The following is a 57,671-nucleotide window of genomic DNA, read 5'->3' as shown; positions in this document are numbered from 1 at the left end:
AAGCTGGTTGACCGAATCATGAAGATCCCTTGCCAGGCGGTTGCGTTCAGCTGCCAGGGCAAGATCATGCTCCTGCTGTGTCAGCTTTATTCTTTTTATTGCTGTCCCTATTTGAAAAGCGATCGCTTCCAGCAAAGCAAGCTCTTCTGCTTTAAAATGGGTCTTATTCGGCGAGCCGACATTGAGGACTCCAAATTTTTCTTCCCCAGCACGCAAAGGAACAGTGGCATGATGGGTCAAACCCTTTGTATCACCAGTTTTATGCTGGATAGCGTCCTCGATCCTTTTGCATTCAAATATGTTTGTTGCCTTATTCAGGCGTCCATCGTTATAGCGGTCGACACACCAGCAGCCGCCGTGGCACATCGGCTGATATTCATTCAACGAAAGTGCTGGAGGCAGCTCTGCTTTTGCTGCAAGCTGATAGCTTCCCTGTGCATCTATTAAAAAAATCCATCCTGTTTTCAATCCTGTTATATGTAAAAGCTTCGCCAGCACCTCGGGCAAAACACGGTTGAGATCCGTGCCTTCATTGAGCAGCTCGGCAATTTCCTTCAAAATGCCAATATGTGAATCGTTGTTTCTTACCCCTGTCATCTTGATCCCCCCAATATTTATTATAGCTTTTTATGGAAAATTGCGCTTTTGAAAATAGTCTGAAATTTTCTCAGTCAAAAGTTGTAGGGAGATGCAAACACCAGAGGTTATTTCAAATGGGGCTGCGCGGGTCAACTGGTATTAAATCTGTTCCAGCTGGTATTATATCGATCCCAACTGGAATTAAATGTACTCCAACTGGGATTATATTGGACCCAACTGGAATTAACACTAAGCAATCCAATGTTTGCAAAATCAAACGTCCAGTTTGGAAGCCTGTTATTCAGTTTTAACACTCTTTAGTTTATGGTTTAAGGACATATAGTTAAAAATAATCCTATTCCTGATAAAAAAATATAAAAAAATCCGAAGAGATCCTCTCTTCGGATTTAATCTGGTTTTCTTGGAGTTCAAGAATTATCATTAAAGCTTTTTTCTGATCTTTAAGCAATCGGATAATTTTGCACCAGCGGATGGATGACGATTTCATCAATAAGCATATGCTTAGGAGCGGAAGCCATGTAAACGACCGCATTCGCAATATCCTCTACCTTCAGCCAATCATGCTTTTCTGGTAGCCCTTGCTCGGAGTTCGCGAAAAACGTATCGACCATTCCCGGGTTGATTGTGCCGACACGAATTCCATACTCACGAACTTCCTGGGCAAGTGAACCGCTGAAGCCCTGGACTGCGTATTTAGTCGCTGTATAGGCACTGCCATTCGGGATTGAATAGCGGCCGACATCCGAAGAAATTGTAATGATTGTACCTGATTTGCGTTCCTTCATATGGGGCAGGACCGCTTTTGCCCCAAGGAATACGCCCTGAACATTCACTTCAAACAGCCTTTTCCACTCTTCAACTTCAACTTCTTCAGCAAGCTTGAAAAAACCGATTCCTGCATTATTGACTAAAACGTCAATCTGACCGAATTGCTGAATGGTTTTTTCCACAAGGTTCTTGACCTGCTGTTCCTCAGTTACATCTGTCTGAATGGCAATGACATTGGCATAACCCTTTTGCTTTAATTCCTCTGCCGTAGTGTGAATATCCTCAGAACTGCCCGCCACAGCAAGCTTCATCCCCTGCTCTGCAAGCTTAAATGCAATTTCCTTGCCTATACCGCGTGACGCACCTGTTACGATTGCTACTTGATCTTTTAGCATCCTTCTAACTTCCTTTCATTCTGCACACACTTAGTTGCTTGAATCTGTTCATTGTGTTTATAAATTTTTTGCCGCTTCCATCTTGCTGTCTACTACAGCCATGAAGTCCTGCTCTACCTTTTGCAGCTTTTGCTTGCTGGCTTCAAGTGTTTGGTCTTTTACACCAAAGTAGAATTTGATTTTTGGCTCGGTGCCGGATGGTCGAAGGCACATCCAGGTTCCGTCTTCAAGATAGTACTTGATGACATTCGACGAAGGCAAATCAATTTTCTCTTCATTATTTTGGTCATCCAGCCTTACTCCTGTTAAGTAATCTTCCACAGCAATGACTTTCAATTCACCAAGATTCTTTATTGGGTCGGCACGGAAAACGCCAAGTGTTTTTTGAATGAGCTCTGCGCCTTCTTTGCCTTTTAAAGTGAGCGATTTAAGTCCTTCAAGATAAAAACCGTACTCTTCAAAAACACTCATAAGTGCATCATAAAGTGACATGCCCTTCTTTTTATAAAAAGCACAAACCTCGACAGCCAGCATTGCCGCCTGGACAGCATCCTTATCACGGGCGAAGTCCCCGATCAGATAGCCATAGCTTTCTTCATAGCCAAACAAGAACTTGTACTCGCCAGACTCCTCGTATGCCTTGATTTTTTCTGCAATGAATTTAAACCCTGTCAGGACATCAATTGTATCGATGCCGAAAGATGAAGCTATATCCCTTCCAAGCTCAGATGTCACAATTGTCTTCATTACCACACCATTGGCAGGAAGAGTTCCTTTTTCCTTCTTTTGTGTCAAAATATAGTGCAAAAGCAGAGCTCCCGTTTGGTTCCCTGTCAGCACAATATACTCTCCCTCTGGATTCTTGACCGCAATGCCCAGGCGGTCTGCGTCTGGATCGGTTGCGATCAGCACATCCGCATCGATGTTCTTCCCTTCCCGGATTGCAAGCTCGAAAGCCGCATGCTCCTCAGGATTCGGGCTCTTGACAGTCGAAAATTCCGGATCAGGCAGTTCCTGCTCCTTAACAACGGTGACATTTTGATATTTCAATGCTTTCAATACATTGCGGACAGGAAGATTCGCTGTCCCATGCAGCGGCGTGAAAACAACTTTTACCTCAGCTTCATCTGCCAGGTCCGGATTCTCTGATATCGTCAGCAGCTTCTCAAGATAAGCACTGTCAATTTCAGCACCTACCATTTTGATTAAGCCCTTTTCCTTCAGCTCCTGCTCATCCATGACTTCGATCGAAAGCTCGTTCTCAATTTCATTTACCTTTGCGATTACCTCATCCGCACTTTCCGGCGGCAGCTGTCCTCCATCGTTTCCATACACTTTGTATCCATTGTATTCAGGCGGGTTATGACTCGCTGTTACGACGATGCCTGCGTAGGCATTTAGGTGCCGCACAGCAAAGGAAAGCTCTGGCGTCGGTCTTAGTTCTTCGAAAACATATGTTTGAATGCCGCGTGTCGCAAGCGTCTTTGCTGCTTCCATCGCAAATTCCGGAGATTTATGACGGGAATCATAGGCGATTGCAACTCCACGCTGCTTCGCTTCCATTCCGTGTTGCTCTATGTATGCAGCCAGGCCGGCGGACGCTTTACGGACTGTGTACAGATTCATGCGGTTTGTGCCAGCTCCAATTTCCCCGCGCATGCCTCCTGTACCGAATTCCAGGTCCTTATAAAAAACTTCCTCAAGCTGCTGCTCATCATTTCTTATTGCGTCCAATTCTGCTTTAAGCTCTGGATCCAATCCTGCAAATCCCAGCCATCTCTCAGCTTTCATTTTCCAATCCATTGAATGCCCCTCCTGAAGTTAGATTTCCAGCATACAGCTCATTATAAAACAAGATGAGCTTGCTTTGATAAATTTTATTATTTTACATTTCTATATTGAAAAAGGATTTTCCTTTCAATTGCGAAAATTGTCGGCGGATTACTGCCGGATACGCCAAAACAAGAAGCCTGCCGAACCGGCAGGCTTCTTCTAAGCTACTTTTTATAATGAACTCTGTAAATATCATGCCTGCGGTCCTTCAGCTGACGCACTGTGCCATCCTGGCGCTGGCGCCGCAATACTTCAAGGTCGACATCGCCAATCATGACCATTTCGATATTCGGATTCGTTTCGCCAACAATTCCGTCGCGGGCAAATTCAAAGTCTGAAGGAGCGAAGATGCCGGACTGGGCATATTGAATATCCATATTTTCCGTTTGCGGCAGGTTTCCTACTGTACCAGAGATGACAGTATAAATCTGGTTCTCAACAGCCCTTGCCTGTGAACAGTACCGGACGCGCAAATAGCCCTGGCGATCCTCAGTGCAGAACGGAGTAAAAATGATTTTAGCCCCCATTTCCGTGGCGATCCTTGCCAGCTCCGGAAACTCGATGTCATAGCAAATCTGGATCGCGATCTTCCCGCAATCCGTATCGAACACCTTCACTTCATCACCGCGGCTGATTCCCCACCATCTGCGTTCATTTGGCGTGATATGAAGCTTATACTGCTTCTCGATCGTGCCGTCACGGCGGAACAGATAGGAGATATTGTAAATTTCATCGTCATCCTCCTTGACGAAATGCGAACCGCCAATAATGTTCACGTTATAGCGCACAGCAAGATCGGTGAACAAGGCGATATATTGCTCTGTATATTCCGTCAGCTTGCGGACAGCCAGTGATGGTGTTTTTTCATCAAGGAAAGACATCAGCTGTACAGTGAAAAGCTCAGGAAACACGACGAAATCGGAATCTGCATCTGAAGCGACGTCGGTAAAATATTCAACCTGATGCGCAAAATCATCGAATGACTGGATTGCCCTCATCATATATTGAACCACACAAATCCGCACCGGATTGCTCGTCTTGAAGAAACGCTTCGACATTGGCTGATAGTCGACATTGTTCCATTCCATCAGTGTCGCGTATTTATTTGACTGCAGGTCATCAGGGAGGTAATTCGGATTGATCCTCATAAGGGTGAAGTCATTTCTCAGCTGGAAAGAAAGCACCGGATCATAGATCTTGTGTGAAGCAACCTGGCGCACATATTCACGCGGAGACATCTCTTCGGCGTGGAGATGATAATTCGGGATCCTTCCCCCGATAATGATACTTTTCAGGTTCAATTGGCGGACAAGGTCTTTTCTCGCTTCATAGAGACGATAGCCGACTTTCATCCTCCTGAAATCAGGATGGGTCATGACTTCAATTCCGTATAGATTATATCCATCAGGATTGTGGTTGGTAATATAGCCATTGTCCGTCACATCGTCCCAGGTATGGCGATCATCATATTCATCAAAGTTTATGATCAGGCTCGAGCAGGAGCCGACAATTTTCCCATCATATTCAGCTACGAACTGCCCTTCAGGAAAAATTTCAAGATGGCTTTCGAGCTGGTCAAGCCTCCATGGCTCCATTCCTGGGAAGCAGCTGTTCTGCATTTTTATGATTTCATCGATATCCTCATGTTTTGTGTTGCGGATCATCATTTTCTTTTCAAATTTTGATAAGTCCAGTTCCGTCATACGGTCTTACACACCTTTCATTTCACAATGGAAAAATAACTGCCATATCCCTATACCCTTAATCAGTTCAATATATTACTTCGATTTAGCTTCCCCTTTTGCATAAGAAATCAATACTTCTTCACTAAAATTGGTTTTTACTAATGGCTGTTTTCGTAAAGATTGTTGTTAAAATCCAAAAGCCGACTTTAACGTGACAAAAGCTATTTTGTATGTCGGTACTAAGGTGCAAGCTCTTTTCTCTTAATAAGTGTTAAAGTTTGGGAAGAAACTTGTGAAATACAATCCTATTTGTAGTCAAAAGCAACAAAGTTTGAGAAAGGCTCTTTTCTAATACTTTGTTGCTATTCTATATGCTTTTGAAATCTCTTCTAAATGGTTTATTAAAGAAGGCTTTGCAATATAAAGCTGTTGATTTCCGTTCTAGGCGCTTCGCTTTCCTCGGGGCGTGAGGTGAGCCTCCTCGTCGCTTTGCTCCTGCGGGGAAAAATGGTCCCTTCTTTTTCGGACCATTTCTTCCGGGGTCTCACCTGTCCCGCTTCATCCCGAAGGAGTCTGCACGCCTGGAACGAAGAGCAACAGGATCTCAATTCAACATTGGTGAAAGCAACAATCTTTGTGAAAACAGCCTTGAGAAAAGAACCTTACTATTTCACATAATGTTTAATTGAATTATTTTGCTTTATTCCTTAAGATGTAATGAGATGGATGCTGTTATGTTTATATGAAATGTTTTAAAAGAGAATACATTGTTTAGGGGAGAGAGTTGAATGGGACAAGACAAGAAAGATTCAAGAGAGACCTTATTATTTGCCGCCTGGGCCACATCCATCCTTGCCATGTTCGGAAGCCTTTATTTTTCAGAAATAAGGCAGTATGAACCTTGTTTGCTGTGCTGGTATCAGCGGATCCTGATGTATCCATTCGCCTTGATTCTTGGAATCGCCGTTGTAAGGAAGGACTATCAAATTACTTTTTATACAATGGTCATGTCAGGTGTTGGGGCACTCATATCGATTTACCATTATTCACTGCAAAAGGTGCCTTTCATGGCTGACAGCGCAGTAACATGCGGGAGGGTGCCTTGTACCGGGCAATATATCAACTGGCTTGGGTTCATCACTATCCCATTCCTGGCGCTGACGGCATTTGTCATTATCTTTACTATAAGCTTCATGATCTGGAAAAAGACTAAGGAGGCAAAATAAGTTGAAAAAAGTAGCTATATTTCTTTTAGTTATCATCGCATTGTTTGCAGCCCTATTTTTTGTTAATAAGGCTCAAAATCAGGAAAAAGCGGAGGGTAACCCATTTGGCAAGGAATCATTGCATCCTGAAACAGTAAAGCAGCTTGATGATCCTAACTATCAGAATATCATCAAGCCGGACGAGCTTGAAAAGATTATCAAGGATGGCGGGGATGCAACGATTTACTTCTACAGCCCAACCTGCCCTCACTGCGTGCGCACAACACCGATTGTCGCTCCTCTAGCTAAGGAAATGGATGTAGATCTTCAGCAATTCAACCTGCTTGAATTTGAAGAAGGCTGGAATAATTACGGGATTGAATCCACTCCAACCATCGTCCAATACAAAGATGGCAAGGAAGTCAACCGCATTGTCGGCTATCAGGAAGAGCCTGTTTTTGAACAATGGTTCACCGAAAACAGTAAATAAATAAACGAAAAAAACGCCTGCATCTGCAGGCGTTTCATTTTCTCCATTTTACAGTTAAGCCCTTACAAAAGCAGCCGATTCGCCGGCTTTGCATATGCACTGATGTACTCAAGATGAACATGCTTCGAATCAGAAAACTGATTGTAGTTAAATGGAAAACAAATACCGTAATCCGTCAATGTCTGAACGTTCCGGCGGAACATAGACTGATATTTTTCAGGAATATGGCCGGATTCGAGAATTGAAATCAATGTCTGCATGCTGGTGATTACCTGAAAAGCATCCCCAAGTGTACTGAATCGCTCGAACTGTTCCGGTCTTGTATGTAAAACATCAAGCTTTTCAAATTCCTGAATATCCTCATCGCTGAAATACATTGGAAAAATATCAGTATAAAAATACCGGGTCAGCTCCAATATCTTTTCTTCTTGTCCTGGTGTAGACGCAAAAACTATTTTCAATGATGGACCCACCTTTTTAAACCCTTTGTAATCTTCTCGTAATAATATACATCTAGGATAACATATCCGTTCCCTGTAAAAGGATGGTAATTATGACCATGCCTGCGGTAAAAGTTGACAAAATCCGTTTAAATGGAAAGACTAAATGTATATTATAAATACACAAGTCAGGAGAAAAATATGATTCAATCTACAAAAAAAGGCGAATGGTTTGAAATGATCATTCCAGCTGATTGGCAGCAATATACATTGGAATCGCTTTTCAAGGATTTCTGGCATGCTCCCAAAAAATTAGTCCACACCTTTCGCATGGAAAAGAAAGTCCAGATCAACGGAGCGAATCCAGACTGGACAGTGCCGCTCAACAAAAATGACCGTTTGCAGCTGCAGCTATTCACAGAAGAAGATCAGACAGCTGCACCTGAATATAAGCCAGTCGATGTCCTTTATGAAGATGAGCATTTAATTGTTTTTAACAAGCCAGCAGGCATGGATACCCATCCAAACAGTCCTGGACAGACAGGAACTCTTGTCAATGCCGCTGCCTTCCATTTGCAGGCGAATGGCGAGCCAGGACGTCCCCGCCATGTACACAGGCTGGACCGCGATACGACCGGTGCCATTCTTTTTGCCAAGAATGCATTGATTGGAGCTGTCCTTGATAAGATGCTGGAAGACCGTCATATCAAAAGAACCTACCTGGCCCTTGTCGACGGGATCATCAGGCAGAATAAAGGCACCATCGATAAGCCTATAGGCCGTGACCGCCACCATCCTACAAGAAGACGAGTATCAGAATCGGGACAAAGAGCCGTCACTCATTTTAAAGTAGTGGACCGTTTCAAGCAGAAAAATCTTACCCTCGTTCAATGTTCGCTTGATACTGGAAGGACTCATCAAATCCGTGTGCATTTTAGCCATCTCGGCCATCCGCTTGCCGGAGATACGCTTTATGAAGGCAGTACAGATTTTCCAAGGCAGGCATTGCATGCAGCCAAATTGGAATTCATCCATCCGTTTACACAGGAAACTATAATATGCCACGCACCTTTTATCGACCAGCCACCGATTTTTGTTAATATAAATCCTTACGATATTTGAAAAAATGGAGCCGGAAAAATTTCCCGGCTCCATTTTATTTGATTTCTTTATCAGGCCCGCTTATCGAATTTGAATAAAAGTTACCTCCAGTGTTATTGCTGCTCAAATTAATAAGGTTTTGATCTAATCTTAACGAAAAAAATCCTTCCGATTTCTCGGAAGGACCTTTTTTTATTAATGACGGTCAGCTTTACGCATGCTGCGCATTACAAGGCTGACGATGAATACTAATGCAATCGCACCGATCAACGCCGGGATAATCGCAAAGTCAGCAACTACTGGACCCCAATCACCCAAGATTGCCTGTCCAATCCAAGCACCAACGAAACCTGCGATGATGTTGCCGATTACTCCGCCTGGAATATCTCTTCCAAGGATTAATCCTGCTAACCAACCAATGATACCACCGATAATTAATGCCCAAAGAAAACTTAACATAATGTTTTTTCCTCCTTAAGTAGATGTAATTTTATTAACTAGTAGTAGTGCCAAGGGGTGTTACACCCTTTTTAAAGAGTTAACTGCAGTAAATCTGATTGTGAAATAGGCTGAACTGAAATCTTTGCTTCCCGGGAGCTTTTCAGCTTGCTCTAATCTTAACTTACCTCTTTAAAGAAGAGATTAAACCATGTTTTTTCTGCAGTTATTCAAGCAGTAGTTTCTGGGTGTTTTTAATTCGTCCCTTGCTGTTCCTGCTTGTACACCTACATTACCACCATGAAATTAAGTTAAAACCTAATGCGGAAAATTAAGAATTGTAAGCCTTATCTCAGCAGTATACTCTTGGGTTTAATATATCCATTTTTTAAAATAAAAAACGGACCGAATAAAATTCGCTCCGTTCTTCTTTCTATTTGGCTCATTTCTCATACTTGTTGCTATTCTATATATTTTGAAAGAAAACTCCCATTTTTAAAGGTAACCAAATGTTTTTAAAAAAGGATTGTAATAAAAGACTGTTGATTTTCGTTCCAGGCGCTTCGCTTCCCTCTGAAGAATTATGAAAAAGCCCAACTGCCGGCTTTTTCATGGGCAAATTCTTCTTGGGGCGTGCGGTGAGCCTCCTCGTCGCTGCGCTCCTGCGGGGAAAAATGGTCCCTTCTTTTTCGGACCATTTCTTCCGGGGTCTCACCTGTCCCGCTGCATCCCGAAGGAGTCTGCGCGCCTTCCACTACAATCAACAGGATATAAATTCAACATTCGTGAAGGCAACAATCTTTGGGAAACAGCTTTCTATTTAGAACCCCTCGCTATTCATTAAAGCCCTCCACAGAGTAATTCTGGTTGTGAATGGTCTTAATAGCCTTCATTAGAACCATCCACATAAGAATTCTGATCTTGAATGGTCTTAATAACCTTAATTAGAGCCATCCCACATAAGAATTCTGGTGCTGGATGGTCTTAATAACCTTCGTTAGAGCCATCCACAGTAGATTTTTGATGCTGGATGGTCCTAATAGCCTTCGTTAGAACCATCCACAGAAGATTTTTGATGCTGAATGGTCTTAATGGCCTTCATTAGGGCCATCCACAGTAGATTTTTGATGCTGGATGGTCTTAATAGCCTTCGTTAGAACCATCCACAGTAGATTTTTGATGCTGGATGGTCTTAATAGCCTTCATTAGAACCATCTACAGAAGATTTTTGGTGCTGAATGGTCTTAATAGCCCTCATTAGAACCATCCACAGAAGAATTCTGGTGCTGAATGGTCCTAATATCTTCATTAGAACCATCCACAGAAGATTTTTGATGCTGAATGGTCTTAATAGCCTTCATTAGAACCATCCACATAAGAATTTCTGGTGCTGAATGGTCCTAATAGCCTTCATTAGAGCCATCCACCGAAGAAAACTGGTGCTGAATGGCTTTAATAGCCTCCATTAGAACCATTCATCGAATAAATCTGGTCCTGAATGGTCTAAATAGCCTCCATCATCAGCTGGCTAAAAATTAAAAATCAATATGGTCGGGGTCTGCACCAAATCGCTGGTCACGGTTCATTCTATTGATTGCTTCCATATCAGCTCCGTTCAGTTCAAAATCGAATATCCCTGCATTTTCGATGATCCTCGCTGGTGTAACTGACTTCGGAATAGCGATCACTCCATTTTGCAGATGCCATCTTAAAATAACCTGGGCCGGTGTTTTCCCCTTTTGTTCCGCTATCTCGTTTAAAACGATTTCATCCAGGAACCTTCCTCTTGATAGCGGTGACCATGCTTCCACCTTAATGGAATGTTCGCTGCAGTAATCCCGGAGTTCTTCCTGCGAAAGCAATGGATGCAGTTCGACCTGGTTGACTGCTGGTTTTTCATCACAATGAGACATCAAGTCCTCAAGATGATGGATTTTAAAGTTGCTGACTCCGATCGCCCGGACCCTTCCATCTCGATATAGAGTTTCAAGTGCACGCCATGTGTCCAGATACTTCCCTTTAACAGGCCAATGGACCAGAAAAAGATCCAAATAGTCCAACCCAAGCTTTGACATGCTTTCATCAAATGACTTCAAGGTCGTATTGTAGCCCTGTTCTGTGTTCCACACCTTGGTGGTGATAAAAAGCTCTTCTCTAGGTATACTGCTGTTTCTAATGGCCCTCCCTACTCCCTCTTCATTTTTGTAAAAGGAAGCAGTATCGATAAGACGATATCCGGCATCAAGCGCTGTATGAATTGTATGTTCAATTTCCCTTCCTTCCTCCACCTTATAAACGCCAAGACCTAAAAGTGGCATTTCAACACCGTTATGTAAAACTGTTTTGCCATGTATACCAGCCATTTCCGCACCTCTTTTACACCTATTTTATAGTAGATGCTGGCAAATACCAATTAAAACGGCTGCCATAATCGGCAGCCGCCAATCTATATAAACGGCTTTAGCAAGCCGAGATTTTCTCCAGTTTCACTTGGTAGTTCTCAATTTCCCGGCTAAATTTTGTCCTAAACAGAAGGACAATTCATTTTTAAAAATTGGGCTTATCCTTTTTTGCAAAAGTTTACTTCATATAAGAAAGAGGAATACAAAGATAAAGTTTTTTGCAATTGTAAAGAACTCAATAGTGGTTTTATTAAATTTATGTAAATTTTTCAGCAAACATCTTCATATTTCGACATCTTTAAGCTAAAATTAATCTCGCTCTAAAAATTTTGGAATTAGAATAATGTGGGGGTAACATTATGGTCTTCAAGAAAAAGGACAAATTCGCAGGGTTGCTTACGGATATTTCCGTAAATCTAAAGGAAAGCAGTGAATACTTCGCAGACTTTAAGCTTAACAATGCAAGTGATTTAAAGATATTCACAGAAAAAATGAAGGATATGGAAACGAAGGGTGACAATATGATCCATGAGGTCATAATGGAACTTAACAACGCCTTCATTACTCCGATTGAACGAGAAGATATCCTTGCCCTTTCCATGAGCATGGATGATGTGCTTGACGGCATGGAGCATTGTGCCAACCTGTTTGATATGTACTCAATCACAAACGCTGACGAATTCATGATGCAGTTTGTTGCCGCGATTAAGAGCGCTTCTTTTGAAATCGAACAAGCAGTACAACTGCTGACGACTAAAAAATTGAAGCAAATCCGCGAGCATGCAATCCGGATCAAAGATCTTGAGTCTAAGTGTGACGGAGTTCTTCGCCAGTCTATCAAGCATCTGTTTTCAGTAGAAAAAGACCCAATCAGAATCATTCAGTTTAAGGAGATTTACGAAGGTCTTGAAGAAATCGCAGACAGCTGCCAGGATGTTGCCAACACCCTTGAAAGCATTGTCATGAAAAACGCGTAAGGAGCCTGAAAAATGGATGGAGTATTTATAGTTACAATATTGATTGTCATCGGTGCGCTTGCATTCGACTTTATTAATGGCTTCCATGATACAGCCAATGCAATTGCCACTTCTGTTTCAACGAAAGCTCTGAAGCCGCGTCACGCTATCCTTCTGGCGGCAGTCATGAACTTTGTCGGTGCGATGACCTTTACTGGAGTAGCAAAAACAATTACAAAGGATATTGTTGATCCTTTCACACTTCAGAATGGTTCAATCGTCATTTTAGCTGCTTTGATCGCAGCTATTTTCTGGAATCTCTTGACCTGGTATTACGGTATACCAAGCAGTTCATCACATGCTATTATTGGCTCTATTGCCGGTGCTGCTCTGGCGGCGGCAGGATTTAGTGCCCTTAATTACACAGGATTCTTGAAAATACTTCAAGCCTTGATTATTTCACCCTTGCTTGCCTTTAGTATAGGTTTCATAATTTACAGCATTTTTAAGGTCGTCTTTAAAAATAATAATCTAGCACGTACAAACAGAAATTTTCGTTATTTCCAAATCGCCACTGCTGCATTACAGTCTTTTACACATGGAACGAATGATGCACAGAAAGCAATGGGGATCATCACGATGGCCCTGATTGCCAATAACTATTTGACTACAAGCGATATTCCTTTTTGGGTTCAGTTCTCCTGTGCCCTTGCAATGGGTCTTGGCACTTCAATCGGCGGCTGGAAAATCATCAAGACTGTTGGCGGCAACATCATGAAGATTCGCCCAGTAAATGGAGTTGCAGCTGATTTAACAGGTGCGCTCGTTATTTTCGGCGCTACTTACATTCATTTGCCTGTAAGCACAACGCACGTTATTTCATCTGCCATTCTTGGTGTGGGTTCAGCACACCGTGTAAAGGGCGTTAAATGGACAACCGCACAGCGCATGATCATCACTTGGGTCATCACGCTGCCAATCTCGGCAACGGTCGCTGCCATCTCGTACTTTATCCTGAATGCTATTTTTTAATAAATCAAAGAGCCCATGGCGCAATGCCATGGGCTTTAGTTTTTGTTTCTATTTAATATTATCAATCGCGCCGATCAATCTCTTTTCAATATCTGCGGCAATAGCCTGCAGTTCTTCATCTTCTACCAGTTTGATCAGGTCGGTCGGTTTTGGCAGTCCAACCTTTGTTGTTTCATTTTCTTTATAGACAACAATTTTGCATGGAAGGAAATAGCTTACGAGCGGGCTTTTTTCAAGAACCCTTTTTGCTTCATGCGGGTTGCAGACTTCCAGGATGATGTATTCACCATTCAGGTCCACTCCCTTACCTGCAAGTGTTTCTTTCATATTCAAAGACCACAGGACCCCAAACTTCTCTTCTTTAAGGCTTGCTTCCAGTGCGGATACTGCCTCATTCATTGACTTATTTACTTCTGCTGTATAATGGAACATTTCAATCTCTCCTTTATGTAAGGCGTTTTTATTAAGGCTCAAGCAGCCTCATCCTAGAACAGTACCTCATTTAATCCTTAATTAAACCGCTATAGGTATTATTATTGAGTCATAAAGGAAAACCGCCGTACACTAATTTGCATAACGGCGGCTGAAAATCTGGGATTATGGCCTTTCCTGAAGCTCTGAAATTTCTACTGTCGTTCTTTCCTCCAGCGGGCCGCGCAGGTGGACTGTCGCAGTTCTTCCATCCTCAATCAGCTGGTCAATCCATACTGACGCCCCGTTATAGACAACATCAATTTCAGATGAAGACGATAGTATTTGCTTCACACGTTTTACATCCATCTATTCATACCTCCACGGTTAAATTCACCTGTATTTTCTCTTTAAACTTTTCTTTTTATTCAATGTTCCTTAAAAATGCCTCTTATTTCGATCATGCTGCCCCATCGCTGTTTCTATACGTTACAATGGAGAAAAGAAAAAGCTGCAAGCCAGCTAATTTAGCGTTGGGAGAGGGTATTATGCCAGATTGGTCATATCATCCTTTATTTAAGCCGTGGCTGTCCCGATTGCCCGGAAACCGCGGGCGTGAATTCATCCATAGAGGAATGTCGTCGATTTCGCGGATTCCAGGAGGCAGCAGGTTTATCGAGTTTCTCGGCCATATGACTCCATCTGAAAAGTTATCGAAGGACCTTTTTGGCCTCCACTTTCCAAGTCCTGTCGGCCTGAGCGGAAAAATCGATCCATCCCTGTCCGGGATTGACGCTTTTCCGCATCTTGGTTTTGGATTTATTGAAATCGGTCCCGTTTTCTATTCATCATCAAGGCCAACCTCAGCAGTAACTGTTTCTGAAAAAGACCAGGCACTGATATCTCCAAAAGGCAGAATAGAAACACCAGGGCTTCAAAAAACCATCAGTAAGCTGGAAAAATACCAGAATCCGGATGTCCCGATAATTATCAGGATTGGTGAGCTCGATCTTGTTCCTGAAAGAATTAAATCTTACGGGAACTTGTTTGCAGTAGACATAAATCTTTTACACAGCAGGGAAGAATTCGCTGTTCTTGCCGATGCGCTTGATGGCAAACCGATACTGTTAGCTATTAAACATGGGCAGACTGCGGACAGCTTAGGTAAGATTTTGGAATTTAGTAAACTAGCCAGTGGAATTATTCTTGAAGAAGAGTCCAATTATGAACAAGATAAACAGATGACACCTTTTAAGCAAACAGAGGAAATGATTCGGAGTATCGCTTTTCTCAAAAAAGAAACAGATCTGCCAATCATAACATCTGGCGGAATTGTTGAGCCTGCGGATGCGCTTAAAATGTTCTCGGCTGGAGCAGAGCTAATCCTGCTGTCTGGAGGCTATGTTTCATCAGGTCCAGGCCTGCCAAAGCGGATCCATGAGGCTGTATTGGACCATCAGGAAGATGATTCCCCGGAAATTACAGGATGGATTTGGTATTGGCTGTTTGGATTGCTCATCCTTCTTGGCGGGGCCGTCATCCTGTTTTTCAGCTTCACTCAGGTTATCCTGTTCTATGACGAGGTTTTCTTGAGGATGAGCCGAATCGAATTGATGGCCTTCAATCCTAACCTGTATCAATTCATGTCCCATGACCGGATGACATTGGCCGGGACGATGATATCAGGCGGTTACATCTATATGCAGCTGGCGAGGCACGGAGTCCGCCATGGAATCCACTGGACGAGAAGAGCCTTCAACATCGCTGCGATCATTGGTTTCCTGGGAATCCTTCTGTTTCTTGGATTCGGCTATTTTGACTGGCTTCATGGACTATTTTGGCTGATCCTCTTCCCTCTATTTACAAAGGGATTCAGGGAAACCAAAAGGGCAGTGCGTTCTCCGTCTTCCAGGAATCGAACAAATCATAATGCCTGGAAAAAAGGATTATACGGGCAGCTTTGTTTTGTCTTGCTGGGATTCGCTTTTATGCTTGGAGGGATTGTGATCTCAACCATTGGTTCCACATTTGTCTTTGTTGATACTGACCTCCAATACATTTGCATGACCCCTGACCAGCTAAATGAGCTTAACGAAAAGCTCATTCCCGTCATTGCTCACGACCGGGCTGGATTCGGGAGCGCTCTGCTGAGTGTCGGGCTCCTGGTATTAATGCTTTCCTTATGGGGCTTTCAGGAAGGGGCAGCATGGATGTGGAGAACTTATCTTTTTGGCGGTATCCCAGCATTCACGACTGGTATTTTTACACATATTTATATCGGTTATACAGATTTCATCCACCTGCTTCCAGCTTATTTCGCATTGCTGCTCTATATCATGGGACTGTGGCTCTCAAGGGAATTTTTCACCAAAAGGCACACCTGATTGTCTTGCATCAACCTGCAAGTGAGCATGCGGCCATTCTGTATGTATCTAATATTGTTGGGAATCATAAAGAAAAAGGACTCGAATCTTGAGTCCTTTTTTTCTTAGACAATTTTCATTGGGGCAGGATTAATTTTATACTTGTAAAATGCGTTAAAAACGAATATTATATTATTTGTGTTTAAAATCGTTCGTATTTTTGGAGGAACTTTAATGTTTAAATTGAAAGAGAACAACACGAATGTAAAAACAGAAATGATGGCCGGAATCACCACCTTCTTTACGATGGTATATATTGTGGTCGTCAATCCAATTATATTGGCAGATGCAGGTGTTCCATTTGAGCAGGTATTTACTGCTACTATTATTGCTGCTGTTGTGGGTACACTTTGGATGGCCTTATTCGCAAACTATCCGATTGCCATCGCTCCTGGCATGGGGCTCAATGCTTACTTTGCATATTCCGTAGTCGGAAACCACCAAAATATTACTTATGAAACTGCCTTTGCTGCAGTATTCATTGCGGGTTTAATTTTCGTCATCTTATCGTTGACGCCTTTCCGCGAAAAGCTTATCGAAGCCATTCCAGTAAACTTGAAGCATGGGATTACTGCAGGGATCGGTCTTTTCATTGCTTTTATCGGATTGCGCTTAACAGGAATCATTGCTGACCATCCGACAAACCTGGTTGCGCTTGGCGATCTTCATTCACCATCTGCATTGCTGGCACTGACAGGCCTTGCAATCACACTTATTTTGATGGTGCTTAATATTAATGGTGCACTATTCTTTGGAATGGTGATCACCGGACTTATTGCGTTTTTCACCGGACAGTTGAATTTTGACCAGGGCTTCATGTCTCTCCCTTCACTGCCTGAGGGAATGATTGTACTTAATCCATTGACCGCCTTGATGGATGTCGTTCAAAACAGCTTATACGCTGTAGTCTTTTCATTCATCCTGGTCACGATTTTTGATACTACAGGTACGATGATCGGGGTAGCCCACCAGGCCGGCCTGATGAAAGGCGATTCAATGCCTAGAGCAAGGGAAGCTTTATTGTCAGACTCGGTTGCCACTGCTGTTGGCGCAATGTTTGGCACAAGCCCGACTACTGCTTATATTGAGTCCTCTTCTGGCGTAGCCGCCGGCGGACGTACTGGCCTGACTTCGCTTACAGTAGCAGTATTATTCATTGCTGCTGCATTCTTCAGTCCGTTAGTTGGAGCTGTCTCAGGCCTTTCGGCAATCACTGCACCTGCCTTGATCATTGTCGGCAGCCTGATGATGGGCAGCATTTCAAATATACAATGGGATCAGCTTGATGAAGCATTCCCGGCATTTCTGATCATTTTAAGCATGCCGCTTACTTCAAGTATCGCGACTGGTATCGCATTGGGCTTCATCTCTTACCCATTATTGAAGATTGTGAAAGGCAGATGGCGCGAAGTTCATCCATTGCTCTATATTTTCGCAGTGCTGTTCTTCTACCAGCTTGCATTTTTACCACATTAATTTGCTGGCTCGCTGAAAAGCGGGCTTTTTCTTTTTTCAGGAGAGTTATCCTTCCTATAGTGACTCTTCTTTTCCTGCAGCATCGTTCTAATGCTTGTCTTTTTCCCATAAAAATAGTGAGAGAGAGTGCATGCATTAAAATGTGCTCGGTTTTGGACAAGGCAGGTGCTTTGAAGAATGGCAGGAAAAATATTCGCTGTATTGATCGGGAGCCTACTGCTTGGTATTGGCGTAAATGGTTTTCTTGTGCCCCATCATCTGCTCGACGGCGGCATGATCGGACTAGGCTTAATCATCCATTACTTTTATGGTTGGCCTACAGGATTGACCATCATTATATTGAGCATCCCTCTGTATTTATTGGCATGGTTTCTTGAGAGAAAGTATTTTTTTCACAGCCTTCATGGATTGATGGTATCCAGCTTATTTATTGATTTATTCGCACCAGCTGAAAAAGGATTGAGTCTGGGCATTTTGCCAAGCGCGATCCTCGGAGGAGTTCTAGTAGGCTGCGGAATAGGATTGATGCTCCGGCATGAAACAAGCACCGGCGGAACCGACCTGCTGGCACAATTGATAAATAAGTTTCTGTCTGTCAATGTAGGCATCTTGATTTTTATTATTGATGGCGTGGTTATCATATCCGGGCTCGGGGTGATTGGCATGGAGAAATTCGTTTACTCGCTTTTGACTATCACTTGTGTGGGCTTGATGACTTCATTATGCGTGATTAAACGGGAGCAATTGACTTAAAGTTTAGTAAAATGTTTTTCCACATTCAAAACGCCAGCTGTGTTTCTTGCTGGCTCTCGTTGTAAAATTCACCTTAGATAAAGATCAAAAATCCCTACATTTTATTTTAGATTGTAAGGTAAAACAGGGCTGCTGATTTCCGTTCCAGTCGCTTCGCTTTCCGCGGGGCTGGCGCTGAGCCTCCTCGTCGCTTTGCTCCTGCGGGGTCTCACCTGTCCAGCTGCGCCCGCAGGACTCTGAAAAGCTTCCTCGAATGGACCCACGCACGATGGAAATGCGATAGCATTTTCAGAGGAGTCTACGCGCCTTCCACTCCAATCAACAGGACTTTTAACAAGAATACAACTGCTTTTTATACACTTCTTTTATAGACAAACTAGCCAGCCAAAAATATCTTTGGCTGGCTTTGTTGTGATTTGATTTAATTAAGCTTCTGCCTCAATCTTCGTGTTCATATCTCCATAAACAGCAGGATCGATTTCTTTTGTGATCCGGCTGGTGAGGATGCCTGATGTCATGGATCCGCTGACGTTAACGGCTGTTCTGCCCATGTCAATCAGCGGTTCAATTGAAATCAGCAAACCGGCAAGGGCGATTGGCAGATTCAATGCAGACAGTACAAGCAATGCTGCAAAAGTAGCTCCGCCCCCGACACCAGCAACTCCGAATGAGCTGATGGCCACTATTGCAATAACCGTTGCGATGAAGGACGGCGTTAGTGGATCGATTCCGACTGTCGGCGCAATCATGACTGCTAGCATGGCAGGATAGATGCCGGCACAGCCGTTCTGGCCGATCGATAATCCGAACGAGCCTGCGAAGTTGGCAATTCCTTCAGGTACACCAAGGGAACGCTGCGTTTTGATGTTCAATGGCAATGCACCCGCACTTGTTCTAGATGTGAACGCAAACGCCAGTACAGGGAATGCTTTTTTAATATATGTGACCGGATTCAAGCCGGCGATCGTCAGCAGCAGCAGATGTATTAGGAACATGATGGCCAGTGCTACATAGGATGCAAGCACAAACTTGCCAAGCTTTAGGATGGCATCAAAATCGCTCATTGCCACTGTTTTCGTCATTATGGCCAGGACCCCATATGGAGTAAGGCGCAGAATCAGCGTTACGACTCTCATGATGACCGCGTAGAATGCATCAACGATTTTTGCAAAAAGCTCTGCCTGTTCTGGTGACTTCCTTCTGACTCCAAGATAGGCAATTCCAAGAAATGCTGCAAAAATGACTACTGAAATTGTTGAGGTCGGACGTGCACCAGTGAAGTCCAGGAATGGGTTCGCAGGCAGAAGGTCAAGAATCTGCTGCGGCATTGTGCGCCCTTCAATTCCTCCATATGTTTGCTCCAGCTGTTCCGCTCGAGCCTGCTCAGCATCCCCCTGTGTGATTTGTACAGCCTCCAGGTCAAAGCCAACTGCTGTGGCAATCCCTACTGCTGCCGCAACAGCTGTTGTTCCGACCAGCAGCCCTAAAATCAGGGTGCTGATTTTCCCAATATTGTTCGTCAGCTTTAATTTTGTGAATGCCGCCAAGATTGAGATGAATACAAGCGGCATAACAACCATCTGCAGGAATTTTACATAACCGCTTCCCACGAGGCTGAACCAGTCAGCGCTCTTGGTGATGACCTCTGAGCCTGCACCATACGCAAGCTGCAGAGCAAAGCCAAATGCAATACCGATTCCAAGTGCGATGAACACCCGTTTGGAAAACGATACATGTTTTTTCTGCAGGTAAAATAAACCGGAAATGATGACTAGTAAAATAGCAATATTTAAAATTACAAGACCAGTTGTCACTCACTTTCCCCCCTAATTCTTTCTTAATGAATTTCTCTGTTAAATCAGGCTGATGATTTCCGTTCCAGGCGCTTCGCTTTCCTCGGGGGCGTGCGGTGAGCCTCCTCGTCGCTTTACTCCTGCGGGGTCTCACCTGTCACGCTGCATCCCGCAGGAGTCTACGCACCTTCCGCTCCAATCATCAGCAGTTAAATAAATTAACATTAGATTAAAACAGAACTTAATGAAAAAATAATATTACATGTATTCCAATAAGTCAACTCGGAATTAAAATTCCTCCTTTTCTGAAGAAGTTTATATATAGATATTTATGTTTCGATGGAAAGTTCCATGCCAGTGAAAAATTTCACCTTGCACCTTTGCCCTTCGATGATTATACGATAATAGCAACGCGACATCAGACTTCAAGGGAGGATGTACTTTGACTGCAATAATTATCTCGCTGGCTTTGTTATTCTTGCTTGTATTTTTCATGATGGGTTTTGTCTCCCTTTCCAGGAGGGCAGCAAACACTTTTCTATATTTCATCCTTGCAGCAGTCAGCCTGTTACTATTGATTACTGTCCTATTTTTCAGCGCCAGCCTGGAGACTCATGCATTCCTCTATTTTTGGCTTGAATTGTTTAACATGTCTCGCTGAAAATAAAACAAAACAAAAAGCCATCATTTTTGATGGCTTTTGATATTACATGACTTTTAAAATGGCTTCTATTTCTTGTTTGTTATTTTCAAAGCCGATCAAAACCTTTTTTTCTTTAATAAACATAAGCTTTGTGCTTGTAAAAACAAAGGCCGGAACGATGATCGAGCCTGTCATTTCCTTCATCAGTCTTTCTTTTTCAGGCTGCCCCTGGACATTGATTTCCTCATACGGGATGTTGCGCTGCGAAAGGAACTCCTTCGCTTCCTGGCAATCTGTTCACATAGGTCTGGTGAAGAGTGTCAGCGAGTTCTTTGCCATGAATATGCCTCCTCTGCAAATACTATTATCGGTATATCTTCATTATAAAGAAAACATGAAGATTTGCGAACCTGAGGGACAAAACAAAAACGCAGCTGCCAATATACTTTCTCTAGCAAAAAAACTTAAAAGAGCAGTGCCTGTACATCTGTGACAGTATTCCTGGCAATGAAACTTTATACGCCTTCTGCTGCCGGCAATGAAACGATAAAGGTGCTTCCTTTGCCGTATTCAGACTCTATCCTGATATCACCATGATGGACTTGGACAATTTCCTTTACGATTGCCAGGCCAAGCCCGGTGCCGCCGATCGATCTTCGGTCGGTGTTATCGACCCGGTAAAACTTTTCAAAAACCTTGTCAATCGATTCAGGCGGGATGCCGAGGCCTTCATCTTTGATTTCGACATTAACCAGCCCATTTTTCTCATAAACAGCAATTTTCACTTCCCCACCCTCAGGTGAGTATTTAATGGCGTTATGGATTAGATTGGTGAATGCCTGTCCCAGCTTCTCCTTGTCCCCGGCAACTTTGTCACATCCGCCGGTGAACTCAAGCCGAACTTCGTGTTTATCTGTTTGTACCTTCTGCAAATCAATTACATTTTTTATGATTGGCAGCAGTTCGAGCTCTTCATTTTCATACGATTGTTTTCCTGCTTCCATTCGCTGGATATCAAGAAAATCGTTGATCAGGGCCGTGAGACGTCCAGCTTCATTGTATATCGTCGTTAAATATTTCTTTTGGCGATCAGGTTTAAGGTCCCTATTCATGATCAATTCTGTAAAGCCTATAATGCTTGCAAGCGGTGTCCTAAGTTCATGGCTGACAGTGCTGACAAATTCAGATTTAATTTGATCCGCCTCAAACTCTTTTGTGATGTTCCGGTGGACAAATATTGTCCCAATCCTGGTGCCTTCATGGAACAGCCCTTCACAATATACTTTGAACACCTGTCCGTTTTTGTTTTTATAAATATACTCCGTATCATCGCCAGAACAACCACCTGGGCTGAAAATCTCCTGTCTCAGGAATTCTATGAAGCCTTCTGGTCCTTCAATGTGTCTGCCAAGCAATCCGCTCCATTCCTCCCAGCTGCAGCTTTCCATTTCCTGCAGCCTTTCGGGGCAGCCAAACAGCTCGCAAAACTGCTTATTGACCTGAAGGATATCTCCTTTTGTATCAACGAGCTGGACCCCTTCCTGGATTGTATCTAGAATATCCTGGTTTAGGCGCCTTGCCTCTTCGGATTTTTGATACAGGCTTATTTTATCCAAGGCTATGCCGATGTTTTTGGCAAGGGCTTCGTATTCGTCCATTTTTCTCGTCTCAAAAGGAGCAGTGGTACGGCTGAAGGCCATGATGGCTACAAGCTTTTTCCCGGCTAAAAAAACAGGAAGATATAAATCATGGGCATACATCTGATCAGTATGGAATCCTTTTTCATCAACTGCAGATTCCCTTTTTAACAGCATGGGCATCCGCTCTGCCTGGAGTCTCTCCACAATGCCGCTTACCAATAGATTCCCTCTGAATTGCCTAACTCCCTCTGGTGATATTCCATAGGAGGCGTAAGAATCATCATTGATGAAAGCAATGATCCCTTTTTCAGCGCCAATGATCGGGCACATATTCATGACTACACTTTCGAGCACTTCCTGCTTATCAAGCGAATTGGCAATTTTGTTGATAAGCTCATTCCGCCTGCTGAGCTTTTGTTCATTGACTGTAAGGATATCAAGTGTTTCCTGGAGCTCGAGCTGCTGTGCGTGGAGTTCGTCCTGCTGGGCAATCAGCTCTTCATTCTGGGCGAGAAGATTTTGCTCATTCTCCTGGATGCTTTTAATCATATGATTAAAGGCAACAGATAGGATACCGAGTTCATCATCGCGTTCCAATTCCACTCCGATTACCGCTTCCCGGCCGCTGGCAACCTCATTTGCAGCTAAGGCAAAACTTGCAAGAGGCTTGGCGATATCACTGAACATAAGCCTGGTGATCCTAAGCAGGACCATGAGAAAGACAAGAATAAAAATGATAAAGGCAACCTGTACATATGACTGCTTATTCGTCAGCTCCTGAAAATTCGCGTCGATTTGCCTGTCGATATCATCGTTATAAGCCTGTATCTTATCCTGGATGCTATTGATCCTGTCCGTCGCCCCGCCATTCGCTGTAGCTTTGACCGCTTCGATATCGCCATTTTCAAAGCTTTCAAGAGAACCTGGCAGCTTCATTATAAAATAATAGTCGGTAAACCCTTCAAGCTCATTGACAAATTGTTCTTCCTCTAAGCTGGAAACCCTCTCCCTGAGTAAGCCGGTCAATTCTCTGATTTCTGGTTCCTTTTCCAGTGCTTTATTTTTGAGTGTTATATTTCCATAAGCTATATAACCGCGGACATCCATGAAGGCCAGGGTGTAAGCTTCTGCTATTTTCTGGACCAGGCGTTCCTTATCCTCAAGTGTCCTCGTTTTTGCAGCATAATCCTGGTTAAGATCATAAAAGGAATAGAGCAGGATACCAGCGAGGATCATGAAGGCGGCGATGAAGCCGCTCATCATGTAAATATAGCGCCGGACCAGACTGGTTTTATTGAACTTCATCTTCTTCATGCAGTATATCTCTCACTTTTCCGAGGAGTTCCATCGGGCTGAAGGGCTTGGAGATAAAAAAATCCGCCCCCGCCGACATGGCTTTTTCCTGTTCAGATTGCTGGCTTTTGGCCGATAACATCAATATCGTGACATGTTTATTCATTTCGCCATTTCGGACTTTTTCAATTACCTCGACTCCTGAGTAGGCAGGCATCATATAATCGATGATCACAAGCTCATACGGTTTTGTCTCCAGGAGATCAACAGCTTCCTGACCATCCTTCGCCTCATCCACCCCAAAATCTTCTTCCTCAAGCGTATCGATAATGAGCATTCTTAAAATTTCATCGTCCTCGGCCAGTAAAATCCTTTTCACTCTTTTTCCTCCTTGCTGGCAGTACTGCTGAAGGCTTCCTTCATGATTCCGTAAGACTTCTTTATCCGCTCATAAAACTGGGGCTGCTCCCATTCCTTCCAGCTGAAGCTGATAGAGTTCACTAGTTTTCCAGTATCATTTTCCGGTAGGGCAGAAGAAATTTCTCCCCCGCTTACGGTGACAGCTGCAATTTCCATTTTCTCGAGTTTCTCACTGCCTGCAAGCCCCTGCTCATACAGATTGCCCATGATTTCCTTCATTCCTGGATCCTTCATATTCAACAGCTGCCATGGAATTCTGATTTCCGCAGTCTTTTTGTCTGGGCTAATACTTATATCGGCGAGTGAATCGAATTTTGCATCTGCCGGATTGGCTGTTCCGAATTTTAAGATGCCAGTTTCATAGGATTGAAAAGGCAATGTTTCCCTGGTTGCCGGCAAGATCATCTCTTTATTAAGCGCCAGCCTGATAGGGTTGAAGATTCCATTGTTATTCCTCTCCGCTTCCTTTTGCTCTGGAATCATTTTCAGCATTCTTCCATACTGGTAATAGAACGGATCGTAATAGCTGTCCACGAGGACCCTTGACTGCTCAGGCCCTTTTAGTTCCACAGCGAAATCCGCACCAAAGGCAGTGCTCACCTTCAAACCATCATTCATCATGAAGTTTTGCTGGCCCTGATTCTGGATTGTGTCAATCAGGAGATAGGTACTCTGTTTTTCCCAATTAATTGGCTTTGCGTAATCAAGCCTCAGATACAGATGAGCTTCATCTGCAGCAGCAAAGAACTGCCTCACATCACCCGTCGATGTTGCAGATAACGGCTTGATTCCCTTTTTCTCCCAGTCACCGATCCTGCCATCCACAAAAATAGCAGAGCTCTGTTTCCCGGGCTCGAAGCTTAATAAGCCAAAATTCTGTTCATTCGTCTGGCGGTTCTGCCAATATGGACGGCGGTGCGGATTATCGTAATCCATCGTGTTCCACGTGCGCTTGAACCATTCGTCCTGCCACGCAAACACCATTCCCCCTGTATAACCCTCTTCCACAATCGACTTGAACATCGCACTGTTCATTTCACCCTGCTGCTCTTCTGACAGGAATCCCTGGTTCATTCCTGATGCACTTTTGTGGGTGAGGCCCCTTGAGGCGGGAACCCCAAATTCAGCCACGAGGACAGGCATTTCATGGGCGCTGATTAAATCATGCAAATAACCGGCATACGGGTTAGTTTTTCCATGCTGATCCTTGTAGCCCAGATATTTTTCTTCGTAGTTCAAAAAGTCAGGATAATAGGGATATACGTGGTATGACGCAAACAAGCCTGCGTTGAACTTATCCGTTTTTTCAATATGGTTGGGATTTACCGACACCATATCCTCTGTCTCAAGAGGCTCACTCGGATGGTCAAGGAGATCAGTTGTCACCCAGTTTGTAAAGCTCATCGTATGCTGCCAGCTATATTGTTCAGTCTCATAGCCTGCCGTGAATTCCATCATCTGTGCGAGCCAGATTTCAAAAGGCTCTGCCTCTTTAGTTTTAAAATAGCTGCCAGTAAACTGGCTGCTGCCTTTATGTTTCCTGTTTGTGTTCAGGACTGCTCCGGGATCCCACTCAGTACCGATGATGAATCCCAGTACATATGGAGAAATATCGTGTGCATATGTCCCTGATGAATGCCCAGGGCTTGGAGGGATTTCGGCTTTTCCATGGACGATATCAACCATTTGCTTTAGCTCGCGCTGAAAATCTGCAGTGACTTCCTTTGAAAAAGCATCCTGTGCCCCCACCATCAGCTCCTCATTCACCCAGGCCCCGTGGAATAAATACAAAGGCTGATCGGCTGTCCTGTTATATTCATAAAAAGCCTCGTAAAACTCAGGAGGATGCAGGGTATATATCCTGATGGCATTGGCATTCATCCCGCCAATAAGCTTGAACCACCGGAGGTATTCCTCCTTCGTGATCGCCGCCTCACCCGGGAATGCTCCAGGCTTGCCCATCCCAATATTGACTCCTTTTATCAATAGACTTTCCCATTCTCCATCCCGCTGGATTTGGAAATCATTCTTAGTCGTCTTACTGTTATAGGCAATATTTTCATTTACTGCTCGTGCTGGTTCTGCAGCTTTGCTTTTTTCATGCAGGCCATTGGCAAAAATCTCCCTGATCATCGGCAGATAGGTGGACCAGTAAAAAGACTTATCGCCAAGTGTCGCTTTTTTCCACGAAGTCAATCCCGCTGTCTGATAGATTCCCGGAACCTCTGCCTCATCAGCATAATCACCCGCAAAATAGAAGGATGAGTATTGTTTATTCTGATGATGTATGACTGCCGGGAATTGCAGCGGGATTCCATAGCCAGCCAATCTGTCCGCTGCTTCCTTATTCTTCAGGGGCAATTTGTAGGTGGCCAGAACTTCATCATTATCCACAGGCTGGATTATATCAAACCAGTATTGGTATGATGAGTCCAATTCCTCTTCAAATAATGCTTTGCCGGCTTTGGTTAGCTTGAAATCCAGGCCATTTCCCGCGAGCTCCGTCTCATCAAGGACAACGATGAAATCATCCTCATTGACAAAAACAAATCCGCCGCCGGCAAAATTCCAGCTTCCTGTCTGCATGCTATACTGGTCGATGAGCCATCTTGGTACTTCCTTGCCTTCCAAATTTGAAAAATACCGGCCTGTCCAGCCGCTCCATTTAACATTGAGCAAGTTGGTCATCTGCCTGCGGACTATTTCCTCTGTGGGGCTGCCGAAAGTGTTGAATTCGGCAATCAGCGTTTTATTCCCCTTCAGCAGTGTCTGCTCCAGTGAATCGACATCCTCCTGCTGGAGTCCGCCATATAATTGCGCTGATTTTTTTCCTGTTTCATTCCGGCCATTGAATTCTTCCTCATATACTCCATAAAGGTCGGTCAAGTAGATTACCTTGTACGAGTCCATATTTTCCGGAAGCTTTCCTGTTGTATAGGATGACTCTTGATGCTTAAAGCCAATATAATCGTTTTCAGCAGAATAGCGGCTGCCATCTCTCTTCACATACTTTTCATTGTTCAAAAACCAGGTAAGTCCCTTATGCTCGCGATAGCTTTGATCTGGTACAGTCTTGTCTACAATCAGGATGTCCAGCGTTTTCTCTGATTTTAAATGCCAGAGCCAGAAGGGACTTGAAACAACCGCTATGACAAGGATAATAAATATCAGGATCAGCGTCTGAGGCCTTTTATCTATAAATGTTCTCATTGTGATACACCTTTTCTCTTCATTTCTCCCCAGCCTTTTTCTCCCCTGATCATTTGCCAGATTCCCTCACAGCGCCATAAGACTGTCAGCGGCCGGTACCACAGTGTTTCGGTCAGTGAATAGAGGAAAAGCTTCAGCAAATCTGATATACGCGGGTATTTTCTGAGACTCCACTCCTCAAGCAGGATTGCAAATGCGGAGAATAAGGAGCCGTACAGACAGGACAATAAGAATATTAAAATCGCAAACTCTAAATAAATCCCCCCGATAAATAGGGAGAAGATAATATAAAGATAGCCTGAGAGCTCCACAATCGGGCCGAAAAATTCGACTATCCAAAAATACGGAAAGGAAATAAACCCAATCTGTTTGTATTTTGGATTCAGCATAAGCTTCCTGTGGATCCACAGGCTTTCAAATAAGCCACGATGCCAGCGCCGCCGCTGCCGCTTTAAATACTTTATATTTTCTGGTACTTCAGTCCAGCAAACAGGATCGGGGACATAGACAATCCGTTTTTTCTCGCCCGATTCTTTTAACAGTCGATGGATCCTGACGACAAGCTCCATGTCCTCCCCGACTGTATCCGTCCTGTAGCCGCCCGCCTTCACGACCCAGTGCTTTGAAAAAACACCAAAAGCGCCTGAGATGATCAGAAGCAGATTATGCCTGCTGAGCCCGATCCTCCCCATCAGAAAAGCCCTCAGGTATTCAATTACCTGCATGATGACGAGCGGATTCTTCGATAATCCTATTCTCAAAACCTCGCCATTCCTGATTTCACATCCATTCGCAATCCGGACACTCCCGCCAGAAGCAATCACATCCTCATTGGAATTGATGATTGGCTTCATCACCTTCAGGAATGCATCCCTCTCGAGAACCGAATCTCCATCCAGTGAACAAACATACGGATAGTGGGAAAAGTTCAGCCCGGCATTAAGCGCATCTGCCTTGCCGCCATTATCCTTATCAATCAGGAATAGGGATGGCAGCACCTGTGACTGGTAAACCTTTTTCACAGGTTTTGAATCTACTTGTTTTCGGATAACTTTATGAATCTCTTTCATTTCATAATGTTCAATCATTCTTTCCAGCGTCGCATCTGAAGAACCATCATTGACGACTATGATTTCAAAGACAGGATAATTGATGCTCAACAGTGAACGGATGCTGTGGACGACCCCGGCCTCCTCGTTAAAGGCCGGTACAATGATCGATACTGGTTTTGTATAGATATCCTCGGCATAATCACTGTACGATTTGTTTCGGTCAAGCTTGTATTCTTTCCTTAATTGGATGACCGAGATCAGCATGACTACAGAATAGAAGCTAATGACGATAACCATATAAACCATAATAAACCAGGCGAAAAAAACACTGATATCCTGCAGCCCATTCATGTTTGTATAACTCCTTTATTCAGCCATTCCCAGGCCATATCCCTCGCAAATGTATCTTCACTATCCGCAATTACTTCCTTTAAGATTTTTCTTCCTTTCGGGAACATTGTGATCGATTGGCCAGCCTGGGACCGTACCCACCAGGATGGATCCTTAAGAAGCTGGACGAGTTCCGGCAATGCGGGCTCAACTTTCATTACTCCGGCGAGCCTTGCAGCCAGCATCCGTTCCTCCCAGTTCACGGAATGCAGCAATGGCAGATATTGCTCCAGCCGGCGAACATGTCCGATGGAGACAACCGCCTTTAATGCACGGACCTTTTCCTCCCCAGAACTGACCGAGAACACAGATTCAGTGAAATTCAGGTATTTAAGCTCTTTTTTCAGGCCGGCAAGATCCAGGATCGCAATCTTCAGCTGATGCTGGCAGGCATGGTAACCGAGAACGAAAAGATCGAATCTGTCATTCCCCAAACGTGAAAGAATACTGCGATACTCCAAATAAGAGAGCTCCTTGTATTTCCCAGTCAGCAGGTCGTAAATTTCCGCAGACTGGAGATGCGCCATGATTGACAATGCCTTGATCTCTTCTTCTTTAGTGGTTTTCTTTTGGCTTAGCAATCGGAGGATATCAGCTTTAAGGCTGTGCATCTCAAATGCATCAATATGATAAAGAGCATTCATTCGCGTACTCCATTTCATGCTCCGCAAATTTCTTCTATAATGATGGGCTAGCATGCTTTCTGCGATCCTGTTAAGATTTGTTTTCTCTTCTGTTCCCTCCAGGACCTCTGAGTAATGGCTTAGCAACTCCTGGATTGCCGTTTTCCTGGCAGCAGAATCACCCTGAAGGGCGCGCAGGACATCCCCGGTAAGGATCGAATGAAGCATCTTTTCATTCATTCGTTCCTTGAGGTGCTCAATATTTTTGCGCAGCCTGATTTCCATGGCCTTTCTGCCAATAAGATAAATAAGCAGCATAATAAGCAGTCCCAATAAACCCGAAAATACTATTACAAGAAATTGAATTTCATCTTTTATCATCTATAGCATCCTTTGGATCAGTCTCTGGATTCTGGCCTGAAGCTCAGTAATGCTGAAAGGCTTAGTGACATAATCATCAGCTCCAAGCTTAAGTGCCCGGGCGATATCGTATTCGGTCTTTCTCCCTGTCAGCATCAAGACATGCACCTGATTGGAATGCTGCCTATTTTTCACGCGCGTAAGGACCTCAATCCCATCCATTACCGGCATCACACCATCGAGTACAATGAAATGCTTTCCTTTTTCGCCGAGACGGCCTGACTCAAAAAATTTCTCGCCATTTTCGAATGCTTCAATATTGAGATTGACTTTGCTTATCTCCATATTTTTCAGCACCCTTACAAGAAGCGTACGGATGATGGCATCGTCATCGATCACCGAAACATTCAAGGTATTGTGTTCTGCATCCACTGCTTCATTTGCACTTTCAACCCGCGCACGTCCATTACCTTTTGCCTTGTATAACGCCTGGTCGGCCAGCTTAAGTATCTCGAGGCCGCTTTCTCCTGGATGGCTGACCATGTAGATACCTGCGGAAAAACTTACATTAAAGGAATCACCATTAGCGGTAAAAGTTTTGGCGGAAAATTCATCAAGGAGCCTTTTTACCACTTCACTTGCTTCTTCAGCATTCGTCCTTGGAAACAGGATGACGAATTCTTCTCCTCCGTACCTGAATACTATATCCGTACTCCTGACCGCCCCCTTCAGGAAGGATGCGAAGTCCTCCAGTACCTTATCCCCAATGATATGGCCATAGCTGTCATTGATATTTTTAAAATAATCAAGATCAAACAAAGAAACTGTAAAAGGAATATTTGAACGTTCATAGTCCTTTATGTATCTGTCCAGCAGATCAAACAGGAATCTCCGGTTATAGACCTGTGTCAGCTCATCGATCAGGACGGATTGATCAAAAATCTGCTTCCTCTGAAGCTGGCGATTGATCCTGACCACGAATTCTTCCATATCAATCGGCTTTACGATAAAGTCATCCGCGCCCATTTCATAGGCATTGATCCGCGTATCACGGTCATTTTTAAAACTCAGGATGACCTTAGGGATGAATTGCTTGTGGTTATGCTGCTGAATATTCTCCAGTACCTGGAAGTCATTTTTTGCTGGCAGATCCACATCGATCACAAGGCAATCAGGCTGCAGATCATAGTATTGGTCAACCGCCTTATCTGGCTCGGTGCTTGTGATCACCATCCAGCCCTTTTCCTCCAACGCTTCCTTCAAAAGGATCAGAAGCGAGACATCCTCGTCGATAATCTGGATCAGCGGCAGCTCTCCACAGCATGGCTCCTCATTTTTCGGTTCAGTTTCGTTAAAATGCTCATATTCATAGCTTAGCCGAATCAGTTCGTAGAGAAATTCTCTAAGGTCATTCTTTCTCCAGCTCTGCTCCTCCTTTGATTCGAGCTGCTCCAGAAGCCTGGTTGATAAATGCAGCAATCCCCATAGCTGAACAGTTCCGGAAGTCCCTTTTACAGAATGCAAAAAGCGATAAACTTCTTCATTCTCGATGGGTTCCAGTTCAGGACCTTCATCGAACCATTGGGCAATTTGCTTTTTTATTTTTTCAAATAATAAAACCTGATATTTTTCAATAGCCATGCTTTAATCACCTCGGAAAATAAACCACCTGAAAACAGATTTAGAATACAAAAACAACGGCCCTGAGTACCGGCCGTTTCTTCATAATACTTTGATTATATATTAATTCTTCTTGCACTTGTCGACAAAGATTTACAATTTTTAGTTACCACTTTATTCCTTATAAGTATAAAAAATATGCATGAAAAAGAAAAAATTTACAATCCTGTTAGGAAGTTGTGTTAAAGTAAAAGTAATATATCCGAATAATTTGTCAATTATTGAAGTTTGAAATTGAACAAGCAATAGGACAGGAGATATACTATGGATTTGTTAACCGTTCTCGTTCTCGATTTAATTGTTATTTTAATTACTACTTTTTTCTTTCAATTCTTTATTGTAGAGCGTTTCCCGCTGTTTTTTCAAAAATACACTAAACCATTGATTATCCTCATTGCCGGGCTGCAAATCATTTTTTGTATCACCTTCTCGCTCATTTCCACTGTTAACTTCATATTTGATTTGCGATTAATCCCACTAGTACTTGGCGGTTTGTATGGCGGTCCCATCGTCAGCATCACCTTATTTGTGATCACCCTTGCCTTTCGCATCCCCATGGGCGGCAGCGGGATTTGGGTCAGCTTTTTCAATACCCTGACAATTACTGTTTTCATCTCTTATATCTCAATCCATTTCAGGCAGTACGCCTTAGTTAAGAAGCTTTGCACTGTAGCTGGCATTGCCGTTGCCTATTCGATATTGATATTCCTGATGAAGGCAGCCATTTTCAAATCGCCTTCCGATGTACTCTTCATCTTAATTTACGGCTTCACCCTGACAGCTGGAATTTTGATCGTCACCTACTTTGTCGAAATTACAAAACAGAACCATTTTCTATACAACGCTATGATCAAGTCGGATAAAGTAGAGGTTGTCTCCCAGCTCGCGGCCAGTGTCAGCCATGAAGTCAGGAATCCATTGACGGTCACCAGAGGCTTTTTGCAAATGCTAAAGGATCCGACGATTCCAGAGGATAAACGATTATATTACTTGAATACTGCCATCGATGAACTTGATCGTGCCGAGACAATCATTAAGGATTACCTGACATTCGCCAAACCACAATCAGATATCACTTCTGCGATTTCTGTTGAGAGGGAAATTGAAAAAGCACTGGAACTAATCATTCCATATGCCAACCACTACTCGGTGACAATCCAAAAGAATCTGGCGGCAGGTCTGTATATATCCGGGGAATCACAAAAGTTTCATCAATGCATCCTGAATATAATCAAGAATGGGATTGAAGCAATGCCTGAGGGCGGCGTGCTGGAAATCACAACAAGGGAAAAATTGAACGGCTTTGTAACGATCATTATAAAGGATTCAGGCTGCGGCATGAGCCATCAGCAATTATCCAAGCTAGGGGAGCCTTACTTCACTACTAAGGCTGAAAAAGGAACCGGCCTTGGAATGATGGTTGTCTATAAACTCATCAATGAAATGGGCGGGAGCATCGAGGTTACAAGCAAATTAAAAGAAGGCAGCCAATTCACGATAAACCTGCCGCTGACTTCATAGTATTTTTACATAGTACATACAGAAAAGCTTGAAGATGAGTCTTCAAGCTTTTGTTGATTCATTCTATTCCTCAATAAGGTTAAGCACCGGTACATCTCTTTCCATATCGGGTTCTGATTTTGTATATACCCTCGCCATTTTTGTTGTCTCATCGACATGCTGGATGATGACTGGTGTCCCTTCATAGGTTACCGTGATCATTTCTGCTGATTCTGCGATTTCTTTTGCGCGGCCTATGTTCATTGATGCCTTCCTCCTTCTAGATAACAGTCATAATGTATGCTTTTTACCGACATGCTATCCAAAAAGGAACAAGTTTTAAATCTTGAAATTCATCTGGATGATATTCGCTTTTCTTAATGTATCGTAGATGATCACAATGATTGGCCCAATAAAAATACCTGCCAGGCCCAGCAGCTTGAGGCCAATGTACATGCTGACCAGTGATGCCAGCGGAGAGATTCCCAGGCTTTGAGAATATATCTTTGGCTCAATAACCCTTCTTACGACTGTGATGACTAAAAACAGGATGATCAGGCCAATTCCAAGAAAGTTATTATCCTGAAGTATCGCGATTACTGCCCATGGCACAAGCACTGATCCCGTTCCGAGAATCGGCAGGATATCAACGATCACAATGAGCAAGGATAGCAATACAGTGTATTTGACCCCCAGAATGCTTAATCCCGCCATCGCCATAATGAAGGTAACCAGGCTAAGGATGACCTGTGCCTTTAAAAAGCCCACTCCGGCCTTGTTCAGCTGGCTTCCTACAAGAAAGACTTTCTGGCGCGTCTGTTCCTTCAAATACGATTCCAGTTTCACTTTAAGTCTTGGCAGCTCGAGGCTGAACAGGAACAATGCAATTAGATAGACCAGAAACTCGATCAAGAATCCCGGAATGGCGGTAAGCAAATTAATTGTGCTTGCTATTAATTGCTGCAGGAAGGAATCCAGCGAGTTGACATTTTTCTCAATTGTGCCTTCGATTTGGAGGATTACATCATGTGGGAAATTCTTTGAATAGAACTCCCATTTTCCCATTAGAGGCAAGATGGCTGTCCGATAGAAATCCCTTACAAAGGTTGGTGTCCTCTGTGACAGCGATACAGCCTGATGAGCAATGGTTGCTATCAAATTGTAGCCAATGACCCCCAGCAGCAGGACATATCCGATAAAAACAGCCATTACTGCCTGAAGCCTTTTAAAGTTTAGTTTTCTGATGATCCATTGAACCATCCCTTCCAGCATGACTGCTGTTAACAATGCAAAGATCAGTGGAAGGCTGTATGGAACAAGGAAAAGGATGATGACAGCGGCTGCAGCTGTCCAGATCCATTTTTTCCACATGTATTTTATAACTCCCCTTATTGTTTTGCGATTTACTCTTACGTTAACTATATACCATCTTGTTTTTTCTCGCTAATTTTTATGGTGTATTTAAATTTTGATTTTAATGGAGGATGTATTGCCAATCTATCGGGTATAAAAATTAAAGAATCTTCAATCGGCTTTTTATTAAGAAGGAGGCAATTATGGAAAATCATAGCCAGCAGGATTTCATTCCAGTTGCCAAGGAATTTTTCCAGCAGCCAACACTCGAGCTTGCTGAAGCACTTTTGGGCACTGTGCTTGTAAAAGAGACTGGAGAAGGACTGGCAGCCGGATATATCGTCGAAACTGAAGCTTATATTGGGCCAATGGACCAGGCGGCGCATAGCTATAATAATCGCAGGACAAAACGGACTGAAATCATGTTCCATGAATCCGGACTGGCTTATACTTATGTCATGCATACCCATTGCCTATTCAATGTCGTCAGCGGAGGAACCGGAAATCCCGAGGCAGTGCTTATAAGGGCGGTAGAGCCGCTGGCAGGAGTGGCGATGATGGCCAGCCGCAGGGGGATGCCAGATTCAGTGAACCTGACGAACGGTCCAGGCAAATTGACGAAAGCACTTGGAATAAATATGGCTGATTACGGGTATCCCTTAACTACGAAGCCGCTCTATATTGCAGCAGGCCAGAAGCCCGAAAATATATCCATTGGAAAGAGGATCGGGATCGACAATTCCGGTCCTGCCAAGGATTATCCATGGCGCTTTTGGATTACTGGCAACCCGAGCGTATCCAGGCATCAAAAAGCATTGAGCGGAAAAATATTCACAAAGCAAGATGGAGGATAAAATGAAAAAAGCGATTTTTTTGGACCGGGATGGGGTCCTGAATGAGGTTTTAACAGAAAGAGTCAAGTTCGTGAACCGACCTGAAGAGCTCTATCTCCTGGAGGGGGCAGCTGAAGCCGTCGCTGAGCTTAGCAACGCGGGGTACGAAGTTTTCGTCGTGACGAATCAGGGCGGGGTCGGCCTTGGATTCCTTAAGGAAAAACGGCTGCATGAAATCCACGACCACATGATTCAGTTAATCAAAGAGCACGGAGGCCATATCAAGGAGGTAGCATACTGCCCCCATAAACCTAAGGCTGGCTGTGAATGCCGGAAGCCGAATGCCGGCATGCTGCTTGACCTCGCGGAAAGACATACAATTGATCTTGCAGGCAGCGTGATGGTTGGTGACCATGAAAGGGACATCGAAGCCGGAAAGAAAGCCGGCTGCAAAACGGTCTTCATTGGCTCTGATGAAACATCTGCAGATGAAAAAGCCCCAAGCCTGCAAGCGGCGATTCCAATGATCCTCAGCCTGCTAGAAGCATAAAAAACGCTGCCAGTGGCTGGCAGCGTTTTTCTGCTATGCGAATAATAATTGCTGTTTCGTTTTATAGCACGTAGCTCAGAATCACCTTCTGCGGCATATCCTGCTCGCTGTATACATCCTTCTTCATTCTCTCGCATGAAGGCATCTCATAGGAAAAATCCTCGACTTCCGCAGGGATAAGACCCTCCTGCTTCAATGAATGGAATACCTTCTCCATCGCATCATCTGTATCAATGCATTCTTCAGAGCCCTCATATTTAAAACAATCCACACATGTCTCGACAATATTGGAATCAATCTGTTCCTGGATAAAAACTAATTTCGCCCCAGCCATCTTCTCAACTTCGCGATTCTCCAGCTCAATAATCGTTGTTACATTCATTATTGGCACCTCCGTTTATATTACACTATCATTATAGTAATTTAGCCGGAGCCCAGGTGAGATTTACTATTTAATTCAATTATTCTTCACAAATTCCCGACAAAAAATTGTCAAAAAACAGGAACAGCAAATAATACGCTTTACCGCATTAACGCACCGGGGGTCAGACCCCCGGTGCGTTAATGCGGTAAAGCAGCCATCTCTTTTAGGTCTAATATCCTGGAATTTACTGAAAAAAGCCAAAAGATAGACTTTGATATTTCCATTGACCTGTTTCGAAAATGCTGTTACTATCTCTAGTATTATTTAAATCAACTTTATATTTAATTCCTTGTATATGTTCAAGAATATGGCTTGAACGTTTCTACCATGCTGCCGTAAAAAGCGTGACTACAAGGGACATGGATATTTGCTATCTTCTTTTGGCATCTATTGGGTCCTTTGTAGCACTCCGGCAGCGTAAACTGCCGGAGTTTTTTGTTTCATCGGCTTTTGCTTATTCACATTGCTGCCAGACTAACAGCCAGGAGGATTGCACATGAAGAACTTTTTCCAATTTGCACAGCGAAACACAAATTATAAACAAGAGACTTTAGCCGGTATTACGACATTTCTATCAATGGCATATATCCTTGTCGTCAACCCAATGATCCTCAGCCAGGCTGGAATGGATAAAGGCGCTGTATTTACCGCTACTGCCCTATCCGCCATCATCGGCTCCCTTTTAATCGGCCTGCTGGCCAACTTTCCTGTGGGCATCGCCCCTAGCATGGGCCTGAATTCATTTTTCACTTTCACCGTCAGTATCGGGATGGGCGTTAAATGGGAAATCGCCCTCACAGGAGTATTCATTGCAGGGGTACTTTTTGTCATCTTAAGCCTGTTGAAGATCCGTGAAAAAATCATCAATGTCATTCCGCAGGACCTTAAACACGCAATTGCAGCAGGTATCGGTTTCTTCGTTGCGTTCATCGGCTTAAAAAATGCGGGCATCATCGTCGGCAGCGAAGCCACTTTTGTTTCAATCGGCAACCTGACTTCAGGACCAGTATTGCTTGCTCTTTTTGGTTTCATCATCAGCATCATTATGATGGTTCGCGGCATCAGCGGCGGGATTTTCTACGGTATGGTGATCGCGACAATCATTGGGATCTTTACCGGCCTGATCGAAAAGCCACAATCCATCATTGGGACAGTGCCGGATATCTCTCCGACCTTCGGAGTGGTCTTCCACCATCTGGGCGATATCTTCTCGCCTGATGTGTTAGCGGTAGTCTTCACATTTTTATTTGTTGCATTCTTTGATACAGCCGGCGCCCTGATTGCTGTAGCCAGCCAGGCCGGCCTAATGAAGGATAATAAAATTCCTAATGCCGGCCGCGCCCTTCTTGCAGACGCCGCGTCCGCTGTAGCAGGATCAGTTTTAGGTACGTCTACCACGGCTTCTTTCGTGGAATCATCCGCCGGTGTCGCAGTCGGCGGCCGAACAGGGTTCACCTCTGTCATTATCTCTGCTTGTTTTGGGATAGCCCTGTTTTTCTCACCGATATTGTCAGTCATTACACCAGAGGTGACTGCACCTGCACTGATTATCGTTGGAGCTTTGATGGCTTCTGAAATCAGTAAAATTGACTGGAGCAATCTTGCCGTCATCATTCCGGCATTCGTTACGATCATCATGATGCCTTTGACCTTCAGTGTCGCAACCGGGATCGCACTTGGATTCATTTTATATCCATTGATGATGCTGGGCATGGGCAAGCATCGAAGTGTCCACCCAATCATGTATGTTCTTGGAGTCTTGTTTGTTGGTTATTTTATTTATGTATGATAAAGGTTCTTAGGACCATCCAGGCAAGAAAATCCGGTGTGCATGGTCTTAATAAAGGTTCTTAGGACCTTCCAAGCAAGAAAATCCAGCGTGAATGGTCTTAATAAGGGTTCTTAGGACCATACACGCAAAAAAATCCGGTGTGAATAGTCTTAATAAAGGTTCTAAGGACCATACAAGCATAAAAAAAGCCCCGCTTCTTTTCTCCAGGAAAAGAAACGGGGCTTTGTTTTGTTATTGATGCTCGATCTCCGCAACAATTTTTTCGCATAGTTCATGGGTTGCCAGGCTGTCTCTTGCAGGAATGAGTGTGGCACCATTGTTATTAACTGCATGCAGGAAATCAAAAATAATCTGTTCAAAGCCTCGTTTATGGAGTGTCGGTTCCCAATCGCTTCCTCCCTGTTTTGTTTCATTGCGATTTTCCTGGATGACCAGCTCTGAAACATTGATGGCCGTCCTTTTTTCCTTTGAATGGAACACTTCGACTTTCTCTTCAACGATACCGCTGTCCCGATTCATGATTCCTACTGCGATTCCTTCATCAGCAATGAGCTGGATGACGACATGGTGCAGAATGGATCCGTTCTTTTTACAGGAAACATTCACATGCTTAATAGAATAGGGAAATAAAAATCTGAGCGTGTCAACCACATGGATAAAATCATCAAAAACAAAATTCCTTATCTCTCCAGGAAGAGCTCTCCTGTTCTTTTGCATGATGACCATATTGGGCTCTTCCAGTTCAGCAAGCTGCTTATAGACAGGAGCGTATCTCCTGTTAAAGCCTGTCATTAAGATCAATCCTTTTTCCTCTGCAAGCTCTGTCAATTCCTTTGCCAGTCCATATTCATATGCAATTGGTTTATCCACATACACATGGATCCCCGCGGCCAAAAGGCTTTTTACAATTTCATAATGAGACTCCGTCGAGCTATGCACGAATGCGCCTTTGATTCCGCTTGCCACAAGAGCATCCAGACTGGAATGGATATGTTGGAAGCGGTATTTTTTCGCCAGGTTTTCCAGCTTTGAAAAATCCCTGGTGAATAAATGAAATTCGATGTCGCCCTTCTCCGCGAAAACTGGCAGATAGGCCTTCTGAGCAATATCACCCAATCCGATGATGCCAATCTTGAGCATTTTCTTATTCCCCCTGCTTTTTAATTAATCGTTAAAGCAAGTTTACAGTTATATTGGAATTTAAAAAAGAAATCAGCCTTTTTAACAGGCTGATTTCCTTGGTATCTATATGGGCTTATTCATTAATCCAGGCAAGCCCAATGGTTCCCTGGCCGGTGTGAGTACCAGCAACAGGACTGAATGTTGTTGTTGTAAAAGAAATGTGCGGGAAGCGCTCCTTCAATTCCTTGCGCCACTGCTCAGCAAGCTCTTTTACATTGCCATGTATAACGCTTACTTCCTTGATAGAATGAGCCTTCTCCTCAAGGATCTGGAACAATCTTTCCTTTACCTTCTTTTCTGTCCGGATTTTATCGAAAAGCACTACTTTGCCATCCTCGAACCTGACAATGAGTTTCAGCCTGATCAGGCTGCCAATGATGACCTGGGTTGCGGAAAGCCGCCCGCCTTTCTGAAGCTGTTCAAGGCTGCCCGGTGCCATGTAAAGGTTTGCTTTATCGGGAAGTGTCCTTAGGTAAGATACGATTTCCTCGTAGGATTTGCCTTCCTTTTGCATCTCTACACCTTTTTCGACCATGCGTCCTAGTGGAAATGATCCAATCTTAGAGTCGATGACTTCTACCGGATACTCAACCATGCTTGATGCTGCAACTGAGGATTGATATGTTCCGGTCAGTGCACTTGAAGCATGAATCGCAATCGCGTGCTTGTATTGTTCCTTCAGCTTCTTATATAGTTCAACGAACTCCCCAATAGCAGGCTGTGAAGTCTTTGGCAGAACCTTCGACGCAGCTAGTCTCGGGTAAAAATCTTCTGCTGTGATATCTACACCCTCTAAATAGGATTCATCACCAAAAATAATACTCAATGGCACAACATATATATGGTTATTTTTTATAAAATCCTCTGGAAGTGATGCAGTACTGTCTGTTACCCATGCAATTTCATTTTGTGTCGTCATAATTTCTCCCGTTCTTTCGTCAAGTTATGGCGTGAATAGGCTTTCAATTAACTATCCTTCACCATCATATATGATGAAGCCTGCTAAATCTATTAGTAATTTTTAAGAATAAGGTTTATTTGGTATCAATATTAAAAAAGTTAAAAACATAGACACAAGTTTTCAATTAAGCATCAAGGGAAGAATGTTACAAACAGGAATTTTCTGAAAGGAGGCGTTTGTAATGGATGCTTATATACACGGATTATATTCCCTCGCCTACCTGTTTTTATTCCTAATCGGATTAAGATCGTCTCTTAAACATGGTTTCAATTCACTTGAAAAAGTTTTGCTGCTTGTGACTTTCGGTTTGCTTTATGACAATACTGTACTCGCTTCCGGGCAGATTCTTGGGGAAGGCTCGTTTTTGAAAGGACTGAACATGCTGCGCTATTGGTTCCATGCCATCCTCACACCCTTGCTGGTGATATTTGCCTGGGCATCTGCCAGGCAAACAGATCTGGACTGGCTGCGAGGGAAAACTGCTTTTTTGACTGCCTCTTTGTTAACCATAGCACTGATACTCGCAGAATTGTTGCAGAATACATTTACCGTCGACCTTACTCCAGTCAGAAAATATGGCATGCTCAGCTATGAAGCTGCCGGCAGTCACGGCCCCCCTATTATGGTCATCGGAGTTTCCATCATCCTGCTGATAGCAGGAATCATTCTTTGGAAAAAGCTCAAATGGAAATGGATGGCCATCGGAGTCATCATCATGACTATCGGTAGCGCTGTTCCCATATCGATTGAAAGCGAAGCAGCAACCAATGGATTTGAGCTCTTTTTGCTTATATCCTTGTGGGCAACCAGGGCATTTCTTGATAAAAGGAATAAGTAATTGGAAAATAGCTGTGTCCGCCTGGTTGCTTATTCCAAGCAGATTCTTTGTCTTCTAATTAAAATATGAGAAAATATAAAAGCAATTTTAATATAAGGAGGAGTTACGATGCCAACTAGTTTGCAGGATACAACTACATTACATAATGGAGTGAAAATGCCTTGGTTCGGCCTTGGTGTGTTCAAGGTTAAAGAAGGCTCAGAGGTAGTCGAGTCGGTCAAGGCAGCCATCAAGAATGGCTATAAAAGCATCGATACAGCAGCGGTTTACCAAAATGAGGAGGGCGTTGGCCAGGCAATCAAGGAAGCTGGTGTCCCACGCGAAGAACTATTCATTACCACAAAGGTATGGAATGCTGACCAGGGTTACGAATCCACGCTAAAGGCTTTTGAAACAAGCATGGAGAAGCTTGGTCTTGAATATCTTGATCTTTACTTGATTCACTGGCCTGTTGCCGGAAAGTACAATGATACTTGGAAGGCATTAGAAAAGCTGTATAAAGACGGACGAGTCCGTGCAATCGGCGTCAGCAATTTCCATATCCATCATTTAAAAGACCTGTTGGAGAACGCAGAAATCAAGCCAATGGTTAACCAGGTAGAGTATCATCCTCACCTTGCACAAACCGAGCTGCTTGAATACTGTAAAGCTGAAGGAATTCAGATGGAAGCATGGTCTCCATTGAAACAGGGAGAGCTTTTATCAGAACCGACTATTACGGAAATTGCAGAAAAGCATAGTAAATCTCCTGCTCAGGTCATCCTGCGCTGGGATTTGCAAAACGGTGTTGTGACGATTCCAAAATCAATCAAAGAACACAGAATCATCGAGAATGCAGATATTTTTGATTTTGAGCTCTCACAAGAAGACATGGACCGCCTAAACAGCTTGAACAAAAACGAGCGTGTAGGTCCAGACCCTGATAATTTTGATTTTTAAATTGAATAGTTTTTTAAAGCGCGGAAACCTTGTTTCTGCGTTTTTTTTCGTGATTTACACCAAATCTTTATATCAACTTTTATAACCAGGTGCTAAATATCACATCTTTTTAAATCCAACCATGTTAAACTTCAATCGAATGATAATTGAAAGGGGTAATAACATGGTGTTTCCACAGCTGAAAATTGGCCATATGGCTCCAAAGGTCCCAATTCTACAAGGAGGAATGGGCGTAGGAATTTCTCTCAGCAAATTAGCATCCTCGGTCGCAAACGCAGGCGGTATCGGCATTATTTCGGGTACTGGAATATCAATTGATGAATTGCGGACCCATATCAGGCAGGCTAGAAGCATGATTAAGGATCGCGGCTACATAGGTGTCAATATGTTGTTTGCGATGAATGACTTTGCAGAAAAAATGAAGGCTGCACTCGAGGAAAAAGTTGATTTTATCATTTCTGGCGCTGGCATTTCACGTGATATGTATTCATGGGGCAAGCAGGCGGGAATACCCGTTATTTCAATTGTATCCTCAGCCAAACTGGCAAAAATCTCTGAGCGCCTGGGTGCTGCGGCTGTAGTGGCAGAAGGATTTGAAGCAGGCGGTCATCTTGGAACGGATAGGCCTCTTTTCGATCTTTTGCCAGAAATCGTTGAGGCCGTATCCATTCCGGTTATCGCTGCAGGAGGAATCATGACAGGTGAAGATATTGCAAAAGCTTTATCAATGGGCGCATCAGGTGTCCAGATGGGCACCAGATTTGTGGCGAGCGTTGAATGTGATGCTCCGCAATCATTCAAAGAAAAATATGTAGCCGCGACCAAGGAAGATACTTTGCTTATAAAAACTACTGTTGGTCTGCATGGCAGAGCGATCGCAAATAAATTTACTGATTTAATCAACACATCGGAAAAGTTAAGAATAAAACAATGCAAAGACTGCCTTAAAAATTGTTCCTACCGTTTTTGCACCCTGGATTCCCTTCTTACCTCTGTTGCCGGCGATGTCGACAATGGTCTCGTATTTGCAGGTGCAAGAGTAAGTGAAATCAAAGAAATTCTGCCAGTCAAAACGATTATTGAAAATTTAACAGCAGAATATAAAGCGGCTGCCAGTTCGGTATAATGCCTGAAATAACAGAACCCCAATCTTGAATTGGGGTTCTGTTATTATACAATGGCTAAAGCTTTATTTTAAATTCCTGTTCCGTCTTCTTACCGTCTGTAAACACTCTTTCCTTAAAAAGGATCTCATCGTCCGACATCAGGATCACAGTCGAACTCCTCGTGCCATATCCCTCACTTTTGATGAAAATCGGTGATAAAATCCGTTCCCACTCAAGTGAGACACCTGTTGATGGCAGCAGATGGTCCGGAACTGGGTCTGCATTTTGGAGGTGGGAGAATAAACGATCAGCCATATCAGAAGCATTTTCTTCTATAATTCTAGCCAAACCAGCCTTCCCGTTCTCCACCTTCGGCCAGGCTGAATTTAATAAATGGTTGCTTACACCGTGGAAACCAGGTTTGATTTTCTCCAGTGACTTTCCAACATTCGAATAGTAATATAGCTCGTTCTGGTTCCCGGCCAGGAGATTGTAGCCAGGATATTGTCCGCGCCTGTCAGATAAATTACGCAAATACTCGTCTGGTGAATTCGAGCCACTGAGAAAATCGGCAACAAGCTCGCCACGGGATCGCTTCCCATCTGTTTTTTCATTAGGATTTCGGTAATTGGTCAAAGCGGCCAAGCCGCTGGATCGGTTCACACCCATCCAGGTTCCCATTTTCTCCAGGTCTCGTCCAGCCAATATGCTGCTATCATCCTCCCAAAAGTGAGCTGGGGCTGTCGGGCGTCCATAGAATTCATCCCGATTAGCAGCCACGATCAGGTTATATTTTGGATGGACCTTATAAGCAAACAGAATTAAACACATGCAAATCACGGCCTTTTAAGTTTCTTCATTGTATTATAACTCATCCTGAAAAAAATAATGACACCCCCGATTTTAAGGAGTGCCTCTTTCAACAATTATCCAATCTTGATTTTCTGATTCACTTTTTCAATCCGCTGATGATCACCAATCAATGTGATTTCCCCATAATTTTGTTCTGTCCCTATCTCAGCTCCGCAGCCAATGACCGTGTTACTGCCGATTACCGCCCTGTTCACAACTGCCTTTTCTTCAATTACTGTATTAGGCAGAATGACTGCGTTTTTTATGACAGCCCCCTTGCCGACTTTCACTCCATAGAATAAAACCGAGTTCTCTACCACTCCTTCGATCCGGCATCCTTCACTGATTAATGATTGGTGGAGCACAGCTCCTTCATCCATATACATAGGAGGCTGAAGGGTATCAGCAGTATATATTGGCCAGTCGGGATTCTTCATGATAGGATTTGTTTCAGTTGAAAGCAGGTCCATATTGGCTTCCCAATAGCTTTGTACCGTCCCGACATCCTTCCAGTAGCCATTGAATCTAAAAGCAGACAGCTTTCGCCCTTCTTCAAGCATCGCTGGAATGATGTCTTTGCCAAAATCCTTGGATGAAGACAGTTTTTCTTCCTCATTTTCGAGATAGATTTTTAATATAGGCCAATTGAATATATAGATACCCATTGAGGCAAGGTTCGATTTTGGAGCCTTTGGCTTTTCTTCAAATTCCACAATCGTATTTGTTCCTGGTTCCACATTCATGATTCCAAAGCGGCTTGCTTCGCTCCATGGCACATTTATGACAGAAATAGTAGCGTCAGCAGCTGAAGAAATATGCTGGTCGAGCATTTTTCTATAATCCATTTTATAAATATGGTCGCCAGAGATGACCAGCACATATTCAGGATCATAGCTTTCAATATATTGGATGTTCTGGTATATGGCATGAGCCGTTCCTTCATACCACCTTTCACCAAGCTCGCATTGATATGGCGGCAAAAGTGTCACACCGCCGCTCTTCTGGTCCAAATCCCAATGCTTGCCGTCACCGATGTAATTTTGCAGGACATGAGGCTGATATTGAGTCAGCACACCGACCGTATCTATCCCTGAATTACGGCAATTGCTTAAGGTAAAATCAACAATCCGGTACTTTCCTCCATATGGTACCGCTGGCTTCGCAATAGATTGAGTCAGCTCTCCTAATCGAGAGCCTCTGCCGCCAGCCAAAAGCATGGCAATACATTGTTTCTTTGTCATAGCTGCCTCCTCTTACTCATTCGCTGATTTTATTCATTGCGTTCGACCTTGCATGAATCGCAGTCCGCAATTCCTGCGAGGTTATCCGGTAATAACATACTTAATTCCGGTCATCTTCCCACAGCTTATAGTAGAGCTCTTCCTGCTCACACTCTTCTCTTTCATCTATGTAAGACCTAATCGGTTCTTCCATCTTGTTTTCATTCTTTTTTTGCTCCATCTGATCAGCTCCTGTGCGGTAGTTTGCTCTGAATCGAACAACGTTTTCTCATTTTAACATCCCATCTGGACATCTAAAATCAGAACTGTTCGCCCATTTACCGCAGGTTTTGACAGGGTTAGAGCCACTTTTTAGTGAAGTGTGGTTCATGGGCTTAAAGCAACCGTTTCCACTTCCGAATTAATAACAATGCTGTCGAAAAGTTTTTCTCTAAATATGAATGTTTCTTGAAAATAAAAAAATTTCTAATAATTACCCGCATAAAAAAAGGCCCTAAAAAGGACCTTTCCAATTTAATATTATAGAAGCATGCCTGCCATTGCAGCACTTAGCAATGATGCCAGCATACCAGCAATTACAGAACGGATGCCAAGCTTTGCAATATCACCGCGACGGCTTGGAGCAAGGCTGCCCAGTCCGCCAAGCAGGATTCCCATTGAGGAGATGTTTGCAAAACCGCAAAGCGCGAAGCTGATTACGGCAACTGTCTTAGGTGATAATGCCTCAATTTGTGGAGCGAAAGACGAATACGCAACAAACTCATTCAGGATTAACTTCTGTCCAATGAATCCGCCAGCTTTTACAGCTTCATCCCATGGAACGCCGATGGCAAAAGCAAGCGGAGCGAACACATAACCAAGAATTGTCTCAAGTGTAAGTCCTTCAACATTGAAGAGACCGCCAATACCACCTAGGATACCATTGATTAAGGCAATCAATGCGATGAATGCCAAAAGCATTGCACCGATATTCAGCGCCAGTTGAAGTCCTGTGCTTGCACCTCTGGCAGCAGCATCGATCACATTAACAGATTCAGTGTCTTTTTCCATTTTAAGATCATCTGATGTCTCAGACTTTTCGGTTTCTGGGACCATGATTTTTGCCAGGACAAGACCAGCAGGTGCAGCCATGAAGCTTGCAGCAAGCAAGTATTCAAGTGGAACTCCCAATAAAGAATAACCAATCAATACTGAACCGGCAACTGAAGCAAGTCCGCCGACCATGACTGCAAAAAGTTCAGATTGAGTCATTTTCGCGATATACGGCTTTACAACAAGCGGTGCTTCCGTCTGGCCAACGAAAATGTTCGCAGCAGCTGACAGTGATTCAGCCTTGCTTGTCCCAAGAAGCTTAGCAAGTCCGCCGCCCAGGAATTTGATAACGATTTGCATGATCCCAAGATAGTATAATACTGAAATTAAGGATGAGAAGAAAATAACGACTGTCAATACCTGAAATGCGAATACGAAGCCAATGTTCTCAGCCTGGAATAAACCGCCGAACAGGAATTGAACTCCTGTATCTGCATAGGCAATGATTTCATTTACACCTAGTGAAAGCTTTTTCAACGCAAGCTTTCCAGTTTCCCATTTCAATACTGCAAATGCGAAGATGAACTGAATAGCCATTCCGCCAAGGATTGTTCTCAGGTTGATGGCCTTACGGTTATTAGAGAAAATAAGCGCGATACCGAGTACGACTGCAATCCCCATTAAACCCCATAAGATATTCATTGATGACCCACCTCTTGTTGATTAGTTTGTAATAATATGTGTTAACGTTTTCAAAAATCTTGAAAAAAATTTCATTCAAACGTTTACATTTGTTAAATCCGGATTTTCTATAGCCAATATAACAGAGAAAAAGAACTTTTGTAAATATATTTTTGAACAAATGTAAATTGAAAATAATACCTTTATATCTTTTAGACAAAAAAACCCGCCAGGCTTCGTAACCTATCGGGTATTTGTTTGTATTGCGATTTATCTGGGAGATTACGGTTTTGAGGAACAAAATTACTTGTCCAGCAGGAACTTGGCAGTAAATTGATCGGTTACTAGTACGTTTGTATATTTCCCTTTTAACGCGCCATAAATACCATCAATTTTGTGTGCCCCGCCTGCTACCAGAATGGAATACTTCTTCTTTTTCAATTCATCAAGTTCGATCCCAAGGGTTCTGGCATTCAAGTTTTCACTGCAGACATTTCCGTCCTTGTCAAAAAATCTTGAGCAAATATCGCCGACAGCACTTGAATAAATCACTTTCAAATCTTCTTCTGTAAAGTAGCCTAATTGGAATAAGAGCGATTCAGATTTGATAGGTCCAATTGTGTAGACCGCAATATTTGCCTGCTTGCCCATCTCAAGGATCCGTTTGATATGCCTGTCCGCTTCCATTGCCTGTTTCACGACTACATGGTCCACAATGGCCGGCAAAGGCAGATGATGCGGCGCGCTATTGAATGCTTTGCCAAAAAGGTAAAGTATTTCATTCGCATACGTATTGGTTTCAGAGTGGCTCACTCCGCCCTTCAACTGGACAACCTTGACATTCTTAAGTGCCTTTTGCTTCAATTCCAGCGCAACATGGTAAAGGGTCGTACCCCAGGTGACTCCAACGATATCATCATGGTCAACCACCTCATTCAGGAAAGCTGCTGCCTTTTCACCTAAATATGTTTTTATGACACTGTCTTCATACTGAGGGATGTGCGTAACGATTGCCTTTTTGAGCCCAAACTTTTGTTCAAGCTCAGACGACAAATTCTCCACATTCTCAGTGGGATCCATGATTTTTATATCAACAATCCCTTCCTGCTTAGCGAGCTGGAGGAATCTAGAAACCGTAGGCCTTGATACACCAAGCTCCTTGGCGATATCATTTTGATTATAATCCAACAAATAATACAGCTTGGCTGCTTCGATCACCTTTAACAGTTTTTCTTTTTCCATATCCAATCACCTTTTGGAGATAACATTTTTTAATTTCATTTTAGCATTAAATGCAGTTGAAAACATTTACATTTTAAAAAAGAACAAAATGTTCAAATTCAACCAATTCTTTACATATGTAAAATTATAATCTAACAATTTTATCAATTCAAATGAATCAGTCCTTCCTCAAAATATTTATTCAACATCTATGAAGGCAACAATCTTAGCAAAAAAAGCCATAAAAAAAGAGAAGATGGCATAAATCCATCCTCTCTCCTGTTTAATTATGGTTTTTGTGGTTTTTGCTTAGGAATCTTCCCGATCCCCAGTTCTTTCGCTTCCTTGCTTAATGCTTTTATCAGGCTGTATGCCATTAGTCCCATGATGATGGAAAATGGCAGTGCAGCTACAATCATGGTGTTTTGAAGCGCCTGAAGCCCGCCTGAGTACAGCAATACCAGTGAAATGGCTGCCAGCATGATGCCCCAGGTGAATTTAATTTTATTGCCGGGGGTCAGTGAACCATTTGTAGTCATCATCCCGAGCACGAATGTTCCTGAGTCTGCTGAAGTAATGAAAAACGTACCAATCAGGATAATTGCCAGAATGGACATAACAGAACTCAATGGGTAATTTGCCAATACGCCGAAGAGTGATTCCTCTGTTGCAAGACCTGATATATTGGCCACTCCTTCATGTTCCAGCATAATGGCGGAACCGCCAAATGTTGAAAACCATAGGAAGCCGACTATTGCAGGGACGAGCAAGACTCCGAAGACGAATTCCCTGATGGTCCGTCCTTTAGAAACTCGAGCTATAAAAATTCCAACAAAAGGCGCCCATGCAATCCACCATGCCCAGTAGAAGATCGTCCAGCCATTTATCCATGAACGTACCTCATCATTAAGCGGTGAAATCCTAAAGCTCATTGAAGGCAGACTTTGCAGATAAGTGCCAATTGTATTGGTGAATATGTTCAATATGAATTGTGTTGGCCCAAGGAACAGCATAAACAATAACAGTATTCCAGCAAGCAGCATATTCACATTGCTCAATATCTTGATACCCTTCCCAAGTCCTGACCACGCTGAGATCATGAATAACACTGTGACGACAAGGACAATAAGCAGTTGGACCAGGAAAGTGGAAGGAATTCCGTAAAGGTAGGAAAGTCCTCCGTTTATTTGTACAGCTCCAAATCCTAAAGTTGTTGCCACACCTATAACCGTTGCGACAACCGAAATAATATCAACTATTTTTCCAGCTGTTCCATTTACACGATTTCCAAGAACAGGTTCGAGGGTTGCACTAATTAAACCAGGTTTCCCGTGCCTGAAATTAAAATAGGCTAAAACAAGTGCGACGATCCCATATATGGCCCATGCATGAATACCCCAGTGAAAAAAAGTATATCTCAGTGAATCCCTGATTGCCTGGTTCGTTCCAGGTTCAACTCCAGTTGGTGTTGACACCATATAATGACTGATTGGCTCAGCAGTCCCCCAGAAAACAAGGCCAATTCCCATTCCCGCGCTGAAAAGCATCGCATACCAGGACATCGTTGAAAATTCAGGGCGATCCTCCTGCCTTCCAAGCCTGATTCTGCCAAGCGGACTGATCAGGAAATACAGGCAAACAATAACAATAAGTGAAACAAGAATTAAATAATACCAGCCAAATGAATTCGTGATGAATGTTTGAATATTAGCTGTCATCGTTTCAAGCTTATCAGGAACAAACACTCCAAACAAAACCATCAACAGCAAAATCCCCGCCGATATGTAAAATACTGATGAATCCTTCCTCATCGAAAAACTCCTTTCTACAGATAGCCTAAATTCCTGCAATAAACAAAATAAGCCCGGAAAATGGCCCATTATTACCCTAACATAGTTATGGAGCATTTTAAAAAGATAAGCTTACAGCAGAAGTAGTATTGCCAAATTCCTGCAAAAAAATTGAAGGCAGAAATAAAATTTTTTTTTAAAAAAATTCCTTATCATTGGTTTGGTTTAGCCCGAAAACTACTAATCTATTGAACCTGTGTCGAAACTTGTTTAAAATTAATTCTAAAGACGGAAATGCTGGATTTGTAATAAGAGATAGTTAGGAGAAGTAATTTTGAATAAAAAGATCCTGATCAGAACTATATCGATTGTCGCCATATTCCTTGCCACATTCTTAAGCGCAGAAAAAATCCGCTCAATTGAAGACCCTTCCGCTGAAACACAGATCACAAATGTCCCCAAGCTAACACGCACAAATGGTGAGGCTGTGACTAAAATGCTAGCTGAGACTGAACTTCACCAATCACTTAAAACTGCCGGCAAGACTCTTATCGACGGCGTTCCGCATATTAGCCAGCTCCCTGAATTGGAACGAGGATGCGAAGTGACCAGCTTAACGATGCTGCTTCAATACGAGGGAATACCGGCAGATAAAATGACCATTGCCAGGGAAATACATAAGCTTCCTTTCCGTGATGAAAACTATGTACGCAGCAATCCATATGATGGATTCGTCGGGGATATTTATACATTCAGCCAATCAGGCTATGGGGTATATCACGGTCCTGTTGCAGGTTTAGCTGAAAAGTATCTCCCCGGAAAAATAAAAGATGTAACCGGAAATTCAATTGATGAGGTCTACAGTCTGCTCGACAGCGGCTCACCTGTTTGGGTCATCATAAACTCGACATTTGCTCCGCTTCCTGAATCGGAATTTACCGTGTGGGACACAAATACCGGGAAGGTTAAGATAACGTATAATGAGCATAGCGTTTTGATTGTTGGCTATGATGAAAAGTTCATCTATGTCAATGACCCGCTCGACAGCTCCGGGTATAAAGCCGTGGCCAGGCAGCCTTTTGAACAGGCATGGGTACAAATGGGCAGCCAGGCGATAGGCATTGAAAAATAATAGATTGATAGAGAAGGAGTGCCTATTCAACGGCACTCCTTTTTGTATTTATTAAAGTCTGCGTGGATAAAATGAACAATAGAATGGAGGACAATTTGTGAATTTGTATCAAGGCCAGCCTTTTTGGGATAGAAACACTTTATTCAAGCCAGAAGAAAGGATAATGAAGGGCCATTATGATGCAGTGATTGTCGGCGGGGGCATTGCCGGGGCACTCTGCGCCTATTCCTTATCCAATGAGAACCTCAACATTGCTGTCATTGATAAAGGTAAAATGGGGGCAGGAAGCACCCTTGCAAACACTGGCTTATTGCATTATACCAATGACATCATGCTTCAGGATTTAATTATTCAAATAGGAGCAGCCAAAGCTGTCCGTTTTTACCAGATGTGCAAGGAAGCTATTTTTCATTTGGGTGAAATCGCTAAGACGTTGCCCTTTTCATGCGAATTTGCAAGTAAGCGTACAATATATTTCGCAAGCGAGGAAAAAGATTTCTCTCGATTGGTTAAAGAATATGAGACTTTGGAGAAGTATCGTCTTGGGGCAGAGCTCTGGACAAGGACCGAGATAGAACAGAACTTCCCATTTTCCAAGCCTGCTGCGATCATAACCAGCTCCGATGCAGAAATAAACCCTGTCCAGCTTACTGCGGGAATTCTTCAAATCATACAATTGAAAGGCACAGACTTATTCGAGAATGTTCAGATTCAGGATATTATCGAATATTCAAAAGGGATAAAAATCATTACATCCAAAGGGATCTTGCATTCAGACCATCTCATATTCGCAACTGGCTACTCCCCGCCGCCGTTATTGGCAAGCATAGGGGCAAATCTTACCCGGACATACGCACTCGCGACACTGCCAATCAGTGATCTCTCAGCCTGGAAAGACAGGATGCTGATCTGGGAAACAAAGCGGCCATATCTATACCTTAGAACTACACAGGATGGCAGGATTCTTGCAGGTGGACTAGATGAAAAAATCCCGACAACTCCAGATAATAAATCGATACAAAAACGAGCAGAAATTCTAAAAGCAGAGTTGAATAAGCTGTTTCCTTCATTGAATATTTCAGTTGATTCCTATTGGGGAGCCTTATTTGCAGAATCAGCAGATAATCTGCCATATATAGGCAGGCATCCTGAAAAAAACAGGATATATTATTTGCTTGGGTATGGAGGGAATGGGACGGTGTACAGTATGCTCGGCTCTATGATATTATGTGATTTAATTATTGGCCGGCCAAACAAGGATGCTGAGATCGTCAAACTTGACCGTTGATTTTCCAGCCTAAATAAAATGAGAAAAGCCAGCCCGGCGGCTGGCTTTTCTTATGCATACAGTTTATTTTCTTCTTGTTTGAAAAAGCTCTTCATCGCATGGAAGACATCAGCTTTTTGCTTGAGGATAAAGTAACGGAAGTTATCGTCTTTAATGTTTTTATACGCGGACATTAGGGTCGAGTGGCGGTTGTACTGATTGACTTCTCCATAGCCAAACATATTGGAGACCTTCATCAGCTCTTCAACTAATTTTACACAGCGGGCATTGTCGGAGGTCAGGTTATCACCATCAGAAAAATGGAATGGATAAATATTGAACTTGCTAGGATTGTATTTATCGTCAATAAGTTCTAACGCCTTACGGTAAGCAGATGAGCAGATCGTTCCGCCGCTCTCTCCTTTTGAGAAAAAGTCTTCCTCTGATACTACCTTGGCTTCAGTGTGGTGGGCAATAAATTCGATCTCAACAGTCTCGTATTTTGAACGGAGGAAACGCGTCATCCAGAAGAAGAAGCTTCGGGCCATGTACTTTTCCCATAATCCCATAGATCCGCTTGTATCCATCATCGCAAGGACAACTGCCTTGGATTCAGGCTTCACAACCTCGTTCCATGTTTTGAACTTCAGATCCTCTTTATAAATCGGATGGAAGGCAGGCTTCCCTGTCATTGCATTCCGCTTATAAGCAGTCATCATTGTCCGCTTTTTATCGATATTGCCCATCAAGCCTGTTTTCCTGATATCATTAAATTCAATGTTTTCTACAAGATGCTCCTGCTGCTCCTTCTTCTGGAGGTTTGGAAGCTCCAGCTGTTTAAATAATGCCTCTTCAATTTCCATCATAGAAACTTCTGCTTCATAATAATCCTCTCCGGCCTGGTCTCCTGCACCCTGCCCCTTTCCTGGGCCCTGCTGCTGTCCGGAGCCATCTCTCGCAACGACATCCCCTATCTTGGAATCGCCGTTCCCCTGGCCGACATGCTTGTTTTTATCATAGTTATAACGGATTTTGTACTCATCCAGTGACCTTATCGGAATCTTTACGACATCCCTGCCGTTGGACATGATAATGTTTTCCTCTGTGATCAGGTCGGGCAGATTGTTACGGATTGCTTCCTGCACCTTTTCCTGATGTCGCTGCTGGTCATCATGTCCTTTGCGGTGGAGGGACCAATCTTCCTGTGAGATCACAAACTGGTGACTACTTTCATCGGTCATTTTCAACCCCTCCTTTTTTAATTCAATTGGCTGTAACAAAACGGACTTAATAGTCATACAATATCCCGACGGTCTTTACCGTAAAGGGAACTGTAATTACTCTATCTTATGCAGAATGCCGAAATAATTTACAAATAATTTTGACAATTATACTTTTCTCTTAGTGCTGGACAAGCCCATTTTATCGTAAGCGCTTTTATAGCCTGGTGTCCTTCCAAAAATTAATCGTAACGTGTTGTTCCGGATTATAGGCTTCACAGCTGTATCCCTGCTTCTGAAGGAAATCAATGATTTTTGGCAATACGGATGCTGTACCTTTATTTACGTGCATCAGGATCACAAGCGGTTCTTCCTTGCCCTTAAGCCCCTTTACACCTGCAACAACCTCATTATAGATCTGCTGCGGATTTTTTTGCTGATACTTCCAATCCTGAGTATCAACATTCCAATCCCACATCTTAAAATTCCCCTTAACAAGTGCGTTCCTGAATTCATCTTTCATATAAGGCTTGCTGCCATATGGAACTCGGGTCAGTCTTGAATCCACACCTGATATATTTAAAAGTGTCTTGCGCGTTTTCTCCATTTCTGCTGCCACATTCCCCGGGCTTCCGCCGTACAGCTTATTTTTATCATGGCTCACACTGTGAAGGGCGGGATAGTGGCCGTCTTCCACTAATCTCTTTACCTGGTCCTGATATTTCCGCATTTGCGGTTCAAGCATGAAAAATGTTGCCTTTGCCTGCTTCTGTTTGAGGATATCAAGGATTTTTGGAGTATCCCCTGTAGGACCATCATCAAAGGTTAAATAGGCGATCTTCTTTGTCTTATCAGTCTTTTTTTCAGTGGCACTTTCAACTTTCGAATTAGCCATTTTCAAGCTGCCTGTTATCCTTTTCATTGGCGGCTCCTCTCCATATGTCAATTTTTCTATGAATTTGATCCTGAGCCCAAAATAATTTTCTACAAGAGTAACTGGTATGTAAATATTATGGTTTTGGATCAGCAGCCTTCCTTGTATGCTTGTCCCCTCCGCCGTGGCCACTTCCATGTTTTCGCGGTGAAATACAAGCCAGCTGTCCCCTTTCTTCAGCTTAACTTCAGCACCCCCTGGTTCCATCTCTAATCCTAACCCAGCTGCATCCGCCAGCATCCATACAGGAAGAAATGGATTGCCATCGTGAAAAAGCCTGGAATCAGCTCCCAGCGAAATCTCCTCTGAGTCCATGCTGGTAAAAGCAATCGCCAAAGCCTGTCCTTCTTTAAACATATAAATAAATGCAAAAATAATCGCTAGAATAATAGTCAATTTGGATTTCATCGGGGTTCCCCTCTCGGCATAATGATTTGTACTATTATGCTATTTTGCGAGTTGACCCAATATGTAATTAGATTGCTAGTTTTAACTATTATTTTTTTGCGTGGTTTTTATTTAACTCTGTGGGCAATTTTCATGAAAGCGGATTTCAGTAATTCCCGAAAAAAAATAACCTCCGCATTCCGCAAAGGCTACTTTTTATTTTGTTCCTTATCAAATTGGACTGGGTCGGGAGCTTTGTCATACTCTTCTTTTAAGACCTGTCCGGTACGGCGATGCTCCATCTGCTTCCCAAGGTTTTCGATTTCTTCCTCATTACGTGCCATGGAACTATTTTTCGGGGTATAGTTTTTTGGCAATTCATGTTTGTTCATTCTTATCACCTCTTGCCTGTACTATTCCCTGATTGCCAGCCTGTTAAACAAAGAAGGGCCTGCGGGTGCTCGCAGGCCCTTCTGAGCTTATCGGTTCAGCAGGCTTCCGACATAACGAAGCAATTCATTCGCAGAGGTGGAGTTATATCCATGCTCGTCAATCAATCTTGCGACTACATTATTGATCTTCTTCAGCTGCAATTCATCCGGCGTCTTCGTTGAAGTGGTAATTTTGACAACATCCTTAAGGTCGGCAAACAGCTTCTTCTGGATGGCTTCACGGAGGCGGTCATGGGAATTGTAATCGAACCTCTTCCCTTTCCGTGCATATGCCGAAATCCGGATGAGAATTTCTTCACGGAATGCCTTCTTAGCATTCTCGGAAATCCCGATCTGCTCCTCAATTGAACGCATCAGTTTTTCATCTGGATTGATTTCCTCACCTGTGAGCGGGTCTCTGAGTTTTGACTTATTGCAATAAGCTTCTACATTATCAAGATAATTATCCATCAATGTCTTGGCTGACTCTTCGTAAGAATAAACGAACGCCTTCTGTACTTCTTTCTTCGCAATATCGTCATACTCTTTGCGTGCAAGTGAAATATAGTTCAAGTAACGCTCCCTTGTTTCAGGTGTAATCGAAGGATGCTGGTCAAGCCCTTCCTTAAGCGATCTCAGGACATCCAGTGCATTTATGGTCTTAACCTCTTTCCTGATAATCGTGGAAGAAATCCGATTGATGACATAACGAGGATCAATGCCGCTCATCCCTTCATCCTGGTGTTCCTTCTTCAGCTCCTCGACATCAGCACTATTATAGCCTTCTACATTTTCACCATCATACAGACGCATTTTCTTAATCAGGTCAATATCGCCCTTCTTTGGATCCTTCAGGCGGGTCAGGATGGTGAACATCGCCGCTACCCTGAGGGTATGAGGAGCAATATGGACATCGTTCACATCGCTTTCCCGAATCATTTTGTCATAGATTTTCTCTTCTTCCGTCACCTTAAGGTTATATGGAATCGGCATGACGATAATCCGTGAGTGCAAGGCTTCATTCTTTTTATTGGAGATAAATGAACGGTATTCCGTTTCATTCGTGTGGGCGACGATAAGCTCATCGGCACTGATCAAAGCAAATCTTCCCGCTTTAAAATTGCCTTCCTGCGTCAGGCTCAGCAAATGCCAGAGGAATTTCTCATCACACTTGAGCATTTCCTGGAACTCCATCATCCCGCGGTTCGCTTTATTTAATTCGCCATCAAAGCGATATGCCCTCGGATCTGATTCAGAGCCATACTCAGCAATTGTTGAAAAGTCGATGCTTCCCGTTAAATCTGCAATATCCTGCGATTTTGGATCGGATGGACTGAATGTGCCAATACCCGTCCGCTTATCTTCTGAGAAGAATATCCTTTCGACGATTACATCTTCTATCCTGCCGCCATATTCCTGTTCAAGCCTCATCATATTCAGCGGCGACAGATTGCCCTCAATCCGAATGCCATATTCATCATAAAAATCCTTGCGCAAATGATGCGGAATCATATGCAGCGGGTCTTCATGCATCGGGCAGCCTTTGATGGCGTAAATAGCGCCTCGATCTGTATGGGAGTATGCCTCCAGCCCTCGCTTCAGCATCGTCACCAATGTTGATTTACCGCCGCTGACCGGACCCATCAGCAACAGGATCCTTTTTCTTACATCAAGCCGTTTCGCAGCAGGATGGAAATACTCCTCCACCAGACGCTCCAAGGCCTCTTCAAGTCCAAAAAGCTGTGAATTAAAGAAAGAATAGCGCTTCTTGCCCTTTTCGCTTTCAATGCCAGCATCTTTGATCATATTAAACACACGCGAATGTGCCGATTGAGCAACCCATGGCTGTTCCTTCACAATATCAAGGTACTCCCTGAACGTCCCTTCCCACTTCAGCTTCTCTTCATCCTGGCGGTACAACTCAATCTTTTTTAAAATATCCATATGGACCTCCCCATGTAGCGTTATCAAGAGACGATTAATAAATTCTATGCAGCAAACAATTTGAACATGCGTAACGTTCTCTCCGCAAGATTGTCCTTTTTCTATTCCGTTGCAAAAAATGAAGCCATTTCTTCACAGCCGCAAAATAATAGGATATAATAAAAGCTATATGGACAAATCCAACAAAAGGGAGGCTTACATACATGAAATTAATCTTAATTTTAGGCGTGACAGTCGCATTCCTATCCGCAATTTTCACTGCAGGATACGATGATAAGCCGGGGATCAACAAAAAATAAAAAGCTGCCATTTGGCAGCTTTTTTATTTTTTCAGGCTCTTTTCTAAATTCTTTGTTGCTATTCTATATGCTTTTCAAATCTCCTTCTAAATGGATTTTTAAAGAAGGCTTGCAATAAAAGGCTGTTGATTTCCGTTCCAGGCGCTTCGCTTTCCTCTGAAAAATTTTGAAAAAGCCCAATTGCCGGCTTTTTCAAGAGCGAATTTTTCTTGGGGCGTGCGGTGAGCCTCCTCGTCGCTTTGCTCCTGCG

At 43.3% G+C, this 57,671-nt stretch carries 49 protein-coding genes, 1 pseudogene and 1 riboswitch (1 of these 51 running past the window's edge); of the genes and pseudogenes, 18 read left to right on the top strand and 32 right to left on the bottom strand.

The features are described 5' to 3' along the window. The 4 genes from AC3EBE_RS06355 to AC3EBE_RS06340 form a co-directional block, all read right to left on the bottom strand. On the bottom strand, positions 1 to 597 hold the 5' portion of the coding sequence (locus AC3EBE_RS06355) for a GAF domain-containing sensor histidine kinase (protein ID WP_488594180.1). It extends 525 nt beyond the left edge of the window; only the first 597 of its 1,122 coding nucleotides appear in the window; the start codon lies at positions 595 to 597; its stop codon lies beyond the left edge, outside the window. 443 nt (positions 598 to 1,040) lie between these two features. Beyond that, positions 1,041 to 1,763, bottom strand: a complete 723-nt coding sequence (locus AC3EBE_RS06350; RefSeq protein ID WP_488594179.1) for an SDR family oxidoreductase — start codon at positions 1,761 to 1,763, stop codon at positions 1,041 to 1,043. A gap of 57 nt (positions 1,764 to 1,820) precedes the next feature. After that, positions 1,821 to 3,566, bottom strand: a complete 1,746-nt coding sequence (locus AC3EBE_RS06345; protein ID WP_488594178.1) for a phospho-sugar mutase — start codon at positions 3,564 to 3,566, stop codon at positions 1,821 to 1,823. A gap of 194 nt (positions 3,567 to 3,760) precedes the next feature. Then, the gene (locus AC3EBE_RS06340) at positions 3,761 to 5,299 is read right to left on the bottom strand and encodes a GNAT family N-acetyltransferase (RefSeq protein WP_488594177.1); all 1,539 of its coding nucleotides are present in this window, start codon (positions 5,297 to 5,299) and stop codon (positions 3,761 to 3,763) included. A gap of 770 nt (positions 5,300 to 6,069) precedes the next feature. Between AC3EBE_RS06340 and AC3EBE_RS06335 the strand changes: the two genes are divergently transcribed. Both AC3EBE_RS06335 and AC3EBE_RS06330 read left to right on the top strand, forming a co-directional pair. After that, complete coding sequence (locus AC3EBE_RS06335; protein WP_488594176.1) at positions 6,070 to 6,507, top strand: disulfide oxidoreductase; 438 nt, start codon at positions 6,070 to 6,072, stop codon at positions 6,505 to 6,507. Position 6,508: 1 nt separating this feature from the next. After that, a complete protein-coding gene (locus AC3EBE_RS06330; protein ID WP_488594175.1) occupies positions 6,509 to 6,976 on the top strand; it encodes a thioredoxin family protein in 468 nt (155 codons plus the stop codon). A gap of 62 nt (positions 6,977 to 7,038) precedes the next feature. Here the strand turns inward: AC3EBE_RS06330 and AC3EBE_RS06325 are convergent, their stop codons facing one another. Beyond that, entirely contained in the window at positions 7,039 to 7,437 is a 399-nt protein-coding gene (locus AC3EBE_RS06325) for a YhcU family protein (protein ID WP_488594174.1), read from the bottom strand. Between the two features lie 180 nt (positions 7,438 to 7,617). Here AC3EBE_RS06325 and AC3EBE_RS06320 point away from each other — a divergent pair, with 180 nt between their 5' ends. After that, positions 7,618 to 8,538 carry an RluA family pseudouridine synthase gene (locus AC3EBE_RS06320; RefSeq protein WP_488594173.1) on the top strand — a complete coding sequence of 307 codons (921 nt, stop codon included), beginning with the start codon at positions 7,618 to 7,620 and terminating at the stop codon, positions 8,536 to 8,538. A 174-nt stretch (positions 8,539 to 8,712) separates the two neighbouring features. Here AC3EBE_RS06320 and AC3EBE_RS06315 read toward each other — a convergent pair whose 3' ends face one another. From AC3EBE_RS06315 to AC3EBE_RS06305, 3 genes are all read right to left on the bottom strand, one after another. Continuing rightward, entirely contained in the window at positions 8,713 to 8,976 is a 264-nt protein-coding gene (locus AC3EBE_RS06315; RefSeq protein ID WP_488594172.1) for a GlsB/YeaQ/YmgE family stress response membrane protein, read from the bottom strand. A 445-nt stretch (positions 8,977 to 9,421) separates the two neighbouring features. Further along, positions 9,422 to 9,568: a hypothetical protein gene (locus AC3EBE_RS06310; RefSeq protein WP_488594171.1), complete on the bottom strand. Its 147-nt coding sequence runs from the start codon at positions 9,566 to 9,568 to the stop codon at positions 9,422 to 9,424. A 922-nt stretch (positions 9,569 to 10,490) separates the two neighbouring features. Continuing rightward, positions 10,491 to 11,318 carry an aldo/keto reductase gene (locus AC3EBE_RS06305; protein ID WP_488594170.1) on the bottom strand — a complete coding sequence of 276 codons (828 nt, stop codon included), beginning with the start codon at positions 11,316 to 11,318 and terminating at the stop codon, positions 10,491 to 10,493. Positions 11,319 to 11,716: 398 nt separating this feature from the next. Here AC3EBE_RS06305 and AC3EBE_RS06300 point away from each other — a divergent pair, with 398 nt between their 5' ends. After that, positions 11,717 to 12,334 carry a DUF47 domain-containing protein gene (locus AC3EBE_RS06300; protein ID WP_488594169.1) on the top strand — a complete coding sequence of 206 codons (618 nt, stop codon included), beginning with the start codon at positions 11,717 to 11,719 and terminating at the stop codon, positions 12,332 to 12,334. 12 nt (positions 12,335 to 12,346) lie between these two features. Continuing rightward, a complete protein-coding gene (locus AC3EBE_RS06295; RefSeq protein ID WP_488594168.1) occupies positions 12,347 to 13,345 on the top strand; it encodes an inorganic phosphate transporter in 999 nt (332 codons plus the stop codon). Between the two features lie 48 nt (positions 13,346 to 13,393). On the opposite strand, the gene AC3EBE_RS06290 is transcribed toward AC3EBE_RS06295, so the two are convergent. Together AC3EBE_RS06290 and AC3EBE_RS06285 are read right to left on the bottom strand one after the other, a co-directional pair. Next, a complete protein-coding gene (locus AC3EBE_RS06290) occupies positions 13,394 to 13,777 on the bottom strand; it encodes a DUF302 domain-containing protein (protein WP_488594167.1) in 384 nt (127 codons plus the stop codon). A 165-nt stretch (positions 13,778 to 13,942) separates the two neighbouring features. After that, positions 13,943 to 14,125, bottom strand: coding sequence for a small, acid-soluble spore protein, H family (locus AC3EBE_RS06285; protein ID WP_488594166.1), 183 nt, complete (start codon positions 14,123 to 14,125; stop codon positions 13,943 to 13,945). 179 nt (positions 14,126 to 14,304) lie between these two features. On the opposite strand from AC3EBE_RS06285, the gene AC3EBE_RS06280 reads away from it, so the two are divergent. From AC3EBE_RS06280 to AC3EBE_RS06270, 3 genes are all read left to right on the top strand, one after another. Then, entirely contained in the window at positions 14,305 to 16,140 is a 1,836-nt protein-coding gene (locus AC3EBE_RS06280; RefSeq protein WP_488594165.1) for a dihydroorotate dehydrogenase, read from the top strand. Positions 16,141 to 16,353: 213 nt separating this feature from the next. Continuing rightward, positions 16,354 to 17,655 (top strand): NCS2 family permease, encoded by a 1,302-nt coding sequence (locus AC3EBE_RS06275; RefSeq protein ID WP_488594164.1) that lies wholly within the window; start codon positions 16,354 to 16,356, stop codon positions 17,653 to 17,655. Between the two features lie 177 nt (positions 17,656 to 17,832). Beyond that, complete coding sequence (locus tag AC3EBE_RS06270) at positions 17,833 to 18,408, top strand: YitT family protein (RefSeq protein WP_488594163.1); 576 nt, start codon at positions 17,833 to 17,835, stop codon at positions 18,406 to 18,408. Positions 18,409 to 18,833: 425 nt separating this feature from the next. On the opposite strand, the gene AC3EBE_RS06265 is transcribed toward AC3EBE_RS06270, so the two are convergent. Then, positions 18,834 to 20,222 carry an L-cystine transporter gene (locus tag AC3EBE_RS06265; RefSeq protein WP_488594162.1) on the bottom strand — a complete coding sequence of 463 codons (1,389 nt, stop codon included), beginning with the start codon at positions 20,220 to 20,222 and terminating at the stop codon, positions 18,834 to 18,836. 421 nt (positions 20,223 to 20,643) lie between these two features. Here AC3EBE_RS06265 and AC3EBE_RS06260 point away from each other — a divergent pair, with 421 nt between their 5' ends. Then, complete coding sequence (locus AC3EBE_RS06260) at positions 20,644 to 20,862, top strand: hypothetical protein (RefSeq protein ID WP_488594161.1); 219 nt, start codon at positions 20,644 to 20,646, stop codon at positions 20,860 to 20,862. Between the two features lie 45 nt (positions 20,863 to 20,907). Here the strand turns inward: AC3EBE_RS06260 and AC3EBE_RS06255 are convergent. From AC3EBE_RS06255 to AC3EBE_RS06225, 7 genes and pseudogenes are all read right to left on the bottom strand, one after another. Then, positions 20,908 to 21,126: pseudogene (locus AC3EBE_RS06255) on the bottom strand (glutaredoxin family protein); the annotation flags it as partial. Between the two features lie 233 nt (positions 21,127 to 21,359). Beyond that, positions 21,360 to 23,798 (bottom strand): HAMP domain-containing sensor histidine kinase, encoded by a 2,439-nt coding sequence (locus AC3EBE_RS06250; RefSeq protein WP_488594160.1) that lies wholly within the window; start codon positions 23,796 to 23,798, stop codon positions 21,360 to 21,362. Then, positions 23,776 to 24,156 carry a response regulator transcription factor gene (locus AC3EBE_RS06245; protein ID WP_488594159.1) on the bottom strand — a complete coding sequence of 127 codons (381 nt, stop codon included), beginning with the start codon at positions 24,154 to 24,156 and terminating at the stop codon, positions 23,776 to 23,778. Before AC3EBE_RS06245 ends, AC3EBE_RS06250 begins: the two co-directional genes overlap by 23 nt. Next, positions 24,153 to 27,407: a hypothetical protein gene (locus tag AC3EBE_RS06240; RefSeq protein WP_488594158.1), complete on the bottom strand. Its 3,255-nt coding sequence runs from the start codon at positions 27,405 to 27,407 to the stop codon at positions 24,153 to 24,155. Before AC3EBE_RS06240 ends, AC3EBE_RS06245 begins: the two co-directional genes overlap by 4 nt. After that, entirely contained in the window at positions 27,404 to 28,810 is a 1,407-nt protein-coding gene (locus AC3EBE_RS06235) for a glycosyltransferase family 2 protein (protein ID WP_488594157.1), read from the bottom strand. Before AC3EBE_RS06235 ends, AC3EBE_RS06240 begins: the two co-directional genes overlap by 4 nt. Further along, positions 28,807 to 29,853, bottom strand: a complete 1,047-nt coding sequence (locus AC3EBE_RS06230) for a HEAT repeat domain-containing protein (protein WP_488594156.1) — start codon at positions 29,851 to 29,853, stop codon at positions 28,807 to 28,809. Before AC3EBE_RS06230 ends, AC3EBE_RS06235 begins: the two co-directional genes overlap by 4 nt. Beyond that, positions 29,854 to 31,473, bottom strand: a complete 1,620-nt coding sequence (locus AC3EBE_RS06225) for a GGDEF domain-containing response regulator (RefSeq protein ID WP_488594155.1) — start codon at positions 31,471 to 31,473, stop codon at positions 29,854 to 29,856. A 303-nt stretch (positions 31,474 to 31,776) separates the two neighbouring features. Here AC3EBE_RS06225 and AC3EBE_RS06220 point away from each other — a divergent pair, with 303 nt between their 5' ends. After that, positions 31,777 to 33,033 carry an ATP-binding protein gene (locus tag AC3EBE_RS06220; RefSeq protein ID WP_488594154.1) on the top strand — a complete coding sequence of 419 codons (1,257 nt, stop codon included), beginning with the start codon at positions 31,777 to 31,779 and terminating at the stop codon, positions 33,031 to 33,033. 63 nt (positions 33,034 to 33,096) lie between these two features. Here AC3EBE_RS06220 and AC3EBE_RS06215 read toward each other — a convergent pair whose 3' ends face one another. Together AC3EBE_RS06215 and ytvI are read right to left on the bottom strand one after the other, a co-directional pair. Beyond that, a complete protein-coding gene (locus AC3EBE_RS06215) occupies positions 33,097 to 33,276 on the bottom strand; it encodes an H-type small acid-soluble spore protein (protein ID WP_488594153.1) in 180 nt (59 codons plus the stop codon). 75 nt (positions 33,277 to 33,351) lie between these two features. After that, positions 33,352 to 34,383, bottom strand: a complete 1,032-nt coding sequence (gene ytvI, locus AC3EBE_RS06210) for a sporulation integral membrane protein YtvI (RefSeq protein ID WP_488594152.1) — start codon at positions 34,381 to 34,383, stop codon at positions 33,352 to 33,354. 185 nt (positions 34,384 to 34,568) lie between these two features. Between ytvI and AC3EBE_RS06205 the strand changes: the two genes are divergently transcribed. Further along, the gene (locus AC3EBE_RS06205) at positions 34,569 to 35,219 is read left to right on the top strand and encodes a DNA-3-methyladenine glycosylase (RefSeq protein WP_488594151.1); all 651 of its coding nucleotides are present in this window, start codon (positions 34,569 to 34,571) and stop codon (positions 35,217 to 35,219) included. A gap of 1 nt (position 35,220) precedes the next feature. Continuing rightward, complete coding sequence (locus AC3EBE_RS06200) at positions 35,221 to 35,748, top strand: D-glycero-alpha-D-manno-heptose-1,7-bisphosphate 7-phosphatase (RefSeq protein WP_488594150.1); 528 nt, start codon at positions 35,221 to 35,223, stop codon at positions 35,746 to 35,748. Between the two features lie 61 nt (positions 35,749 to 35,809). Here the strand turns inward: AC3EBE_RS06200 and AC3EBE_RS06195 are convergent, their stop codons facing one another. After that, positions 35,810 to 36,130: a hypothetical protein gene (locus AC3EBE_RS06195; protein WP_488594149.1), complete on the bottom strand. Its 321-nt coding sequence runs from the start codon at positions 36,128 to 36,130 to the stop codon at positions 35,810 to 35,812. A gap of 311 nt (positions 36,131 to 36,441) precedes the next feature. After that, a riboswitch (purine riboswitch) is annotated at positions 36,442 to 36,543 on the top strand. A 125-nt stretch (positions 36,544 to 36,668) separates the two neighbouring features. On the opposite strand from AC3EBE_RS06195, the gene AC3EBE_RS06190 reads away from it, so the two are divergent. After that, entirely contained in the window at positions 36,669 to 37,961 is a 1,293-nt protein-coding gene (locus tag AC3EBE_RS06190; protein WP_488594148.1) for an NCS2 family permease, read from the top strand. Between the two features lie 234 nt (positions 37,962 to 38,195). On the opposite strand, the gene AC3EBE_RS06185 is transcribed toward AC3EBE_RS06190, so the two are convergent. Both AC3EBE_RS06185 and AC3EBE_RS06180 read right to left on the bottom strand, forming a co-directional pair. Continuing rightward, positions 38,196 to 39,104 (bottom strand): Gfo/Idh/MocA family protein, encoded by a 909-nt coding sequence (locus AC3EBE_RS06185; RefSeq protein WP_488594147.1) that lies wholly within the window; start codon positions 39,102 to 39,104, stop codon positions 38,196 to 38,198. 115 nt (positions 39,105 to 39,219) lie between these two features. After that, entirely contained in the window at positions 39,220 to 40,065 is an 846-nt protein-coding gene (locus AC3EBE_RS06180; protein WP_488594146.1) for a DegV family protein, read from the bottom strand. Between the two features lie 223 nt (positions 40,066 to 40,288). Here AC3EBE_RS06180 and AC3EBE_RS06175 point away from each other — a divergent pair, with 223 nt between their 5' ends. The 3 genes from AC3EBE_RS06175 to AC3EBE_RS06165 all read left to right on the top strand — a co-directional run bounded on the left by AC3EBE_RS06175 (position 40,289) and on the right by AC3EBE_RS06165 (position 43,010). After that, on the top strand, positions 40,289 to 40,945 hold the full coding sequence (locus tag AC3EBE_RS06175; protein ID WP_488594145.1) for a hypothetical protein: 657 nt from the start codon (positions 40,289 to 40,291) through the stop codon (positions 40,943 to 40,945). Positions 40,946 to 41,053: 108 nt separating this feature from the next. Continuing rightward, positions 41,054 to 41,884 carry an aldo/keto reductase gene (locus AC3EBE_RS06170; RefSeq protein WP_488594144.1) on the top strand — a complete coding sequence of 277 codons (831 nt, stop codon included), beginning with the start codon at positions 41,054 to 41,056 and terminating at the stop codon, positions 41,882 to 41,884. A 163-nt stretch (positions 41,885 to 42,047) separates the two neighbouring features. Then, a complete protein-coding gene (locus AC3EBE_RS06165; protein ID WP_488594143.1) occupies positions 42,048 to 43,010 on the top strand; it encodes an NAD(P)H-dependent flavin oxidoreductase in 963 nt (320 codons plus the stop codon). A 55-nt stretch (positions 43,011 to 43,065) separates the two neighbouring features. On the opposite strand, the gene AC3EBE_RS06160 is transcribed toward AC3EBE_RS06165, so the two are convergent. The 5 genes from AC3EBE_RS06160 to AC3EBE_RS06140 form a co-directional block, all read right to left on the bottom strand. Beyond that, entirely contained in the window at positions 43,066 to 43,821 is a 756-nt protein-coding gene (locus tag AC3EBE_RS06160) for an NRDE family protein (RefSeq protein WP_488594142.1), read from the bottom strand. A 95-nt stretch (positions 43,822 to 43,916) separates the two neighbouring features. Further along, the gene (locus AC3EBE_RS06155) at positions 43,917 to 45,083 is read right to left on the bottom strand and encodes a glucose-1-phosphate adenylyltransferase (RefSeq protein ID WP_488594141.1); all 1,167 of its coding nucleotides are present in this window, start codon (positions 45,081 to 45,083) and stop codon (positions 43,917 to 43,919) included. A 519-nt stretch (positions 45,084 to 45,602) separates the two neighbouring features. Beyond that, positions 45,603 to 46,817 (bottom strand): NupC/NupG family nucleoside CNT transporter, encoded by a 1,215-nt coding sequence (locus AC3EBE_RS06150; RefSeq protein ID WP_488594140.1) that lies wholly within the window; start codon positions 46,815 to 46,817, stop codon positions 45,603 to 45,605. Positions 46,818 to 47,099: 282 nt separating this feature from the next. Further along, positions 47,100 to 48,038 (bottom strand): DNA-binding transcriptional repressor DeoR, encoded by a 939-nt coding sequence (deoR, locus tag AC3EBE_RS06145; RefSeq protein WP_488594139.1) that lies wholly within the window; start codon positions 48,036 to 48,038, stop codon positions 47,100 to 47,102. A gap of 266 nt (positions 48,039 to 48,304) precedes the next feature. Then, a complete protein-coding gene (locus AC3EBE_RS06140) occupies positions 48,305 to 49,828 on the bottom strand; it encodes a glycine betaine uptake BCCT transporter (protein WP_488594138.1) in 1,524 nt (507 codons plus the stop codon). A gap of 313 nt (positions 49,829 to 50,141) precedes the next feature. Here AC3EBE_RS06140 and AC3EBE_RS06135 point away from each other — a divergent pair, with 313 nt between their 5' ends. Both AC3EBE_RS06135 and AC3EBE_RS06130 read left to right on the top strand, forming a co-directional pair. Further along, complete coding sequence (locus AC3EBE_RS06135) at positions 50,142 to 50,939, top strand: C39 family peptidase (RefSeq protein WP_488594137.1); 798 nt, start codon at positions 50,142 to 50,144, stop codon at positions 50,937 to 50,939. Between the two features lie 97 nt (positions 50,940 to 51,036). Continuing rightward, positions 51,037 to 52,227: an NAD(P)/FAD-dependent oxidoreductase gene (locus AC3EBE_RS06130; RefSeq protein WP_488594136.1), complete on the top strand. Its 1,191-nt coding sequence runs from the start codon at positions 51,037 to 51,039 to the stop codon at positions 52,225 to 52,227. A gap of 50 nt (positions 52,228 to 52,277) precedes the next feature. Here AC3EBE_RS06130 and yhbH read toward each other — a convergent pair whose 3' ends face one another. The 4 genes from yhbH to AC3EBE_RS06110 form a co-directional block, all read right to left on the bottom strand. After that, the gene (gene yhbH / locus AC3EBE_RS06125) at positions 52,278 to 53,447 is read right to left on the bottom strand and encodes a sporulation protein YhbH (RefSeq protein WP_488594135.1); all 1,170 of its coding nucleotides are present in this window, start codon (positions 53,445 to 53,447) and stop codon (positions 52,278 to 52,280) included. A 196-nt stretch (positions 53,448 to 53,643) separates the two neighbouring features. After that, positions 53,644 to 54,768 (bottom strand): polysaccharide deacetylase family protein, encoded by a 1,125-nt coding sequence (locus AC3EBE_RS06120; RefSeq protein ID WP_488594134.1) that lies wholly within the window; start codon positions 54,766 to 54,768, stop codon positions 53,644 to 53,646. A 188-nt stretch (positions 54,769 to 54,956) separates the two neighbouring features. Beyond that, a complete protein-coding gene (locus AC3EBE_RS06115; protein WP_488594133.1) occupies positions 54,957 to 55,139 on the bottom strand; it encodes a hypothetical protein in 183 nt (60 codons plus the stop codon). A gap of 87 nt (positions 55,140 to 55,226) precedes the next feature. Next, positions 55,227 to 57,122 carry a PrkA family serine protein kinase gene (locus tag AC3EBE_RS06110; protein WP_488594132.1) on the bottom strand — a complete coding sequence of 632 codons (1,896 nt, stop codon included), beginning with the start codon at positions 57,120 to 57,122 and terminating at the stop codon, positions 55,227 to 55,229. Positions 57,123 to 57,671 lie beyond the last annotated feature (549 nt).

The sequence above is a fragment of the Mesobacillus sp. genome, assembly GCF_057785455.1.
This window is presented reverse-complemented; position numbering and strand designations above follow the sequence as displayed.

What these genes read in the sequence shown, in the direction of transcription:
- AC3EBE_RS06150 (WP_488594140.1), bottom strand. Translation starts at nt 46,817, where the DNA reads ATGAATATCTTATGGGGTTTAATGGGGATTGCAGTCGTACTCGGTATC.
- AC3EBE_RS06240 (WP_488594158.1), bottom strand. Translation starts at nt 27,407, where the DNA reads ATGAGAACATTTATAGATAAAAGGCCTCAGACGCTGATCCTGATATTT.
- AC3EBE_RS06300 (WP_488594169.1), top strand. Translation starts at nt 11,717, where the DNA reads ATGGTCTTCAAGAAAAAGGACAAATTCGCAGGGTTGCTTACGGATATT.
- AC3EBE_RS06115 (WP_488594133.1), bottom strand. Translation starts at nt 55,139, where the DNA reads ATGAACAAACATGAATTGCCAAAAAACTATACCCCGAAAAATAGTTCC.
- AC3EBE_RS06195 (WP_488594149.1), bottom strand. Translation starts at nt 36,130, where the DNA reads ATGAATGTAACAACGATTATTGAGCTGGAGAATCGCGAAGTTGAGAAG.
- AC3EBE_RS06340 (WP_488594177.1), bottom strand. Translation starts at nt 5,299, where the DNA reads ATGACGGAACTGGACTTATCAAAATTTGAAAAGAAAATGATGATCCGC.
- AC3EBE_RS06290 (WP_488594167.1), bottom strand. Translation starts at nt 13,777, where the DNA reads ATGTTCCATTATACAGCAGAAGTAAATAAGTCAATGAATGAGGCAGTA.
- AC3EBE_RS06170 (WP_488594144.1), top strand. Translation starts at nt 41,054, where the DNA reads ATGCCAACTAGTTTGCAGGATACAACTACATTACATAATGGAGTGAAA.
- AC3EBE_RS06220 (WP_488594154.1), top strand. Translation starts at nt 31,777, where the DNA reads ATGGATTTGTTAACCGTTCTCGTTCTCGATTTAATTGTTATTTTAATT.
- AC3EBE_RS06180 (WP_488594146.1), bottom strand. Translation starts at nt 40,065, where the DNA reads ATGACGACACAAAATGAAATTGCATGGGTAACAGACAGTACTGCATCA.
- AC3EBE_RS06280 (WP_488594165.1), top strand. Translation starts at nt 14,305, where the DNA reads ATGCCAGATTGGTCATATCATCCTTTATTTAAGCCGTGGCTGTCCCGA.
- deoR (WP_488594139.1), bottom strand. Translation starts at nt 48,038, where the DNA reads ATGGAAAAAGAAAAACTGTTAAAGGTGATCGAAGCAGCCAAGCTGTAT.
- AC3EBE_RS06230 (WP_488594156.1), bottom strand. Translation starts at nt 29,853, where the DNA reads ATGATAAAAGATGAAATTCAATTTCTTGTAATAGTATTTTCGGGTTTA.
- AC3EBE_RS06215 (WP_488594153.1), bottom strand. Translation starts at nt 33,276, where the DNA reads ATGAACATAGGCCGCGCAAAAGAAATCGCAGAATCAGCAGAAATGATC.
- AC3EBE_RS06335 (WP_488594176.1), top strand. Translation starts at nt 6,070, where the DNA reads ATGGGACAAGACAAGAAAGATTCAAGAGAGACCTTATTATTTGCCGCC.
- AC3EBE_RS06165 (WP_488594143.1), top strand. Translation starts at nt 42,048, where the DNA reads ATGGTGTTTCCACAGCTGAAAATTGGCCATATGGCTCCAAAGGTCCCA.
- AC3EBE_RS06160 (WP_488594142.1), bottom strand. Translation starts at nt 43,821, where the DNA reads ATGTGTTTAATTCTGTTTGCTTATAAGGTCCATCCAAAATATAACCTG.
- yhbH (WP_488594135.1), bottom strand. Translation starts at nt 53,447, where the DNA reads ATGACCGATGAAAGTAGTCACCAGTTTGTGATCTCACAGGAAGATTGG.
- AC3EBE_RS06190 (WP_488594148.1), top strand. Translation starts at nt 36,669, where the DNA reads ATGAAGAACTTTTTCCAATTTGCACAGCGAAACACAAATTATAAACAA.
- AC3EBE_RS06345 (WP_488594178.1), bottom strand. Translation starts at nt 3,566, where the DNA reads ATGGATTGGAAAATGAAAGCTGAGAGATGGCTGGGATTTGCAGGATTG.
- AC3EBE_RS06310 (WP_488594171.1), bottom strand. Translation starts at nt 9,568, where the DNA reads ATGAAAAAGCCGGCAGTTGGGCTTTTTCATAATTCTTCAGAGGGAAGC.
- AC3EBE_RS06175 (WP_488594145.1), top strand. Translation starts at nt 40,289, where the DNA reads ATGGATGCTTATATACACGGATTATATTCCCTCGCCTACCTGTTTTTA.
- AC3EBE_RS06295 (WP_488594168.1), top strand. Translation starts at nt 12,347, where the DNA reads ATGGATGGAGTATTTATAGTTACAATATTGATTGTCATCGGTGCGCTT.
- AC3EBE_RS06250 (WP_488594160.1), bottom strand. Translation starts at nt 23,798, where the DNA reads ATGAAGAAGATGAAGTTCAATAAAACCAGTCTGGTCCGGCGCTATATT.
- AC3EBE_RS06225 (WP_488594155.1), bottom strand. Translation starts at nt 31,473, where the DNA reads ATGGCTATTGAAAAATATCAGGTTTTATTATTTGAAAAAATAAAAAAG.
- AC3EBE_RS06120 (WP_488594134.1), bottom strand. Translation starts at nt 54,768, where the DNA reads ATGAAATCCAAATTGACTATTATTCTAGCGATTATTTTTGCATTTATT.
- AC3EBE_RS06200 (WP_488594150.1), top strand. Translation starts at nt 35,221, where the DNA reads ATGAAAAAAGCGATTTTTTTGGACCGGGATGGGGTCCTGAATGAGGTT.
- AC3EBE_RS06205 (WP_488594151.1), top strand. Translation starts at nt 34,569, where the DNA reads ATGGAAAATCATAGCCAGCAGGATTTCATTCCAGTTGCCAAGGAATTT.
- AC3EBE_RS06275 (WP_488594164.1), top strand. Translation starts at nt 16,354, where the DNA reads ATGTTTAAATTGAAAGAGAACAACACGAATGTAAAAACAGAAATGATG.
- AC3EBE_RS06350 (WP_488594179.1), bottom strand. Translation starts at nt 1,763, where the DNA reads ATGCTAAAAGATCAAGTAGCAATCGTAACAGGTGCGTCACGCGGTATA.
- AC3EBE_RS06315 (WP_488594172.1), bottom strand. Translation starts at nt 8,976, where the DNA reads ATGTTAAGTTTTCTTTGGGCATTAATTATCGGTGGTATCATTGGTTGG.
- AC3EBE_RS06235 (WP_488594157.1), bottom strand. Translation starts at nt 28,810, where the DNA reads ATGAATGGGCTGCAGGATATCAGTGTTTTTTTCGCCTGGTTTATTATG.
- AC3EBE_RS06285 (WP_488594166.1), bottom strand. Translation starts at nt 14,125, where the DNA reads ATGGATGTAAAACGTGTGAAGCAAATACTATCGTCTTCATCTGAAATT.
- AC3EBE_RS06155 (WP_488594141.1), bottom strand. Translation starts at nt 45,083, where the DNA reads ATGACAAAGAAACAATGTATTGCCATGCTTTTGGCTGGCGGCAGAGGC.
- AC3EBE_RS06270 (WP_488594163.1), top strand. Translation starts at nt 17,833, where the DNA reads ATGGCAGGAAAAATATTCGCTGTATTGATCGGGAGCCTACTGCTTGGT.
- AC3EBE_RS06110 (WP_488594132.1), bottom strand. Translation starts at nt 57,122, where the DNA reads ATGGATATTTTAAAAAAGATTGAGTTGTACCGCCAGGATGAAGAGAAG.
- AC3EBE_RS06305 (WP_488594170.1), bottom strand. Translation starts at nt 11,318, where the DNA reads ATGGCTGGTATACATGGCAAAACAGTTTTACATAACGGTGTTGAAATG.
- AC3EBE_RS06185 (WP_488594147.1), bottom strand. Translation starts at nt 39,104, where the DNA reads ATGCTCAAGATTGGCATCATCGGATTGGGTGATATTGCTCAGAAGGCC.
- ytvI (WP_488594152.1), bottom strand. Translation starts at nt 34,383, where the DNA reads ATGTGGAAAAAATGGATCTGGACAGCTGCAGCCGCTGTCATCATCCTT.
- AC3EBE_RS06140 (WP_488594138.1), bottom strand. Translation starts at nt 49,828, where the DNA reads ATGAGGAAGGATTCATCAGTATTTTACATATCGGCGGGGATTTTGCTG.
- AC3EBE_RS06320 (WP_488594173.1), top strand. Translation starts at nt 7,618, where the DNA reads ATGATTCAATCTACAAAAAAAGGCGAATGGTTTGAAATGATCATTCCA.